Origin of the sequence: Pseudomonas sp. Marseille-Q5117 (genome assembly GCF_946901175.1) — a bacterium.
Lineage (GTDB): Bacteria > Pseudomonadota > Gammaproteobacteria > Pseudomonadales > Pseudomonadaceae > Aquipseudomonas > Aquipseudomonas iranensis.
Genome location: NZ_CAMPPP010000026.1, coordinates 1 through 52,832, shown reverse-complemented (window position 1 = coordinate 52,832; position 52,832 = coordinate 1). Strand labels below are relative to the sequence as shown.

The following is a 52,832-nucleotide window of genomic DNA, read 5'->3' as shown; positions in this document are numbered from 1 at the left end:
CTCCGCTGCCGTGCAACTGGCCTACGCCACAGGCGCCACGGTGTACGCGACCACCGAAGGCAGCAAGCTGTCACGTGTCGAACACCTGGGCGCCGACGTGGCCATCGACTACAAAAACGAGGATTTCGCCGCAGTCATCGCCGACAAAACCCAAGGGCGCGGCGTCGATGTGATCATTGATTTTATCGGCGCACCCTACTTCGCCCGCAACATCGCCTCGCTGGCCCACGGCGGCCGCCTGGTGCAGGTCGGCATTCTTGGCGGCGGCGGCAAGGTCGACGTGGAGCTGGAGCACATCCTCTACCGGCACCTGCAAATCATCGGAACGGTGATGAAGTCGCGCACCCAGCCGGAGAAGCACGCGATGATCCAGCGCTTTCGCGACCACTGGCTGGAACGCTTCGCCGGCGCTGCGAGTCTGGAACCGGTGGTGGACAGCACCTTTCCGTTGTCCCGCGCAGCCGATGCCCATCGGCGGATGGAGTCTTCGCAGAATGTCGGGAAGATTATTCTGACGATGCGGCCGGAGGATTTGCGCTAAGGCAGGTCGATCAAATCTGGCCTTGCACCGTCCTGTTGCAAGGTCAGCGGCCAGCGCACTCAAGACTTAACACTGATCCCGCGAGCAGCAAAGACTTCACGCGCAGCGGTTATACCGTTCAAGGCGCTGGGAAACCCTGCGTATACGGTCATTTGCAAGATCACATCGACCACCGCCTCCGGCGTGCACCCGACGTTCAGGGCGCCGCCGATATGCACTTTCAGTTGTGGCTGGGCATTGCCCAGTGCGGTCAGTGCCGCAACGGTTGCCAACTCACGAGTGCAGTGATCGAGACCGGGGCGGGCGAAGACATCGCCGTAGGCAAAACTCAGAATCCAGTCCGCAAGCTCTGGAGCAGTATCCTTCAATGAATCAACCACTGCCTGACCAGGTCCGCCAGTGATCTGCGTCAGAGCGGCTTCTCCGCGCTCTCGACGATCAGTCATCTCCACCGGCGCTGCGACACCGGTCACGCTTGCGCCAATCAGTGTGGCGGACAGCAAGCGGTTGAAGCCGGGAAGTTTACGGATCATGGTGATGCTCCTTTTGCTCGAGTTGGTGGTAGATCTGAATCTTGTTATCCAGAACCTCCAGGGACTGGCTCAACTGGCTGATCTGCGCTTGCACGTCCCGGCGATGCTGCTCGAGAAGCTCGCGGCGTTCTGCCAGGGTCGAGTCGCCTGATCGACGCAATTCGGCATACCGCAGCATTTGCTGGATCGGCATTCCGGTCGCCTTCAGCCGGAGCAGAAACTCGGCCCACAGCACATCCTTCTCGGCGTATACCCGGTGGCCATTGCCACCGCGCCCAACCGGATCGAACAGCCCGATGCGCTCGTAATAGCGGATCGTGTGAGCGCTCAAATCAAGGCGTTTGGCCAACTTTGAAATTGTCAGTTCTGGATTCATGTCATCACCGTAAAGGTTTGAGTGCGCTCTAAGTCAATGGCTATTTTCAATCAGTGGAATCAGACAAATCGCGGGCACTATCCGCGCGGTCCGTCGCTATCAGTCTCGACGGTTCAACCGCTGTTATATTCGCTTTACCAGATATATGACTATGCGTATATTCGGTTATCCGTATCCATTGCTCGGCAATCATGCCGCCGCCTTTCACCATTACGCGTCACGACATCCGCAAGCGCATCAGGCACTTCGTTTTGGTCAAGACAAAAGCTTTTGGAGGACGTATGACAGAACCCATGACCCCCACCACCTTGTTCAAGTGCCTGGCCGACGACACCCGAGCCAAAATTTCCCTGCTTGTCGTGAGCCAAGGTGAACTCTGTGTATGCGAGCTGACGGCAGCGCTCGACCTGAGTCAGCCGAAGATTTCTCGTCATCTGGCGCTGCTGCGCTCTGCCGGTTTGCTGTTGGATCGTCGCCAGGGTCAATGGGTGTACTACCGGGTGAATCCTGATTTGCCCGCGTGGGTGGCTGCAGTTTTGAAGGAAGTGGTAGACGCCAATCAGCAATGGCTGGAAACCGAGGCCAAGCGCCTTTGCGGCATGAGCGACCGTCCGATCAACCAAGCCGTGTGCAACTGATTCACGCCCAACCGGATTAATGAAATGCTGATTGCCGTATTGATCTTTATCGCCACCATCGTCCTTGTCATCTGGCAGCCCAAGGGACTCGGGGTTGGCTGGAGTGCGACGCTCGGTGCCATCGTGGCGCTGCTGGCAGGCGTCGTTACCCTTGCAGACATACCCGAGGTCTGGCGCATCGTCTGGAATGCCACTGGGACATTCATCGCGGTCATCATCATCAGTTTGCTGCTTGATGAGGCAGGCTTTTTCAGGTGGGCTGCATTGCACGTGGCTCGGTGGGGAGGCGGAAGCACCCGCAGGCTGTTCGCATTTATCGTCCTGCTGGGTGCGGCTGTGTCGGCACTGTTCGCCAACGACGGAGCGGCATTGATCCTCACTCCCATCGTAATCGCGATGTTGCTGGCGCTGCGTTTTTCTGCCGCCGCGACGTTGGCGTTCGTCATGGCCGCTGGATTTATCGCAGATACGGCGAGCTTGCCATTTGTGGTTTCCAACCTGGTCAACATTGTTTCTGCCGACTACTTCAATATCGGCTTCAACGAATATGCTTCGATCATGGTGCCGGTAAACATCGTCAGCGTGGCGGCGACATTAGCCATGCTGCTGTGGTTTTTCCGCAAAGATTTACCAAAGACCTATGACCTCAACCAACTGGACAATCCGGATGACGCAATCCATGACCGTGCCACTTTCGTAGCCGGCTGGTGGGTGCTGGCACTACTGCTGATCGGCTTCTTTGTCATTGAGCCATTGGGGGTGCCAATCAGCGCCATCGCAGCGGTCTGTGCATGCATTCTCTATGTCATCGCGGCTCGTGGTCATGCCATCAACACAAGCAAGGTGCTCAAAGAGGCGCCATGGCAGGTGGTGATTTTTTCTTTGGGTATGTACCTGGTTGTTTATGGCCTGAAGAACGCCGGCCTGACCGACCACATCGCGCAGATCCTGAACGTGTTCGCCGGTTATGGCGTCTGGGGCGCGTCCCTTGGTACAGGGCTGCTGACAGCATTGCTGTCTTCGATCATGAACAACATGCCCACCGTTCTGGTAGGCGCCTTATCCATTCATGCCGCCGAAGTCGACGGTGTAGTCCAGCAAGCGATGGTTTACGCCAACATCATCGGCTGCGACCTGGGCCCGAAGATCACCCCGATCGGGAGCCTGGCCACGCTGTTGTGGCTGCACGTGCTCGCCCGGAAAGACATCACGATCAGCTGGGGTTACTACTTCAAGACCGGGATCGTGCTGACCTTGCCCATTCTCGTCGCCACATTGTCCGCCCTGGCACTGCGCCTAAGTTTCTGAATCAAGGAATCGTCTGATGAAAATCCTGTTCATGTGCACCCACAACAGCTGCCGCAGCATTCTGTCCGAGGCGCTTTTCAACCACTTGGCGCCCGAGGGTGTAGAAGCCGTCAGCTCGGGAAGCTTTCCCAGTGGCCGGGTGAATCTACGGGCATTGCAAACGCTGGAGGCGGCGGGCATCTCCACGGCAGGCTTGAGCAGCAAGGCTTCGGATGCTTTTGAGGGCTCGCCTCCCGACATCGTCATTACCGTCTGCGATCGCGCTGCTGGAGAAGCATGCCCGATCTTCTTCGGCCCAGCCCTGAAGGCGCATTGGGGGCTGGCCGACCCATCTGAGGCTAGCGGGTCGGAAGCCGAGATCACCGCTGCATTTGAAACCACACTGGCCAAAATCCACGAGCGCGTGAGCGCATTTCTTGCGCTGCCACTGAAGACCATCAGCGCTGAACAGTTGAAAGCTGAACTGAACCGCATCGGTTCGCTTTAAAGATCAACCGAGGCGGCGCCCCTCCACGCGCCGCCGCAGGAGTTCATATGCAAGATACATTGCCGAACGTACACGCCGACCTGATCGACATTCCTACGCTGGAGCAGCTGTCTCCTCGCAATCCTTCGCAGCATAAACCTCGCATTCTGCTGTTATACGGATCGACGCGAGAGCGCTCATTCAGTCGTCTGGTCACGCAAGAAGCGGCACGCCTGCTGAAGGAGTTTGGCGCCGAAACCAGGATTTTTGACCCTGCGGGTCTGCCGCTGCCTGATGACGCACCCGACACGCATCCCAAAGTCGTGGAACTGCGCGAGCTGATGCAATGGTCAGAGGGTCAGGTGTGGTGCTCTCCCGAGCGTCACGGCTCCATGAGTGCCGTGTTCAAAGCGCAGATCGACTGGGTTCCGCTGGCACTGGGCGCTGTACGACCTACGCAAGGCAAATCCCTTGCTGTGATGCAGGTCTGCGGCGGCTCGCAGTCCTTCAACGTGGTCAATCAGTTGCGGGTACTTGGCCGCTGGATGCGGATGTTCACCATCCCGAACCAGTCTTCCGTGGCCAAGGCATTCACCGAGTTCGATGAGGCCGGACGTATGAAGCCTTCCGCCTACTACGACCGCTTGGTAGACGTGATGGAAGAATTGATGAAGTTCACGCTGCTCTTGCGAGATCGTCAGGATTACCTGGTCGACCGTTATTCCGAGCGTAAGGAATCCGCCGAAGAGCTGTCCAGACGTGTCAACCAGCGTTCGATTTGATGCCCGTGTGCGGAACCGGTATGAGCCGCACCACGATCTTTCACAAGTTGAGGCCTTTGCGCCGGGAGGATGCTGGTGAGTCAGAATTCGAAACTTGATGTCGTGGTCGTTGGTGGTGGCCAATCCGCGCTGACTGTCGCTTATTTTTTGAAGCGCACAGGCTTGTCTTACGTGCTGCTGGATGCCGAGCCGGGACCAGGAGGCGCCTGGCGGCATGGCTGGGATTCGCTGCGGCTCTTCTCGCCGTCGGCATGGAGTTCGATTGCAGGCTGGCCGATGCCGGCCCTGTCCGAGGGGACGCCCGGGCGGGACGACGTTGTCCAATACCTGACTCAGTACGAGCGCCGGTATGACTTCCCCATCATCCGCTCCACGCGGGTGACCCGTGTCGAGAAGATCGAAGGCGGCTTGCGTGTTATCTCAAAGGACAACCACTGGGACGCCAAAGCGGTTATCAGTGCAACTGGCACCTGGAGCTGCCCATTCGTACCGGACTATCCCGGCGAGGCATTGTTTGCAGGCAGGCAGCTTCATTCCGCTCATTACGTCGGGCCGAACGAGTTTGCGGGTAAAACCGTCCTTGTCGTCGGTGGCGGCAACTCGGGCGCCCAGATTTACGCCGAGGTCTCCAAAGTGGCTCAGGCAACCTGGGTTACGCAACAGGCCCCAACGTTTCTACCTGATGAGGTGGATGGACGCGTCCTGTTCGAACGCGCTACTGCTCGATTGAAGGCGCAGCAGGATGGCGTGGAGCCTCAACAGCCCGTTGGAGGGCTGGGCGACATCGTCATGGTGCCACCGGTCAAGGAAGCTCGCGAACGCGGTGTATTGAGCGCGGTACGGCCGTTCACGCGTTTCACTTCGACAGGGGTTGTGTGGTCATCGGGAATCGAGACAAAAGTGGACGCTGTCATCTGGTGCACGGGATTTGCTCCGGCGCTCGACCACCTGAACAACCTGGGCGTTGTAGGCCGGGATGGCAAAGTGATTGTGGACGAAAGCCGAAGCGTTGCGATACCCGATTTGTGGCTGGTGGGTTACGGCGACTGGACGGGCCTCGCTTCTGCCACATTGATCGGCGTAACCCGCACCGCTCGCGATGTAGTCAGGCAAGTGCAAAGCTATCTCTCTGGCGGAACCTGATTGCTCGCGGCGCCGTGAAGCCATAAGGTCGCTAGCCTGTAAATCATCTTCAGCGAGCAGAATCAGGCAAATCGCCAACAGTATCCGCCTAACGCCGATACCGCCCTGCCCCCTAATCTGAACCCATGCAGAACACACCACTGCAACGGGTTAACCAGAGACTGATCTGAACGACCCGGACCTCAATCGAAATTTGACCGGAGTCACCGCCATGAAAACTGTAAGCCAACTGATCGCTATCGCCACCTTCGCTCTCAGCGCCAGCGCATTCGCCGTACCGAGCAATCAGGAAGATCGTTTCTTCACCCAGGTCAGCGAACCACAGCAGACTGTTGCTGCCGATGGCTCGGAACGTACGCCGCAGCGTCAGGCTCTGGCTGAAAACGGCCGCAACCGCCTCAAGGAACAAGGCCTGGTTGAAGACGGCTATGACAAGACCCCACAAGGTCAGGCCATCGCTGCCGACGGCTCAGACCGCACCCCACTGGGTGAGGCCCTCGCCGCTGATGGATCGGACCGTACACCGGGCCGTCGCGCAGCATAAGCGCGTGATGCTGAGACAGGAAAAGTCCTGCGGGTTTGAGACCTGCAGGACTTTTCCGCTTTTTGAGGCAAGACCTGGAAAACCCTATTGATAGGAACAGGCAATACTTCGATCCGATTCGGCATCGTCCACCAGCGTTATCCGCCCTAGCATGGCCTCTCCAATTGCCTCTTGGAGTACAGATCCATGAAGACTCTTTTCATCACCGGTGTCAGCAGCGGCTTCGGCCAGGCGCTGGCCAAGGAAGCGCTCGCTCAAGGTCACAGGATTATCGGCACAGTGCGCAGTGAATCCGCGCTGGCAGCCTGCGAAGCGCTGTCGCCCAAGCGCGCGCATGGGGTGCTGCTGGACGTTACCGAATTCGATGCCATCGATAGGGTGGTTGCGGCTGTGGAGGATCGTCACGGCCCGGTGGACGTGCTGGTCAACAACGCAGGTTATGGCCATGAGGGGATTTTCGAAGAGTCATCGCTGGAGGAAATGCGTCGCCAGTTCGACGTCAACGTGTTTGGCGCAGTGGCGGTGACCAAGGCGTTTGTCCCGTATTTCCGCCAGCGCCGCGCGGGGCATATCCTCAATATCACTTCGATGGGCGGCCATATCACCATGCCCGGGATCGCGTATTACTGCGGCAGCAAGTTTGCGCTTGAGGGTATCTCCGACACCTTGAGCAAGGAGCTTGCGCCCTTCAATATTTTTGTCACCGCTGTGGCGCCGGGGTCATTTCGCACCGATTGGGCAGGCCGCTCGATGCAACGCACGCCGCGTAGCATCAGTGACTACGACGCAAGCTTCGATCCGGTGCGCAAGGCCCGGGAGGAGAAAAGTGGCCATCAGCTGGGCGATCCGCAGAAAGCTGCACGGGTCATGCTGACGATCATCGACAGTCCAAACCCGCCGGCTCACCTGCTATTGGGCAGTGATGCGCTGGCGCTGGTGCGTGACAAATTGCAGCGCACGGCGGAGAGTATTGAGCAATGGGCAGCGCTTAGCCGCTCGACGGATGGCTGAAAGATCAAAAGCACCCTCACCCCAGCCCTCTCCCGGAGGGAGAGGGAGCCGATCGCGGGTGGATTCAACTCCTGAGCCTGCCTCGAAGATTTCCGCAGGGCTTATTACTCTAGAACAGCGCGGTCAGCATTCGGCGCGATATTTCAGGTCGGCAGATCCCGATCAAACACCACGGTCAGTCCCCTCTCCCTCTGGGAGAGGGCTAGGGTGAGGGCTCTGTCTGACACCCCGCCAATCAGCCAGACAGGTTCAAACCCGCCTTTTCACAAGGAAACCCACAGCCCATGCCGAAACCGAAAGACCTAATCACAGCGCGCATGGTCCAGCTAATGAGCAAGCTCGCCCCGCTGGAAGGTTACAACCTGAGCCCGCTGGACGATGTGCGTTTCCTGCGTTCCAACCGACCGCTGACCCGCACGCCGGTGCTGTACGAGCCGGGCATCGTGATCCTTTGTCAGGGGCGTAAACGCGGTTATCTTGGCGATGAAGTCTACGTCTACGACGCTCAGCATTATCTGGTGGTGTCGGTGCCGGTACCCTTCACCATGGAAACCGACGCCAGCGAAGCCGAGCCAATGCTCGCGGTGTACGTGCGCCTGGATTTCGCTTTGGCTGGCGAGCTGATTCAGCAGGTCGATGAACTGTGGGATTTCCCCAGATCCCAACCGATGGGCATGTACGCCTCGCCTCTCGACGAACCGCTGCGCCGGTCAACCCTGCGTTTTCTTGAAGTGATGAGCGACGATGCCGACGCGCAAATCCTCGGCCCGGCGATGCTGCGCGAGCTCTACTACCGTATCCTCACCGGCGAACAAGGCGGCACCCTGCGTGCCGCCATCGCCCAGCAAGGTCAGTTCGGCAAAGTGACCCGCGCCATCCACAAGATCCACAGCTGTTATCACCAGCATCTCGACGTAGAAACCCTGGCCGAGGAAGCGCAGATGAGCGTGCCGAATTTTCATCTGCACTTTCGCAAGGTCACCGACTCCTCGCCGATGCAGTATCTGAAGTCGACGCGGCTGCACCAGGCGCGATTGCTGATGCTGCGTAACGACCTGACCGCGGCAAAAACTGCATTTCTGGTCGGCTACGAAAGCGCCTCGCAATTCAGCCGCGACTTCAAACGCCTCTTCGGCCGCACACCGCTAGCGGAAGTTGCGTGGATGAAACAGGCCTATGCGCTGCCGGCACCGACGACTGCTTCGCCGTTTGTGTCGTCGCACTGACTTCACCCGCGTCTTGAACAAACAGAAATCCACATTGAAGGGAAGAAAGTGAATCTGAGAGCTGAGATCGAAAACGCATTTGGACCCCAGGCATTCGCCCGTCCGCTTTTCTATTCCTGGCCGGGAGGATTGCGTTTCGAACTCTCCGAAACGGGCGGAATGATCGAGCAATTCCTGACCGCTATGCGCAAATCCATATCCATCTGCGGCGACATTTTCCAAGGGGACGCATCGTTTGTAGCGTGTCTGCGCATTCATTCCGGTCGCAATCGATTCGCCCATCGCAGCACTCTTCGCGCCCTTAAATCTGCTGGAATCGACACTCCATCAGCGCTGTGCATCTGGAGCGAAGAAATAGACAACGAGGAATGGTTCAGTGAGGAAGAGCCGGAATATTGGGTCAACGTCGCCTTCGAAGCGTCTGTGGCGAGCATTCAAGCACTACTCTGGTGCGCATTGGCCAAGGACTTCGGTGCTATGCAACCGCGTGCGAACTGTGCTGTCTACCTGTTCAATCTGCCCAAGCGAGTCATGATCTTTCCCTATGACGACAGAGGCATGGACGTGGTTGGAGCCAACACCGAACTACTTTTGCAGCTTTATCAACGTCATCATGCCTGGTTGCTCGACCCTGACCGGGCAGCGATGGAAGCCACATTCGGCAGGCTTAAACGTTAGATGAACGCTATCGTTTCAACTTCTTCGCCATGATGATCGTGCGCTCCGTCTGATGAAACTCATCTCTGATTTTCTTGAAGCCGAGCGAAGCATAGAAGCCTTCTGCGGTGACTGAGGAAGGAACGCGCAGCAAGTTGAAACCTGTGTCCATGGCGAGTGATTGAATGCTCTTCATCAGCTGTCTTCCAACACCCATTCCTTGAAAGTCCGGGTCGACAAATACGCTTCGAACAACGTCTTGATCGAGACTTGCCGTTGCGACGATTTGACTCTCGAGCGTAGCGACCAGCACCTGACGCTCAGTCAAAAAACGAAGGATGTTCGAGGGCAAAAAACTTTCAATCACTCGATCAATGATCTCGGGTGGATAGTCGCGAGCATTGCTCTCACGGAGCGTCTTGATGATCGTTTCACTGATAGCCGATGCATCCGCATCCCTCGCAATGTGAATTTGAATATCCATCCCGTAGCCCCTTGCTGGTCAGTTCCGTGTACAGCACTTATCGCAGCAAATTCCCCATCCGCATAGTGCTTGCCCCCTCCTGTGTTTCCCCGCCCAATCAAACAGGTCAGCCACCTGCATCAGGATGGGATCATGAACACCACGGCCATTCCCGAAGGTTTCACACCATTCACCCGCAGCAGTCCGTTGCTGGATCTGCTCGGCCCGATCTACGCCAGAGGTCAGGGGCTGCACTTGGAATTGGGTTTACTGACCGACTCCCGCCACGCCAATGGTCGCGGCACTTTGCATGGTGGTGTATTGGCGACTTTGGCCGATGTCGGCATGGGCTACGCCATGGCCTTCTCCAGCGATCCGCCGCAGCCGTTGATCACGGCGAGCATGACCCTGGATTATCTCGGTGCGGTGCAAATCAACGAGTGGCTCGAAGTGCGTCTTGAACACTCCAGAAAGGGCCGCCAACTGGCGTTTGCTGGCGTCAGTCTGCACGTCGGTGAGCGAACGGTTGCGCGCGCCAGTGCCGTGTTCGCGGTGCCGCTGAGCTGAAGCGCGAAACCTCAGTCTGACGCTTCAGAATCATCCCGCGCTGGAACAGGAATTTGCCATGAGGGTTTCTTGCCGATCTGGCTATCGAACGTGCGTCGCGCTTGGCGGAAACCCTCGACGTTTTCCACCACCCAAGTCCAGATCGGCGACATCCGCACCAGCAAGCCCATGCCCAATGGCGTCAGCTCGTACTCGACGTGCGGCGGCACCTGGTCGAGCTCGCGCCGGGTCAGCAGGCCGTCGCGTTCCAGCGCACGCAGGGTTTTGGTCAACATGCGCTGAGTCACGCCGGTCATCTGCCGTTTGAGCTCGGCATGGCGCATCGTGCCGTACACCCCCAAGGCATGCAGGATGCCCAAAGACCAGCGACTGCCGGCGTGCGCGAGCACTTCGCGGCGCACGCCATCATCGTCTCGTCTGAGCGTCTGGCAGATCGCTTCTGCCTCACTGAGCGCTTGCTGATCAGTCATTTCTTCACTTGGTATCACGCGTGTGCCTTCTTCTGAGTGCTGCCCGATCGTGCCAGCATTTGCCGATCTTACATGCAGATCTCAGGAGACATCATGACCGAATCGAGCCACCCTTCTCCGCAATCCATTCTTGTCCTGGGCGCAGGCGAGCTCGGCCTGCCGGTTTTGCGCAACCTTGCGCGAGTGGCAAAGCGCTCGCCCGGCAGCACGATCAGTGTCCTGCTCAGGGCCTCGACGATCGACAGTCAGGTGCCGGCAAAGAAAGCCGAAATTGATGAACTGCGCAGTCTCGGCGTGCAGATGGTGGCGGCAGATCTGGTCAACGATTCGATCGACCAACTGGCCGAAGTCTTCGCACCTTTCGATACCGTCATCGGCTGCGCCGGCATGGTCGCTGGTCGCGAGACGCCGATGAAGCTGGCGACCGCTGCGCTCAAGTCGGGCATCAAACGCTACTTTCCCTGGCAGTTTGGCGTGGACTTCGAAGTCATCGGCCGGGGCAGTCCGCAGGATCTGTTCGATGCTCAGCTCGACGTGCGCGAACTGCTGCGCGCGCAGGAAAAAACCGAATGGGTGATCATCTCGACCGGCATGTTTACCAGTTTCCTCTTCGAGCCGGTGTTTGAAGTCGTTGATTTCGACAACGACACCGTTAACGCCCTGGGCAGCCTGGACACCAGCGTGACGCTGACGACCCCGGACGACATCGGCAAACTGACTGCAGAAATCGTTTTCTTCGAACCGCGTTTTCGCAACGAGATCGTGTATCTGTCGGGCGACACGCTGACCTATGAACAGGTCGCGGGCCTTCTCGAACGCGTGCTCGGACGGCCCTTCAAGCGTAACGTCTGGACGGTGCCGCACCTGATGCAGGAACTGGAAAAAGACCCCACTCACCACATCAAAAAATACCGCGCGGTGTTTGCCCAAGGTCGAGGTGTGGCGTGGCCGAAAGCGGGCACGTTCAATGAGCAGCGGGCGATACAGGTCACGACGGCCGAGCAGTGGGCGCGGGAAAATCTTGCGAACGAGTGAAAGCAGATTTTGCGCAGCGGGGCGTTGTGGGCGCTTTATACTCCCGCAAGCACCAGCTCCGCTGCCCGCTCACCAATAACGACGCACGGCGCCATCGTGTTGCCAACGGTAATGCGCGGCATGATCGAGGCATCTGCGACGCGCAGCCCGTCGATCCCGTATACGCGTAATTGATGGTCAACCACCGACAGCGCATCGCGGCCCATTTTTGCCGTACACGACAGGTGCCAGTAGGTCATCGCCGAGTTGCGGATGAACTGTTCCATAGCGCGACGCTCTCTGGGACCGGGCACGACTTCGCGCTTGATCAGCCCATTGAAGGCCTGGCTGTTGCCGAGTGCGCGGCACAGTTCGATCGACGCATATGCCGCTGCCATGTCCTCGGGCTCGCTCAGGGAGTTCGGCTCAATGATCGGTGCATCCAGCGGCCCTGCACCCGATAGCCGCAGGCGTCCGCGACTGGCCGGTCTGGCCAACCCGGCGAACATCGTCCAACCATGTTCCGGCGGTTGAATGGCGACCTCAGGCGGAGACGGTACCGCGAATGCCAGCTGACACTGCAAAAGATCCGGGGCTTCCAGGCGACTGTCGCTTTTCCAGTACAAGGTGGTTTCGCATCCGCTGCCAGCGACCGCTTGGGGTTGTTGGTATTCCCACGTGCAGCCGAAAGCCAGATGATCCTGCAAATTCTCGCCGACACCGGGTAAATGAACGACCGGTGCGATGCCGTGTTTTCGCAGTTCATCCGCCGGGCCGATGCCCGACTGCATGAGCACTTTCGGTGATTGCACCGCGCCCATGGACAGAATGACTTCAGCTGCGGCATGAAACCGGCGCCGCTCGCCGGCGATCAACACTTCGACACCGACGGCCCGGGTGCCGACCAGCAACACGCGGGTCACCAACGCCCCGGTCAGCACCGTCAGGTTCGGACAGTGCAAGTGTGGCCGGATGTAGGCGTCGTAAACCGACTCGCGCTTGCCCTGTTTGATGCGCAAGTCGGTGACAGCGATCCCACCTGCCCCTTCCATCATCACGCCATTGGGACTGTCGAATCGGGGGATGCCCAGATCGCTGGCCGCCTCCAGCGTTGCCCACGCAAGGGGTTGAGGCGTGGCCGGCTGCTCGACATGTACCGGCCCACCTGAACCACGCCGGGTGGCGTCCGGGCTGCCTTGCCAGTTTTCGATCCTGCGGTAGTAATCGAGCACCGATGCGTAGCCCCAGGCCGGGTCGCCAGACTCGGCAGCAAAATGCTCCCAATCGGCGCGATGGCCGCGCGACCAGACCATCACGTTGATGCTCGAACCTCCACCGAGCCCCTTGCCCATGCTCAGCGGGAGCCGTCGGCCGTTGAGGCGTGGATCGGATTGCCCCTCGAATGCCCAGTCGCGCGCAGAGCCGAGGTTCAGCGGCCATTGCGCTGGTTCTGTCACCTCGGCGCCCGAATAGTCTTCGCCGGCCTCAATCAGCAGAACCCGTGCGCCTGACTGATCGGCAAGCCGCGCAGCGACCACGCAGCCCGACGTGCCGGCACCACAGACAATGAAGTCATAGTCGTGATCGCTTCGAGGGTTCATACGCCCGCTCCCCTTCGCTGCCGCGATCACTGTTCAGCAACGCTGTGCACGGCCTTGAGAATCACTGCGGCGACCTCGGCCGGCTGCGACTGCTGCGGGACATGGCTGGCGTGCACCTCTGCAAGGCTCGCACCGATACGCTTGGCGGCAGAACGCTGGACGTCGGGATGAATCATCCGGTCTTCGGTAGCGAGCAGGTACCAGGACGGCTTGGTTTTCCAGGACGAAACGGTGGTTTTATCTTCGAAAGCCGAGGCCTTGATCGGTCCTTGCGTGGCAGTCATGACGGCAGTTTGCGCGGCCGGCAGATCCTGAGCGAAGTCCTTGGCCATGCCTTCGGGGGTCAGATAGAGGAAGCCGTTACCGTCAGCCTTGATCTGACTGATGCCCGGCGGCGTCGGCGCGCCTTTACCCTGTTCGCCACTGGTTTGCCCGGCCTCTGGCGCGAAGGCGGCGACATACACCAGAGCGCTCACTTTCTGGTCGCTGCCAGCCTCGGTGATCACCGTGCCACCCCAGGAGTGACCGACCAGCACCACCTTGCCCTGCTGGTTGTTCAGCGCGCGGCGCGTGGCGGCAACGTCGTCGGCCAGCGAGGTGAGCGGGTTTTGCACAACGGTCACGGCCACGCCTTTGGCTTGCAGCAGTGGCACGACTTTGGCCCAGTCGGAACCGTCAGCGAAGGCGCCGTGTACGATCACCACCGAAGGCGTTGTATCCTGCGCGTGGCTGGCGCCGGCCAAGAAGGTACTGGCCAGGGCAAAGGCGACGGTGGCGAATTTCGATTTGATTGTTTTCATTGGATGAGCTCCTGTTCGGGAGTTCAGATTCTGCTGACTGGCCTGCGTTGTGGGCATCGGTCAATTATCCGACCCCGGGGCATTTTTCATGGATAGTGGCTTGCAACTGGACATCTCGCTGGACGGCGCACTGGCAACCATCGCCCAGGTCGGTGACCTCAGCATGGGGCAACCGCTCGGTCATTCCCGGCGCGTTGCCGCTTTGGCGCGGATGCTCGCGCAGGCATGCCACGGCGCCGGTGAGCATTTGCAGGTTGCAGAGCAGATTGCCTTGCTGCGCTGGTCTGGGTGCACGGCCAACGCCGAAGGCTTTGCCGACCTGCTGGGCGACGACGTCGATGGTCGCCGCGCAATGCTCGATCTGACCCTCGGCAATGAACAGATGAACGCGGTGCATCAGGCAACCCCGCTGGCCGTGGTGCACTGTGAAGTGTCCGGTGCAATCGCCAAAACCCTCCAGCTCGGAACCGCCGTCGAAGCGGGCCTGTGTCGGGTGTTCGAAACTTACGACGGCACTGGCCGACCGTTGGGCGTAAGCCATGAACACATCCCGGAGGTCGCCTATCAGGTGGTCATGGCCGGTGACCTGGATATTCTCACTCGCGCTCACGGCCTGGACGCGGCGTTGCGCTGGATCAACGAGCAGTCGGATCGGCGCTATCCAGCGTCGCTGGTGTCGTTGCTGGTGGCTAATGCCAAGGCCTGGCTGGCGGAACTCGAAACGCTTTCCACTAAAGTTGAACCCGTGCCTGAGCAGCGTCGTGTCTCGCTGACTTTGGTCGGAGACGTCATTGACTTGAAGCTGCCATGGCTGGCCGGGCATTCGCGTCAGGTCGCCCATGTCGCCATGGAAGCTGCGCGCCTGTGGGGGCTGGGTGAACCGACTTTGGCAAACATTGGCAAGTCCGCGCTGATTTACGGTCTCGGCCGCGCAGCCGTTTCCAATCACCTATGGAATAGCCCAGGGCCGCTGCCCTACGGTGCGGCAGAGCGAGTGCGCCTGGTGCCTTACTGGACGCAACAGGCGCTCAGGCCGGTAATGGAACTGGCCGCGCCCGCCGAGATAGCCCCCCACGCGTATGAACGGCTCGATGGCAGCGGCTATTTTCGCGGCGTGGCGGGTGATGCACTGAATGCCGAACATCGGCTGTTCGCCACCTCGGTCGCCTGGGTGGCGTTGAGGCAGGCCCGGCCCTGGCGATCAGCCCACGACGAAGCCGCAGCGGGCAAGCTACTCAAAGAGGATGCTGGCCGTGGCCTGTTCGATAACGATGGCTGCGAAGCGGTCATTGCTGCCGCCAGTGGCGAGCGCCGCCTGCGGCAACCCAAGCCTTCGCTGCTGACAGCCCGTGAGTGCCGCATTCTTCTGGAGATCAGCCGTGGCGCCAGCAACAAACAAGTCGCGCAACTGTTGGCTATCAGTCCGAGCACGGTGCGCACGCACATGGAAAGCATCTTTCGCAAACTGCAGTGTTCGACCCGGGCAGCCGCCACCCTGAAGGGGCTGACACTGGGCTTGATCGCCTGAGTCCACCCGGTCACGCCTGATCAGCCTGCCTGGCGCGAGCAAGTTCGATGAATGCCTTGGCGGCCGCAGAGGGATTGCGGCGGTTCGGGGAGTACAGGCACAACCTGTCTCGGGGCGGGGGCCAGTCCTCGAGTACCTGCACGAACTCGCCGGTGCGGATTTCGTCACGAACGTCCTGCTCCATGAAAAAGCCCAGCCCCATGCCCGCCTGCACTGCGACCTTGACCACGCTCGATTCATCCAGCGTAAGCGGACCGTTCACATCCAGACGGGTAACTTCTCCGTCCCGTTCGAAATACCAAGGGAAAATCGCCCCGTTCGGCAGTCGCACGCGGATGCATCGATGCCCGAGCAGATCGGACGGCGTGCGCGGTTTGCCGTGTTGTGCAAAATACCCCGGCGAACCGACCACTGCGTAACGCTGCGGCGGCCCTACGGGGACCACAATCACATCGTTGGGCACCAGGCCTGCCGAGCGCACGCCGAAATCGAAGCCGTCAGCCACGATATCCACCAGCCGGCCTTCGGTTACAAGATCAATATGGACTTTCGGATGCTGCTGCAAAAACTCGATCACCAGTGGCAGCAGCGCCGAACGCGCAGCGCTGGCGAAGGCGTTGATGCGCAACGTGCCCGAGGGTCCGGCGTTTTGCGAGCGCACTGCGTCGAGTGCCGCACGCAAATCTTGCAACGCTGGCCCCACCTGTTCGAGAAACACCCTGCCCGCTTCGGTGATGGCGACGCTGCGGGTGGTGCGGTTGAACAGTCGCGATTCGAGGCGCGCTTCCAGTTGCGCAATGGTGTTGCTCAGCGCGGTAGTGGAGACGTCGAGATCAATGGCGGCCTGGCGAAACGACCCCCTTCGCGCCACGGCTATGACGGCGTCCAGTTCATTGAGGGCCAAGCGATCCTGAACCATGGATTGTCCTGATTTCCGGGATAGGTCATTAATTTTTGTCCCAGTTGAACAAACTATCTGCGACCCAGCAAGATGACTCCAGTTAATCAATAAGGAGTCAGCCAATGAACCTTCAACTTCCCGCCGTCGTGCAGACGCATGTCACGGTCATCGACGAGAAAGAAATCTACGACGCGATCCATCAATTCCGAGCGCTGGAGATCTCGCCATGCTGAATTCAGGATTGGCTGGCAAACGGGTGCTCGTCACTGGCGGCACCAAGGGAATCGGCAAAGCAGTGGTCGAGTGGTTCCTCGCCGAGGAGGCAAAGGTCATCACTTCGGCTCGGCAAGTGGACGTCGAAATGCCGGGCGCACTGCTGGTTGCGGCTGATCTTTCGACACGGGAAGGTTGTGACGCACTCATCGCAGCGGTCCAAAAGCAACTGGGCGGCGTCGACATAGTGGTTCATGTCCTGGGTGGCTCGTCGGCCCCCGGTGGTGGTTTTTCAGCGCTGGACGAGGAGCAGTGGCAACGCGAGCTCAATCTGAATTTGCTGCCAGCGGTGCGCCTCGATCGCGCCCTGCTCCCGGGCATGCTTGAGCGTCGGGATGGCGTGGTGATCCATGTCACCTCCATCCAGAGTCGACTGCCACTGCCGGAATCCACCACAGCGTACGCGGCGGCCAAGGCTGCGCTGTCGACCTACAGCAAGAGCCTGTCGAAAGAGGTGTCGCCCAAAGGGGTCCGTGTGGTTCGGGTTTCCCCGGGCTGGGTCGAAACCGAAGCATCGGTCGCATTCGCCGAGCGACTCGCGCAGGAGGCAGGCACTGACTATCAGGGTGGCAAGGACATCATCATGCAAGCCTTGGGCGGTATCCCGCTCGGCCGCCCATCGACGCCAGCTGAAGTGGCTGAGCTGATCGGGTTTGTGGCGTCGCCGCGAGCGGCTTCGATCACAGGAAGTGAATTTGTGATCGACGGCGGGACCATCCCGACAATCTAGCCGGCAGTTTGCGGGTCAGGGATGACTCGCTGAATCCGACCGGCACGCTTACATCCGATGCTGCTCCAGCAAAAAATCCACAAACAAGCGCACCCGCGCCGGCATCGCCGCGCCGCCCACGAACACCGCATGAATCGGCTCCTCATCGCCCGGGTTAAACGTTTGCAGCAGCGGGATCAGCGTGCCGCGCTGCAAGTCTTCCCTGACGGTGAACTCGCCAATGCGCGCAACGCCTGCGCCGAGTCTGGCGAACTGGGCCAGTGCTTCGCCGCTGCTGCATTCGATGTTGCCGCTGACTTTCAGCGAGAACTCCTTGCCGTCGCGGATGAACGGCCAGTTGGCTTCGGCGCGGCGGAAGTTGAAGCGCAGGCAGTTGTGCTTGAGCAGGTCTTCCGGTTCGAGAGGTGTGCCGTGGCGTTTCAGGTAATCGGACGATGCGACCACGACCTGGCCGGTGTGGCCGAGGCGGCGTGCGGTCAACGGGCTGTCGGGCAGATGGCCGAAGCGGATGGCGACGTCCGCCTGGCCGGCGAGGATGTCGACTACTTCGTCGCCGAGGCTGAGGTCGACGACGATGTTCGGGTAACGGGCGGTGAAAGCTGCGACCAGCGGCACAATGGTCAGCCGTCCATGGCCAAGGGCGGCACTGACACGCAAGCGGCCCTTGGGTACGCCTTGGTCGGTAATGGCCCCTTCCACTTCGTCCATGTCGGCGAGAATTCGCCGGGCACCGCGCAGGAAGGCCTCGCCCTCGGCGGTAAACGTCAGCGCGCGGGTGGTGCGCAGCAGCAAGCGGGTGCCAAGTCGTTGTTCAGCGCGGGCGATGATCCGACTGACCGCCGAAGGCGTCAGCCCCAACGCACGCGCAGCCGCTGAGAGGCTGCCCTCCTGCGCCACGGTGACGAACACGCTCATTTCCCCTGACCTGCCGTTGAAGTCCATTCGTGCCTCTTACGCAAAGGTGATTGCCAAAATCGCCATCTACCGCCGGAAAACGATGGATCGTAGCATTGGCGGCATAGATGAGGAGACTTTCCATGCGTATCAATCCACCACTTGTTGCACTCGCTGTCGGCGCCTTTGGCATCGGCGTCACCGAGTTCGCGCCGATGGGTATGTTGCCCGGCATCGCCGCCGATCTCGGCGTTTCCATTCCCGCTGCGGGGTTGCTGGTCAGTGCCTACGCCTTGGGCGTGCTGCTCGGCGCGCCGCTGATGACCCTGACCACTGGCAAGATCCCGCGGCGCTATCTGCTGATCGGGCTGATGGCGATTTTCACCCTGGGTAACCTGATGTCGGCGCTGGCTACCGACTACTACAGCCTGATGGTCGCCAGGGTGATCACCTCGCTCAATCACGGCGCATTCTTTGGGGTCGGCTCTGTGGTCGCCGCCAGTGTGGTCGCGCCGGAAAAACGTGCCGGCGCCGTGGCGGCGATGTTCATGGGCCTGACGTTGGCGACTATCGGCGGCGTGCCGCTGGCGGCGTGGTTTGGTGAGCTGTTCGGCTGGCGCACGGCGTTCTGGGGCATTACCGGTCTCGGCGTGCTGACCATGATCGCCTTGTGGTTCGCCCTGCCCAATCTGAAAGCAGAGCAAGGCGCGGGTGCACTGGCGGAAATACGAGTATTGGGCCGCGGTCCGGTGTTGGCCGCACTGGCCCTGACCGTGGTCGGCTCGAGTGCGATGTTCACCGTGTTCACCTACATCGCGCCGATTCTCAGCAGCGAGACCCACGCGTCCGCCGCGTTCATCACCGCCATGCTGGTGTTGTTCGGAATCGGTTTGACGCTGGGCAACATGTGGGGTGGCAAGGCTGCCGACCGTTCGATCGACCGCACCCTGATCGTGTCGCTGAGCGCATTGATTGTGGTGTTGCTGGTGTTCACGGTGCTGATGCGCTGGCCGCTGCCGGCCGCCGTGGCCATTCTGATCTGGGGTATCGCCAGCTTCGCTCTGGTGCCGCCGCTGCAGATGCGCGTGATGGAAGCCGCCAAGGACGCGCCGAATCTGGCTTCGGCGGTGAACATCGGTGCGTTCAATTTCGGCAACGCGATCGGCGCGGCGCTGGGTGGCGCGGTGATCAATGCCGGGCTGGGTTATCCGGCGATTTCCCTGGCCGGCGCGGCGATGGCTGGTCTGGGCCTGCTGATGGTGCTGACGTTCGCCTGGCGCTCCAGAGCCAGTGCCGCTGCGCTGGCGTAAGTCTTCGCAGCGCTACGCCCCGCCCTGCTGATATTCGCGGGGCGTGCAGCCGAACTCGCGACGGAACACCGTGTGCAGATATTGCGCAGACTTGAAGCCGCAGGCCTGGGCAATGTCGGCAATCGCCGCATCGGTGTTCTTCAAACCGCTGGTAGCCGCCGCCAGTTTGAAACGCAGAATCTCGTCATGCACGCTGCAACCGCGCTCGGCGCGGAAATGCGCTTCCAGCGATGAGCGCGACACCCCGACATAGGCCGCCACTTGCGCGGTCTTGATGCCTTGGCAGGCATATTGGCGGATAAACAGCAGCGCTTGCATGACGTAGGGATTGCCCAGCGGTTGGTGCAGGCTCGACACCTGCACGTTGACCGCGTCCGGCGGAATCAGAATCTGCGTACCGGTGGACGGCATGCCGTGGAGCATCTGGTGCAGCAATTGCGCAGCGGTGCGGCCCATGGTTTCGGTGCCCTGAATCACCGAACTCAGCGGTACGCGAGTCAGGCTGCGGGTCAGCGGGTCGTTGTCGATGCCGATCAGCGCGACCTGCTCCGGCACGGCGATGCCGGCGGTCAGGCAGGCTTGCAGCAACTGCCGGGCACGGGCGTCGCTGACGGCGATGATGCCGATCGGTTTGGGCAGGCTGTGCAGCCAGGCGATCAGTTGCTCGACGGCACTGTCCCACAACGGTGCGCTGGTGCCCATGCCGCGATAGATCTCGGCGTGCAGGCCGTCGCGTTGCATCAGTTTGCGAAAGGCCTTTTCCCGCTCCTGCGCCCAGCGATTGGCCTGCGCTTCCGGCAGGCTGAAACAGGCAAAGCGCTGCAATCCCGCCTCGACCAGATGCGAATAAGCCAGAGTGATCAATGCATTGTTATCGGTGGCGACATAGGGGATCGCTTTCGGATAGGCGCGTGCATCCTCGTAGGAACCGCCCACCGCTACCACCGGCAAATGAATGTCGGCCAGCGCCTCGCCGATCAGCGGATCATCGAAGTCGGCAATGATCCCGTCGCCCTGCCAGCGCTCGATGCCTTTCAAGCGGCAGAGAAAGTCCTCTTCCAGAAACAGGTCCCAGGAAGCGCGAGTGCTGCTCAGGTAGTTGCCGATGCCGCTGATGATTCCACGGTCGTAGATCTTGCTGCCGTTGAACAACAGGGCGATGCGGTGCACGGGCGGTAGGCTCTTCATTCAGTATCCGGATTTTGCGTCAAGCCATTCGCGAGCAGGCTCGCTCCCACACAGTTTTGTGAACGACACGAATCAAATGTGGGAGCGAGCCTGCTCGCGAAAGCGGCCTCAATTGTTTTTGTTCCGGGCCGCCATGTCACGGCGACGATGGACACAGACTAGGCCTCCGCGCGCTGAAGCTCAATACGCAAAATCGCACTCGCAGTTGAGGCTTTTCATAATCAGCGGGCACGGGGCCGTTGCTAGTATCGAGACACCGCCAAGAACAACAAGGACAAGGTCCATGCAGTATTTCCCCAATATCGAGCCGGTTCGCTACGAAGGCCCGAACAGTGATTCGCCCCTCGCATTCCGTCACTACGACGCCGACAAGCTGATCCTCGGCAAACCCATGCGCGAACACCTGCGCATGGCCGCCTGCTACTGGCACACTTTCGTCTGGCCGGGCTCTGATGTGTTCGGCGCCGGAACCTTCAAACGCCCGTGGCAACGCAGTGGCGAACCGATGGAACTGGCTATCGGCAAGGCTCAAGCCGCATTCGAGTTCTTCAGCAAACTGGGCATCGATTACTACTGCTTTCACGACACGGACGTCGCCCCCGAAGGCAACTCGCTGAAGGAGTACCGCGAACACTTCGCGCAAATGGTCGACCGCCTCGAACAGCATCAGGAACAAAGCGGCATCAAGCTGCTCTGGGGCACCGCCAACTGCTTCAGCAATCCGCGTTTTGCCGCCGGTGCCGCGAGCAATCCCGATCCGGAAGTGTTCGCCTGCGCCGCCGCGCAAGTGTTCAGCGCGATGAACGCCACCCATCGGCTCAAGGGTTCCAACTACGTGCTGTGGGGCGGTCGTGAAGGCTACGAAACCCTACTCAACACCGATCTGAAACGCGAGCGCGAACAACTCGGGCGTTTCATGCGCATGGTGGTCGAGCACAAGCACAAGATCGGTTTCACCGGCGACCTGCTGATCGAGCCCAAGCCGCAGGAGCCGACCAAGCACCAATACGATTACGACAGCGCCACGGTGTTCGGCTTCCTCCAGCAGTACGGCCTGGAGAAGGAAATCAAGGTCAACATCGAGGCCAACCACGCGACCCTGGCCGGCCACAGCTTTCATCACGAAATCGCCACCGCCGCCTCGCTGGGAATTTTCGGCAGCATCGACGCCAACCGTGGCGATCCGCAGAACGGCTGGGACACCGACCAGTTCCCCAACAGCGTCGAAGAAATGACCCTGGCGACCTATGAAATCCTCAAGGCCGGCGGTTTCAAGAATGGCGGTTTCAATTTCGACTCCAAGGTGCGCCGGCAGAGCCTCGACGAGATCGACCTTTTCCACGGTCACGTTGGCGCCATGGACGTTCTGGCCTTGTCGCTGGAACGTGCCGCCGCGATGGTCGAGAACGATCAACTGCAAACCCTCAAGGATCAACGCTACGCCGGCTGGCGTCAGCCGTTCGGGCAAGCGGTGATGGCGGGCGACTTCAATCTCGAGTCGCTGGCCGAGCACGCGTTCAGCAACGAGCTGAACCCGCAAGCCGTCAGCGGCCGCCAGGAAATGCTCGAAAACATCGTCAACCGTTACCTGTATCGCTGATCGCCAAGGGAGGCTGCCGACGCAAGAACGCTGTGACAATTGCACGACAATTCTGTGCCTGCTGCGTCGGCAGATTCTCTACAGTTCTACCAGCCCGATTCATCGTCAGGCCGTGTCTTTCCAACAAAAATAAAAGGACGCACCACCATGAAGAACTTGAAACGTACGCTATTGGCCAGTGCCCTGGCGTTGTTGGCCCTGCCGGTAATGGCCGACGCTACCCACCCGAAAATCGGTTTCTCCATTGACGATCTGCGTCTGGAACGCTGGTCGCGCGATCGCGATTACTTCGTCGCGGCGGCAGAAAAAATGGACGCCAAAGTCTTCGTGCAATCGGCGGACGCCAACGAGCAGAAGCAGATTTCGCAGATCGAAAACCTCATCTCTCGTGGCGTCGATGTGATCGTCATCGTGCCGTTCAACGCCACGGTGCTGACCAATGCGGTGGCCGAAGCGAAGAAAGCCGGGATCAAAGTGGTGTCTTACGACCGGCTGATTCTCAACGCCGATGTCGACGCCTATATCTCCTTCGATAACGAAAAGGTCGGCGAGATGCAGGCCGGCGGCGTGCTGAAAGCGGCGCCCAAGGGCAATTACTTCTTGCTGGGTGGCGCGCCCACCGACAACAACGCCAAGATCCTCCGTGAAGGCCAGATGAAGGTGCTGCAACCGGCCATCGACAAGGGTGATATCAAGATCGTCGGCCAGCAGTGGGTCAAGGAATGGAACCCGACCGAAGCGCTGAGCATCGTTGAGAACGCCCTGACCCGTAACGACAACAAAATCGACGGCATCGTCGCCTCCAACGACGCCACCGCTGGCGGTGCCATCCAGGCACTGGCCGCGCAGCAGCTGGCCGGCAAGGTGCCGATTTCCGGTCAGGACGCCGACCTCGCAGCGGTCAAACGCGTGATCGCCGGCACGCAAACCATGACCGTGTACAAACCGCTGAAACTCATCGCCTCCGAAGCAGCCAAGCTCTCGGTGCAACTGGCGCGCAACGAAAAACCGGCCTACACCTCGCAGTACGACAACGGCAGCAAAAAGGTCGACACCATCCTGCTCACGCCAACGCCGTTGACCAAGGACAACATCGACTTGCTCGAACAGGATGGCTTCTACACCAAGGCGCAGATTGCCGGGCAGTGATCCGGTCGTAAATCTTGATCAGACCTGTGGGAGCGAGCCTGCTCGCGAAAGCGGAGTGTCAGTCAGTAAAGCTCTGGCTGAAAAGGCCCCTTCGCGAGCAGGCTCGCTCCCACACAGGTTCAGTGGTGTTTGAGTCCCTGGTATACGAGCCTTTTCCATGTCCGACTATCTGCTGCAAATGAACGGCATCGTCAAAACCTTCGGCGGTGTCAAAGCGCTCAACGGCATCGACATCAAGGTCCGGCCCGGTGAATGCGTGGGCCTGTGCGGCGAGAATGGCGCCGGCAAGTCGACGCTGATGAAGATCCTTTCGGCGGTCTATCCCCATGGCACCTGGGACGGCGAAATCCTCTGGGACGGGCAGCCGCTCCGGGCGCAGTCGATCAGCGAAACCGAAGCCGCCGGCATCGTCATCATCCATCAGGAACTGACCCTGGTGCCGGACTTGTCGGTGGCGGAAAACATCTTCATGGGCCATGAGCTGACGCTGCCCGGCGGGCGCATGAACTACCCGGCGATGATCCACCGCGCCGAAGCGTTGATGCGTGAATTGAAAGTGCCGGACATGAACGTGTCGCTGCCGGTTTCGCAGTACGGCGGCGGTTATCAGCAACTGGTGGAAATCGCCAAGGCGCTGAACAAACAGGCGCGTCTGCTGATTCTCGACGAACCCTCCTCGGCCCTGAGCCGCTCGGAAATCGAAGTGCTGCTCGACATCATCCGTGACCTCAAAGCCAAGGGCGTCGCCTGCGTCTACATCTCGCACAAACTCGATGAAGTCGCCGCCGTGTGCGACACCATTTCGGTGATCCGCGACGGCAGACACATCGCCACCACCGCCATGGCCAACATGGACATTCCACAGATCATCACGCAGATGGTCGGGCGCGAAATGAGCAACCTTTATCCGAGCGAGCCGCATGAGTTTGGCGAGGTGATTTTCGAGGCGCGTCACATCACTTGCTACGACGTCGACAACCCCAAGCGCAAACGGGTCGACGACATTTCCTTCAGCCTCAAGCGCGGCGAGATCCTCGGCATTGCCGGGCTGGTCGGGGCCGGCCGCACCGAACTGGTCACCGCACTGTTCGGCGCTTACCCCGGCCATCACGAAGGCGAAGTCTGGCTAGACGGCCAGCCGATCGACACGCGCACGCCGCTGAAAGCGATCCGCGCCGGCCTGTGCCTGGTGCCCGAAGACCGCAAGCGCCAGGGCATCATTCCCGATCTCGGTGTCGGTCAGAACATCACCCTCGCCGTGCTCGAGAGTTATTCGAAAATGACCCGTATCGATGCCGAAGCCGAGCTGGGCTGCATCGACCGGGAAATCTCCCGTCTGCATCTGAAGACCGCAAGTCCGTCCCTGCCGATCACCAGCCTGTCGGGCGGTAACCAACAGAAAGCCGTTCTGGCGAAAATGCTTCTGGCCAAACCGCGCGTGCTGATTCTCGACGAGCCGACCCGAGGCGTGGACGTCGGCGCCAAGTACGAGATCTACAAATTGATGGGCGCGCTGGCCGCCGAAGGCGTGTCGATCATCATGGTTTCATCGGAACTGGCCGAAGTGCTCGGCGTGTCCGACCGCGTGCTGGTGATCGGCGAAGGCCAGTTGCGTGGCGACTTCGTCAACCATGAACTGACCCAGGAACAGGTACTCGCCGCCGCCCTCAGCCAGCCCGGCAGCCATAACAATAATGATCGGAAAACCGCGTAAATGAATCAGGTCAAACAACTGTTCACCCGCTACAAGATGCTCGCGCTGGTATTCGCCGTGGTGCTGATCTGGCTGTTCTTCAGCTGGCAGACCGAGGGCGGCTTCCTCACCCCGCGCAACCTTTCCAACCTGCTGCGGCAGATGTCGATCACCGGAATTCTGGCCTGCGGCATGGTGCTGGTGATTATCAGCGGCGAGATCGATTTGTCGGTGGGCTCATTGCTCGGCCTGCTCGGCGGCCTCGCGGCGATACTCGACGTGGTCTATCACATTCCGCTGCTGGCGAATCTGAGCCTGGTTGCCCTGTGCGGCCTGATGATCGGCCTCGCCAACGGCTACATGGCGGCGTACTTGCGCATCCCGTCATTTATCGTCGGGCTGGGCGGCATGTTGGCGTTTCGCGGGATTTTGCTGGGGATCACCGGCGGCACCACCATCGCCCCGGTATCGCCGGAGCTGGTCTACGTCGGCCAGGGTTATCTGCCCCACGCGATCGGCACCGGTCTGGGGATTGTGCTGTTCGTGCTGACGATTTTTCTGACCTGGAAGCAGCGACGCAATCGCGCCTTGCATGGTCTGGCGGCGCATTCGCTGGTGCGTGATGTTGTGCGCGTGCTGGTGATCGGCGCGGTGCTGGCGGGTTTTGTTCAGACCCTCAATAGCTATGACGGCATTCCCGTGCCGGTGCTGCTGTTGCTGATTCTGCTCGGCGTGTTCAGCTACGTCACCAGCCAGACCGTGTTCGGCCGCCGGGTCTATTCGGTCGGCAGCAACATGGAAGCCACGCGCCTGTCAGGCATCAATGTGCAAGCGGTCAAGCTGTGGATTTTCGGCATCATGGGCGTGATGTGCGCCCTCGCCGGCGTGGTCAACACCGCACGCCTCGCCGCCGGCTCACCGTCCGCCGGCAGCATGGGCGAGCTCGACGCCATCGCCGCCTGCTTCATCGGCGGCACCTCCATGCGCGGCGGCTCCGGCACCGTCTACGGCGCCCTCCTCGGCGCACTGGTGATTACCAGCCTGGATAACGGCATGTCGATGCTCGACGTCGACAGTTACTGGCAGATGATCGTCAAGGGCAGCATTCTGGTGTTGGCGGTCTGGGTGGATGTGAGTACGCGCACGGCGCGGCGTTGATCGCCGCGAGCCTGGAGGGATCTGCTTCAAAAGGGAGCAAGAACGCAAGCCGCTGCTACGCTACGTAACACAATATTATGGAATACCAGATACCACAAAACATTGCTTTGAACGCTTGGTCCGCTCTGGCTCAATGGCTTCGAAGGCCTTGCACAGCTTGGCCCGTATCTTGCTCCTCCAGTGCATATCGCGCTCAAGGTCTATGGCCATGCCTGCATCCTCCGCAAATTTCGGCGACGCTCACACCCGCTCTTCAAGCGCGGTGTGTGCGTTGCCGTGCGCAGCCATGGCGCGTTATCTCCGTCGATTCCGCTCTTCGTCCTCCATCGTGCTGCCGCAGCTGCCATCCTGCGTGAGCGCGAAGCAAAACGGTTTCTGGCAGATAGTCAGGTAGCACCTCCCCACGAGAGTCTCTCTCGATCTCTCGCAGTTTCCGCCTTGGCGGATCGCTGCGCACCGTCATTACCGAGTTTTCTGGTGAGTCCCTCCGGCTCGCCCGACGCTCTGCATCCGGAACAAACCTGATGAACCAAAACACCGCCTTGCTTGTGATCGATATGCAAAAGGAAGATGGCTTCCCGCTCGAACGCTTCGATCAAGTGGTCGATAACGCCGCATCCCTGATCGATCGCGCTCGCCAGTTGCACATCCCGATTTTCTATACCCGCCATGTCAACGACGCTCCGGGCCGCGATCTGGCGCTGGGCGAACCGGTAGACGACCAAGGCAGGCCAACGACTTACCGCGCCGGCACATCTGCGATCGAGATCATTGACGCTCTGGCGCCTCGAGACGCTGACGTCGTCATCGATAAACGCCGGTACAGCGCCTTCCACGGCACCCGTTTGGCTCAGATGCTCAACCGCCGAGGCATCAAGCACCTGGTGGTCATCGGCGTGCTGACGGATGTGTGTGTCATGAGCAGTCTGTTCGACGCCTATCAGCACGACTTCCAGATCAGCCTCGTCACTGACGCCTGTAGTGCGACTACAGAGGGAGCGCATTACTCAGCACTGTTCATCCTTTCCAACTGGCTGTACGGGCTGGAACTCTTCACCACCGAACAGTTGTCGAGACGCTGGAACAACGAGCCGGCAACATCGCTTCGAACCGCAGAACCCGATCACCTCGCATTCCAGCCAGATGAATTCCCACAAGTCGTAGCGCGCTTTCAACGCCGCCTCGTCGTCGCCTGCTGAACGGAGAACAGACATGAAAGTTGAAAAACGCAGCATCGACTTTATCCCAGAGAGCGAGCGTCACGGTCGGCCCCGTTCCCTGTTCTTCGTCTGGTTTGGTGCCAACGCCAACATCACCACGGTAGCGGCTGGAGTGTTGCCCATCAGCCTGGGACTCAATCTTTTCTGGAGTGCGCTATCGATCCTTATCGGTTCGCTGATTGGTGCAATCTTCATGGCTTCGCACTCCGCGCAGGGACCGAGACTGGGTATTCCGCAGATGATCCAGAGCCGGGCACAATTCGGGGTTTTCGGCGCTATCGTACCGCTGCTGTTCGTCATGCTTATTTATTTGGGCTTTTTCGTCAGCAACACGCTGTTGGCTGCTCAGGCGGTGAGCGACCTGAGCCCGTTGAGCACCGCTGGCAACATCGCTCTGCTGGGCGCGGCATGCTTCCTGGTCGCGCTGTTCGGCTACCAATTGATTCATCGCGTGCAGAAGCTGCTTTCGCTGATTTCGATTGCGGTGTTCGGCATCGCCACCCTGCTCGCCCTCGCGCTGCCGATAGAGACCGGCCAATGGACCGCGCAGGGTTTCAATCTGGTCAGCTTCCTCGCCTCCGTCAGCATCGCGGTCACTTGGCAATTGTCCTACGCACCTTACGTGGCGGACTACTCTCGGTATTTGCCGAGCGACACATCCACCCGCCAAGTGTTCTGGTACAGCTATGCCGGTACCGTGATCGGCGGAAGCTGGATGATGCTGTTAGGCGCCGTGCTGGCCAAGGGCATGGTGGGGTTCTCCGATAACGTCGGGCTGCATCTGATAGGCCTGCTCGGAGGAGGCACGCTGCTGATGGTGGCATTCGTGCTTTACGGCCAGATCGCCATCAACGTGTTCAACCTGTATGGCGCTTTCATGTCGACGGTCACGATGATCGAGCCTTTCTCTGCGCTCAAAATCACCCCGTCTGTACGTGCGGGATTCCTACTGATCATCTGCACGATCGCAACCGGTTTATGCACATTGGCGCAGGACGACTTTCTGCAGTTCTTCCTGAATTTCATTTTTTTCATGAGCTACTTTCTGATCCCCTGGACGGCGATCAATCTTGTCGACTATTACGCGCTGCGCAAAGGCGTTTACCGGATTGCCGACATCTTCGATCCGGCAGGCATCTACGGTCGGGTGAACTGGACAGCAATCGCAGTATTCCTTTGCACCATTGCTCTGGAAATTCCGTTCATGAACACCTCGATGTACGTCGGGCCTGTTGCCACCAGCCTGCAAGGCGTAGACCTGGCGTGGGTCGTTGGCTTGCTGTGCCCTGCGTGCGCTTACTACGCCCTCATGCGCCGGCGCGGTTCGCTGTTGATCAAGGCATCGCAAGTTTGATGTTCGCAGGCTGAGAGCGTTTGTGCTCTTCTATCGGAACAGTACTGAGGCCCGTATTCACGGGCCTCTTACTTCCTGTGCAAGTTTGTGTAACATCCGGGAAACTGGACGATTCGATTTATACGTAAGTCAAAACAATTACTGGCAGTGATTTATTTTCAGGGACATGATCAACGGCCCAACCCAACTCTCTGCAGTTGTACAAGCGCAGCGGTAATCGTTGAGTCTTGCCGAATTTCATCAGCCGCCTCGTTTGCGAGCTGAAGCGAACATCAGCGTTTCGCTGATGGCTTGAACTGACGATCAATGTCCAACATCTTCGCGACGCACAAGGCCAGGCGCTCATTGATCACCCGCTCCTGCTCGTTTTTGAGACACTTCTCACAAAGCCCGGCATGGCCGGCGCTTGCCTTGCAACGCTCCGCTTGCGGCGAGGTTTTGTACAGCCTATTGCATTTTGTACAAGCATGACGCAGCTCGTCGTTTTCCATGGCCCTTCTTCCTGTCAAGGCACAAACGGGTCATTAACCATTACATGAGCTTCGCTGAATCTGTACAGGAAATAGTTCGTTTATCGCCTCGCTTGCGAAGCTTGCTAACTAAAATCTTCCACTGGACTAACTGCACCAACGTACTAACTTGAAAGTATCGGCAGCGATCTACAGATTACGCGCTAGTTAAACGCAGCGATAATCCTCGTCAACATAAAATGACATTCAAATGCCATCACACCGGGCAAGCGCTGATATATTTTGCCGTTTCGCTTAGTTGCGCTGATCAAACTTTCGCAATCACAGGAGGAGCGTTGTTATACCGCAAGCGCATGCTTGTATAAGTAATTTTCAACCGGTGCGGACGCATGTCGAGATGTTAGAAAAAACTGTGAATTTCCTGGCGCGAGGAATATCCCTCTTTCATGAGTAACAGGAGAGCCTCATGAGCCAGACAGATTTGTACATGATCAAGTACCGACTTCACGGTGTGCCCAAATCTTTCATTATCCGCGCCAAATTGATGAACAACGCAGAAGCCTGGCAGTGGGCGAGTTGTGATGCCGGCTTGACGCCAATTCCCAAGCCAGGCCGGCCTCCATTGAAGCGCTTCTCGAAACCGATGGCCGAGCGATTCGGCGTCACCGACGTGCAATGGCACGAATCAAAGGCCGTGTGTTGGGACGAGGACCTGGCGATATGAGAATCCCGCGCCGCCAACCCGAGGCCTATCTGCCCGGTTCACCTTCAGCAGCGGGCACTTGAAATTCAAACACCACTCATTGCCGGGTAATCCCCATACCGTTCACGGCCCTGACGGAACCACGTACTCAGTTCACTCGCCACTGTTTTGCGGTTTTCTGGTCAATTCCCCGGCAAATCAGATATTTCTGCCTAGACTTGAACATGTCTCGGCACTTGAACGCGTTCAGCGCGTCGAGCGGTCATCACAATAAAAACAAGAGGAATCACCCAGATGCTCAGATCTCTGTTCAGCGCACTTGCCTGCGCTTTGGCGGTAAGCAGCATGAACCCGGCCATGGCGGCAGACCCGGTGATCATCAAGTTCTCGCATGTGGTCGCTGACCAGACGCCCAAGGGGCAAGGTGCGTTGCTGTTCAAGAAACTGGTCGAGGAACGTTTGCCGGGCAAGGTCAAGGTCGAGGTGTATCCCAACTCCTCGCTCTTTGGTGACGGCAAGGAAATGGAAGCGCTGTTGCTCGGCGATGTGCAGATGATTGCGCCGTCGCTGGCCAAGTTCGAGCAGTACACCAAGACCGTGCAGCTGTTCGACCTGCCCTTTCTTTTCAATGACATCAACGCTGTCGACCGCTTTCAACTAAGCCCGCAGGGTCAGGGCCTGCTCAAATCCATGGAAAGCAAAAACATCACCGGCCTGGCTTATTGGCACAACGGCATGAAACAACTGTCGGCCAACAAGCCACTGCGTGTACCGGCTGATGCGCGCGGCCTGAAGTTCCGCGTGCAGGCCTCGGCGGTGCTGGAGGAGCAGTTCAAGGCGGTGCGCGCCAATCCGCGCAAGATGAGTTTTGCCGAGGTATATCAAGGCCTGCAGACCGGTGTGGTCAACGGCGCAGAGAATCCTTACTCGAACATCTACAGCCAGAAGATGCATGAAGTGCAGAAATACATCACTGAATCCAACCACGGTGTACTGGACTACATGCTGATCACCAACACCAAGTTCTGGAACGGCCTGCCACCCGACGTGCGCAGCGAACTGGACAAGATCGTCGTGGAAGTCACCACCCACGTGAACAAGGAAGCCCAGCAACTGAACGAGGGTGACAAGCAGCGCATCCTTGCCGCCAAAACCACGGAAATCATCACGCTTACGCCAGAAGAACGTGCGCAATGGCGCGACGCGATGAAACCGGTGTGGAAGAAGTTCGAAGGCGAAATCGGCGCTGAGCTGATCTCTGCCGCCGAAGCCGCAAACCAGGCGCAATAATCGCAAGGCAGGCGCCGCTGCGTCGGCGCCTGCCCGTCTTCACTCGACGTGAGATGCCATCCATGAAAGCGCTTCGGCGAATCTGGGAACACTTCGAGGAAGGCTTCATCGTCTTCCTTCTGGCGGCCATGACCCTCGTCACGTTTGTCTACGTGATCCTCAATAACTTCTACAGTCTGTTTTACTGGCTCGCCGATCATTGGCCGGCAGCGAGTGTCCCGCTGTTCGCCGTTGGCGATCAGATCATGGGCATGGCGCAGGCCATGACCTGGAGCACCGCCCTGACCAAAGCGCTGTTTGGCTGGCTGATTTTTTTCGGCCTGGCCTATGGCGTGCGCACCGCCGGGCATATCGGTGTCGACGCACTGGTCAAACTGGCGCGCAGATCGGTACAGCGTTACATCGGCATCCTCGCCTGCCTGTGCTGTCTGGCCTACGCGGGGCTGCTTGCCGTCGCCAGCTTCGAATGGATCGAAACCTTGATGAACGCCGGTATCGGTGCCGAGGATCTCGGCCATTTCGGCGTGATGCAGTGGCATATCGGGTTGATCGTGCCGCTGGGCTTCGCGCTGGTGTTCATCCGCTTCGCTGAAATTCTCCTGCGCATCCTGCTTAACCGTCAGACCGGCCTCGGCCTGGCCGATGAAGCGGCCGACGCGCTGAAACTTGCCGAACACGAGGATGACAAGCCATGACCATCGCCTTCCTGTTCGTGGCCCTGTTCGCCTTGATGTTCATCGGCGTGCCGATCGCCATTTCGCTGGGGCTGGCCGGCTCCCTGACGATCATTTTCTTCAGTCCCGACTCGGTGCGCTCGCTGGCGATCAAACTGTTCGAGACCTCGGAACACTACACGCTGCTGGCCATTCCGTTTTTCCTGCTGGCCGGGGCCTTCATGACCACTGGTGGCGTCGCCCGCCGGCTGATCGACTTCGCCAACGCCTGTGTCGGGCATATTCGCGGCGGCCTAGCCATCGCGGCGGTACTGGCCTGCATGCTGTTTGCCGCCCTCTCCGGTTCAAGTCCCGCCACGGTCGCTGCGGTGGGCTCCATTGCGATTGCCGGGATGGTCCGTTCCGGCTATCCGCAGGCGTTCGGCGCAGGGATCATCTGCAACGCCGGTACGCTGGGCATCCTGATCCCGCCGTCGATTGTGATGGTGGTTTACGCCGCCGCTACAGAAACCTCCGTGGGCAAGCTGTTCATGGCCGGCGTGGTGCCTGGCCTGCTGCTGGGCACGGCATTGATGGTGGCGATCTACATCGTCGCGGTGAAGAAAAATCTGCCCGCCTTGCCGCGTGCGACGCTTCGCGAGTTTCTGAGTACGGCACGCAAGGCAATATGGGGCCTGTTGCTGATGGTGATCATCCTCGGCGGCATCTATTCGGGCATGTTCACCCCGACCGAAGCTGCCGCAGTGGCAGCCGTCTATTCGGCCTTCATCGCTTTGTTCGTTTACAAGGATCTGACCTTTCGCGAGACACCCAAGGTTCTCCTCGACTCGGCCAAACTGAGCATCATGCTGATGTTCATCATTGCCAACGCCATGCTGTTCGCCCACGTGCTGACCACCGAACAGTTACCTCAACAAATCACTGCCTGGGTGATCGACGCCGGCCTGACGCCGGTGACGTTCCTGCTGGTGGTCAACATTGTGCTGTTGATTGCCGGCGCGTTCATGGAACCGTCAGCGATCATCCTGATCCTGGCGCCCATCCTTTTTCCTATCGCGATGAAACTGGGCATCGATCCGATTCACCTCGGCATCATCATGGTGGTCAACCTTGAGATCGGCCTGATCACGCCACCGGTGGGCCTGAACCTGTTCGTGACCTCGGCGGTGACCGGCATGTCCTTGCCCGCCACAGTCAAAGCCGCGATGCCCTGGTTGTCGATTTTGCTGTTGTTCCTGATCCTGATTACTTACGTGCCATGGATCTCACTGGTGCTGCCGAACTGGCTGGGGATGAACTGACGTCGTGACGATCACGTTCAGCCGGGACCGGCTAGAGTGCAATCACTCTGCTTAAAACCATAACAAGACGGAGAAGTGCCCCCATGCGAGTCAAAACACGCTTTGCCCTGCTGGCCGCCGCCACGCTCACCCTTAGCAGTGCTGCGCAGGCCGCGCCCGTGTTCATCAATATCCTCACCGGCGGAACCAGCGGGGTTTACTACCCGATCGGGGTCGGTCTGTCGCAAATCTACAGCGACGGTATTGCGGGTTCGAAGACATCGGTGCAGGCCACCAAAGCGTCGGTAGAAAACCTCAACTTGCTACAGGCCGGTCGCGGCGAATTGGCCCTGGCTTTGGGCGACTCAGTGGCCGACGCCAAAAACGGCGTGGAGGACGCCGGTTTCAAAGCACCACTGACCAAATTGCGCGCCTTGGGCGGTGCCTATCCAAATTACATTCAAATCGTCGCCAGCAAAGAGTCGGGGATCAAAACCCTCGCCGATCTCAAGGGCAAGACTATCTCGGTAGGCGCCCCAAAATCCGGGACTGAATTGAATGCGCGGGCGATATTCAAGGCGGCCGGCCTGACCTACGAGGACATGGGCAAGGTGCAATATCTGCCGTTTGCCGAATCGGTGGAATTGATCAAGAACCGGCAACTGGATGCCACCCTGCAGTCGTCGGGACTGGGCATGGCCGCCATTCGCGACCTGTCGTCGGTGATGCCGCTGAACTACGTCGCCATTCCGAGCGAGGTGGTGACAAAAATCGGCAATCCGGCCTACCAGAGCGCAATGATCCCGGCCAACACCTACGACGGACAGGCCGAAGCCGTGCCCACTGTGGCAATCACCAATATTCTGGTGACCCGCGCCGACCTGCCGGATGACGTCGTCTATGACATGACCCGCCTGCTGTTCGACAACCTGGGGCGCTTGGGTAACTCCCATTCGGCGGCCAAGGACATCAAGCTGGAAGCGGCTGCGAAAAACCTGCCGATCGCGCTGCACCCCGGCGCCGAACGCTACTACAAGGAAAAAGGCGCTTTATAAGCGCTTGTCCGCAGTGGCGTGACGGCCACTGCAGCGTCGATTCCTTTGCGTGGTCATGAGGAAGGCAGCCAATGAGTGACGAGCATCACGGTATTTCCGCGAACCCACGGGACTGGCCGAAAACCCTGTTTTACGTAGCGTTGCTGTTCTCGATTTTCCAGATCGTCACCGCAGCCTTTTCTCCTTTCTCCAGCCAGGTGCTGCGTGCGGTGCACGTCGGTTTCCTGCTGTGGGTGGTGTTTCTCAGTTATCCGGCACGCGGCACAGACCGTCCGTGGCAACCGCTGGCGTGGCTGCTGAGCCTGGCCGCCATCGCTACCGCGCTGTATCAATGGGTGTTCGAGGCCGACCTGATCCAGCGTTCCGGTGACCTCACCTCGGCCGACCTGATGATCGGCATCGTATTGATTGCTCTGGTCTTCGAAGCCGCGCGACGGGTGATGGGCATCGCGCTGCCGGTGATTTGCGGGCTGTTCCTGGCGTACGGCCTGTTCGGGGAATACCCGCCCGGCGAACTGGCCCATCGCGGCTACGGTTTCGACCAGATCATCAATCAGCTGTCGTTCGGCACCGAAGGGTTGTACGGCACGCCGACTTATGTGTCGGCGACCTACATTTTCCTGTTCATCCTGTTTGGCGCATTCCTCGAGCAGGCCGGCATGATCAAGCTGTTTACCGACTTCGCCATGGGCTTGTTCGGTCACAAGCTGGGAGGACCGGCGAAAGTGGCCGTGGCCTCGTCGGCATTGATGGGGACAATCACCGGCTCCGGGATTGCCAACGTCGTGACCACCGGCCAATTCACCATTCCGCTGATGAAGCGCTTTGGCTATCGCGCCGCGTTCGCCGGCGGCGTGGAAGCCACCTCCAGCATGGGCAGCCAGATCATGCCTCCGGTGATGGGCGCCGTCGCCTTCATCATGGCTGAAACCATCAATGTGCCCTTCGTCGAAATCGCCAAGGCGGCGCTGATACCGGCCCTGCTGTATTTCGGTTCGGTGTTCTGGATGGTCCATCTGGAAGCCAAACGCTCCAACCTCAAGGGCCTGCCCAAAGACCAATGCCCCAGCGCATGGGGCGCGGTGAAAGCCCGCTGGTATTTGCTGATTCCTCTGCTGGTTCTGGTGTACCTGCTGTTTTCCGGGCGCACACCGCTGTTCTCGGGCATGGTCGGCCTGGCATTGACTGCCATCGTGATTCTTGGCTCGGCGATCATTTTCCGGGTGCACAGCTTTGGCCTGCGTTGTGCGTTCTGGATTGCACTCGGCGTGCTCTGCACAGGTTTTTTCCAGCTTGGCATCGCGGTGATTTTTGCAGTCATTGCCGTCCTGGTGCTGGTCTGCGCTTTCATCAAGGGTGGTCGCGACACGCTGCTGATCTGCCTGCACGCGCTGGTCGAGGGCGCCCGCCACGCGGTACCGGTGGGCATCGCCTGCGCACTGGTCGGCGTCATCATCGGCATCGTTTCGCTCACCGGCGTCGCTTCGACGTTTGCCGGCTACATCCTCGCCATTGGCCGCGACAACCTGCTGCTGTCGCTGATCCTGACGATGATCACTTGCCTGGTGCTAGGGATGGGCATTCCGACCATTCCCAACTACATCATCACCAGCTCGATCGCCGCGCCCGCCCTGCTGGAGCTGGGCGTGCCACTGATCGTGTCGCACATGTTCGTGTTCTACTTCGGCATCCTCGCCGACCTGACCCCGCCGGTCGCCCTCGCCTGTTTTGCCGCCGCACCGATCGCCAAGGAAAGCGGCTTCAAGATCAGCCTGTGGGCCGTGCGCATTGCGCTGGCCGGTTTCGTCATCCCGTTCATGGCGGTCTACAACCCGGCGCTGATGCTGCAAGGCGACAACTTGTGGGCAACTGCCTACATGCTGATCAAGACTCTTCTGGCGGTTGGTCTCTGGGGCATGGCGTCTACCGGTTTTCTGCAACAGAAAATGCTGATCTGGGAACGGGTGCTCAGTCTCGGCGCCGGCGCCCTGCTGATCGTGGCACTGCCGGTGACCGATGAAATCGGCTTCGCACTCGGGATTCTGGTAATCGTGCAACACGTCTGGCGCTCGCGGCGCGCAGCAACGGCCAATGCATGATCGGCTTGTGCCTGGGTCTGGCCGGCAGTATCTGGGCACAGTTGCCGGTAGCGAACTTCACCCTGGCATGGAACCACAGCATCGAAAAGATCCGCTGGGAGGAAGACTACCGCGTCACGGCCCAAGGGCTGGTTCTTGAGCGGGCCAGGGTTCGCGGCAACGGCGCTGGCATGGAGATACCCGACGATGCCCGGCTGGAGAACGGCAGTTGGCATTTCCGACGCCACTTGCCGCCGCTGCAACCACTGCAGTTGGGCCGAACCCCGCAGGCCGGCGATTACCAGTTATGCATGGATGGCAAGTGCGAACTGGTCAGCCGATGGGTTGGGCCGGCCACTGTCAGCGAGCCGTTTTTGCAGTTGTGGGGGTGTGAGATGACCACGCTATCGCCATCGCATGAAGGCCAAGCCGCTCATTTCTAATCAAGCGGTCATTTCCCGATTGATCGCAACCATCTGCTCGCGGGTGAACTCAGTGCCGGGCGCCATGAATCGGGCCATCAACCCATCGCGGTTCAGCGGCGCGCGGGCCTTGTCCGCAGCTTCGAGCGCCTGCTTCAGTTCCGGCAAGGTCAGTTCGGTGCAGTAAGCCGGGGTCCCGGGTTGTTGACGCCATGACTCCTGAAGGCTGCCCGCAGCGAGCGCGGTGAATCCGGTTTCTTCGACCAGATCCTGAGCGATCGCCTCGGCACGCACATCATCGCCGGCGACTGGCAAGGCGATGCGAGTTGCGGATTCGGCAGGTTGACCTTGATCGGCCAGCGTAGCGGCGAGTACGGCATTCCACGCTTTGATCAGCGGGCGGCCGATCTGCTCGCTGACCCAGACGCTTTCAGGCTTGCCCTCGTCCACTTCCTTGATCGCCCCATCACGCTGCGGGTAGTAATTGGAAGTATCGATGACCACGACTTGCTCGGGAACCTGGCTCAGCGTCTGCTTCAAATCAGGGTATCGGGCGAAGGGAATCGACAGGATGATCACATCGACATCGGACACAGCCTGCTCTTTGGTGACAGCCTTGGCACCGACTTCTTCAGCGAGTGCCTGAATGCTTTGCGGGTCTTTCGAGTTGGCCAGTTTGATCTTATGACCGCACGCAGCCAGCTTGCGCGCCAGTGTTGCGCCGATGTGGCCGGCGCCGATAATTCCGATGTTCATTTCAAAACCCTCTCTGTTACGTGTGTTATCGCCTGGTTGAGCGCGCTTTTGGACTGGTGGGCTCAGTCAGCCGCCGGATGGGCAAGCGCATCCAGCGTCAGACGAAGCGCCTCAATCCCCTGCTCATCAAGCTGGCAGGCCGTCTTGATCTTGCCGGTGATGGCTCTGATGTCGTCTTCCATGGCCCGGCTTTCGGGCGTCAGGTCGATCAGCACGCGGCGCTCGTCTGCCGGATCGCGCTTGCGCGTGACCAATCCGGCGCCTTCCAGACGTTTGAGTAGCGGCGTGATGGTTCCCGCGTCCATGGCCAGGTAAGTGCCGAGTTCGCCCACAGACAATGGCGCGCCATCCAGAAGCTGCAGGATCACCAGATACTGCGGAAAGGTTAAGCCCAGTGGTTCCAGATACGGCTTGTGCAAACGCACGACACGGTTGGCAGCGGCGTAGAGTGCAAATGACAGCTGCGTTCCCACGTGATTTCGGTTCGAGCTCATTTCATAGTTCGCTATTGTATAGTGCACTATATGTTTCATGAGTACGAAAGGAGTGTCAACCCAGGCAGCCCGTGCGGTGTCGATCAGCACCTCTGTCAGCGATCCGGATCGCCAACAGAGGTGCTAATCGCCACGCTTGGTTTACTTGTGCGCCAGCAGCGCCTTGCGTGCAGCCTTGGCGTGTTTCATGGCGGCGATTTCCCGCTCGCACGCTTCGACATCGAAGGAGTTGTCCCACTTGGCAATGGCAATGGTGCCGATGCCGTTGCCAATCAGGTTGGTCACCGCTCGCGCCTCGTTTAGGAAGCGGTCGATGCCCAACAGCAACACCAGGCCCACCAGAGGTATGGAGTGAATGGTGGTGAGCGTGGCCGCCAGGGTCACGACCCCTGCTCCCGCCACACCGGCCGAGCCCTTGGAGGTCAACAGGAACACGCCGAGCAGGATCATCTGATCCATGAAGGTCAGCGGCGTGTTGGTCGCCTGGGCGATGAAGATCGCCGCCATGGTCAGGTAAATGCAGGTGCCGTCCGCGTTGAAGGTGTAGCCCGTCGGCAGGACCATGCCGACCACGGATTTCTTGCAGCCGAGTTTTTCCAGTTTGACCATCATTCGCGGCAGCACCGCCTCGGTCGAGCAGGTGCCGAGCGTGATCAGGATTTCATCTTTGAAATAACGCAGAAACCGCATCAACGGCATGCCCGACCATCGCGCCACCGCACCCAAAACAACGACGATGAAAATCAGCGTGGTGATGTACAGCGCGACCAGCAACTGCCCCAGCGACAGCAGAGTGCCGATGCCGTATTTACCGATAGTGAACGCCATGCCAGCCCCCGCGCCCAACGGCGCAAGGCGCATGACCATCGCGACGATTTTGAACAGACCTTGCAGGAACAGATCGATGGTGTTGATCAGCGGTTTGCTGGTTTCGCCCATCTGCACCAAGGCGACGCCCATCAGCACCGACAACAGAATCACTTGCAGCATGACGCCATTGGAGAAAGCGCCGAGGAAGGTGTGCGGAATGATATTGAGGAAGAATTCGACGAGGCCGCCCTGCTCGCTCGCCGCCTGGCTGTATTTGTTGACAGCGCTGCCATCGAGGGTGCCGGCGTTGATGTTCATGCCGGCGCCGGGCTTGACCACGTTGACTACGATAAGGCCGACCACCAGTGCGATGGTGGAAAGAATCTCGAAGTAGATCAGCGCTTTCACACCGATGCGGCCGACCTCTTTGATGCTGCCCATCTTGGCGATACCGACTACGACGGTGCCGAAAATAATCGGCGCCAGGAGCATCTTGATCAGCTTGATGAAACCGTCGGCAAACGGCTGTAGCTTGGCGCCGATGTCGGGCACGAAGTAACCGATGGCAGCGCCGATGACGATGCCGATCAGCACTTGCACATAGAGCTGGCTGTACCAGCGTGATTTTGAAGTTTCCACGGAAGCACCTCATTTTATTGTTGTGGTGGGCATGTGGCTTTGGCGTCGAGGATGACGCCTGAAAGTGCGGCCTCGGCGAACGAGGCCGCAGGTGAAACCGAATCAGCCCTCGCCCAGTTCGCGCATGACGGCATACAGCGCAGATTTGGCTTCGAAGCCGACACCCGGAATATCTGGCAGCCCGACGTAGCCGTTTTCCACGCGGATGCCATCGGCAAAACCGCCGAACGGCTGGAACACGTCCGGGTACGATTCGTTGCCGCCCAGGTGCAGGCCGGCGGCGATGTTCAACGACATCTGGTGACCGCCATGTGGCACCACGCGGCGCGAAGACCAACCCAGCTCTTCCATCACTTTCAGGGTGCGCATGTACTCAACGAGCCCGTAGGACAACGCGCAGTCGAATTGCAGGTAGTCACGGTCCGGGCGCATGCCGCCGTGGCGCAACAGGTTGCGGGCATCCTGGTGAGAGAACAGGTTTTCGCCGGTGGCCATCGGCAGTTCGTAGTGATTGGCCAGCTCGGCCTGGAGCGCATAATCCAGCGGGTCGCCGACTTCTTCGTACCAGAACAGGTTGTACTTCTTGATCGCTTCGGCGTAGGCGATACCGGTCTGCAGATCGAAGCGGCCGTTGGCGTCGACCGCCAGGCGCTGGCCGTCGCCAACCACTTCGAGCACCGCTTCGATGCGGCGGATATCTTCATCCAGCGGCACCGCGCCAATCTTCATCTTGACTACGTCGTAGCCACGATCCAGGTAGCTCTGCATTTCCGCCTTGAGCTTGCTCTGGTCCTTGCCTGGGTAGTAATAACCACCGGCCGCATACACCCAGACTTTGTCATCGGCCATACCGTTGCGATAACGATCGGCAAGCAGGCGATACAGTGGCTTGCCTTCGATCTTCGCCACCGCGTCCCACACCGCCATATCGATGGTGCCGACCGCTACTGAACGCTCGCCATGCCCGCCCGGTTTTTCGTTGGTCATCAGGGTTTTCCAGATGGCGAACGGATCGAGGTTATTGTTCTCGTGATCAATCAGGGTTTCCGGGTCGGCTTCAGTGATCCGCGCCAGAAAGCGATCGCGCATCAACGCGCCCTGGCCGTAGCGACCATTGGAGTTGAAGCCGTAACCGATGACCGGTTTGCCGTCGCGAATCACGTCGGTAATGACCGCGACGACCGAGCAGGTCATCTTCGAAAAATCGATATAGGCATTGGCGATCGGGGAAGCAATGGAGACGGTTTTTTCACGGATATCGACGATACGCATGACGGGTTCCTCTTGTTGTGGTGACCCAACGTTATGCGTTGCGACGACACCCGCCCAATGCTATTAATGCCGCGCCCTATGCACAGGAGGCATTGCCCTTGGAACTGGTTTGGCTTGAGGATTTTTCAGCACTGGCCGAGTACGGCAGCTTTGTCCGGGCCGCTGAAGCGCGCCATGTGACGCAGCCGGCGTTCAGTCGCCGAGTGCGCTCGCTGGAGAACTGGATGGGTGTCGAATTGTTCGTGCGCACCCCGCAAGGTGCAACGTTGACCGAGGCCGGCAGGCAGATTCTGCCCAGCGCCCAGGAAGCGGCCAGACGCTTTTACCGCATGCGCTCCGAGGCCCAGGAAGTGGCTGGCATGGCGGCGAAAACCTTGCAGTTTGCTGCCACTCACTCGCTGTCATTCACCTTCTTCCCACGCTGGTTGCGCAGCGCCGAAAGTGGCGCGCCGATCGATGCGGTTCGCCTGCATTCCGACAGCATGGCCGTGTGCGAACAGATGCTGATTCATGGCCAAGTGCAGTTCCTGCTGTGCCACCGCCACCCCGACGTTCCGCCATTACTGGCGCCGGATCAGTTCATTGGCAAGAAGGTTGGCGAGGATGTACTTGTACCGCTGGCGAGTGCTTCAGCCCAGTTCGGCACGTCGCCTGAAACCCTGCCCTATCTGGCCTACACCCACGAATCCGGCCTGGGCCGAATCGTCGCCCACAGACTGCATGGCAAGGCTGATTATCTGCACCTGAAACCGCTGTTCAGCAGCCACTTGGCCGCAGTGCTGATGTCGATGGCGCTGGAAAGCAAAGGCGTGGCCTGGCTGCCGAAAAGCCTGACCGAACAGGAAATGGCTGACGGGCGTCTGGTCAGGGCACTGGATGAAAGTTGGGATATTCCACTGGAAATCCACCTGACTCGCCCGACGGCACCGATCAGCCCTTCGGCCGAGGAGTTCTGGGCGAAGCTGGGCGAGTGATGGGCCAATCAGCCTCTTGAGCCTGGGCGCGTCGGCGACACGCCCAGGCAGGCCTGAATCAATCAGAACTGCAACGCAGCACCGTCCGCCGGGATGTCCACGCGGTTCTCGATGCCGTGCTTTTGCAGGTAGCTGCGCAGCTCAGCGCGGGTCAGCGACATGTGGTTGATCGCGTCCATGTGCACGGCGACGATTTTTGCGTCTTTCGCTACCTGCGTCGCTCGCAGTACATCTTCCTCGCCCATGATGATCGAGCCTTCGTAACCGCTCATTTTCGCTTTGCCGGCGTTGAGCACAATCACCTCAGGCTGGAATTTCTCGATGGCCTGGTCGACTTCCGGGCGCCAGATGGTATCGCCGGCCAGATAGAGTGTTTTGTAGCCGGGCGCCTGGAACACCACGCCCATGGCTTCGCCCAGCGGTTTGGCGAGGGCCGGCACGGCATACATTTCGTCAGTGCCGTGCTGGCCACCGGTTTTGCTGATCTTCACGCCGCCGAACTCAGCCTCATTCGTCAGCACGCGCACGTTCTTGAAGCCTTGCGAGCGGATCAGTTGCGCATCTTCTTCATGCTGGGCGAACAGAGGGATGTCTTTGGGCAGCGCTTTCTGTGCCGCGTCATCCCAGTGGTCCAGGTGCGTATGCGTTACGATAACGGCATCAACGCCCGCAATCACCTGCTCCGGGGACTCAGTCAGGTCGACCAGCGGGTTACGCAGGTTGCTGCGGTAGGTATTTTCGAACCCTGGGTACGCGCCCTTTTTCGCCAGCATCGGATCGATCAGAAAGGTCGTGTCGCCGTAGGTGATCTTCACCGTGGCATTACGCACTTGCTGCAGATTCAGCTTGTGTGCAGCTTCAGGGTTTGCCCGCGTTTCTGTCTCTGCGAAGGCTGGTGCGGTAGCAGCGGCGCAAGCAATGCTCAGGGCAAACGGTAGAGTCTTGAGTGTCATCGGAATCATCCTGTTATTTATGAATGGGTCCATTTTTGCTGAAGCCTGGCGCAGCCAACAGTGGCCTGAAAGACATATATCGATATAATCGGGCCAACCCGATAGTGTGCAACCGAGATTTATTTTATGTCCCCCATTCGCGTTGCTGTTCTGGCGTTCGACGGCGTCAGCCTGTTCCACCTGTCGGTGCCGGGCATCGTCCTGGCGACGGCGAATCCAGCGTCGACTGAGCCTCGTTACCAGATCAATTACTGCGCGGAAGTACCCGGCATGGTCGCCAGTGACCAAGGCATCGGCCTGGCGGTCGCTCATGGCCTGGAATTGATGGCGGCGTCCGACGTCATCATCATTCCGGCATGGGGTGATCAATCGATCACTGCTTCGGCAGCGCTTGTACAGGCGCTGCAGAATGTCCACGCCGAAGGCAAATTGATCGTCGGTTTATGCCTGGGCGCGTTTGTGCTGGGCGATGCCGGGTTGCTTGATGGCAAGGAAGCCACGACGCACTGGGCGGCGCGCGACGAGTTTGCCCAACGCTTTCCCAGGGTTCGCTTTCGCCCCGAGGTGTTGTATGTCACCGACGACAATCTGATGACCTCAGCGGGCACCGTAGCGGCCATCGACTGTTGTCTGCATCTGGTGCGCCAGCGGTTCGGGGCTGACGTGGCCAATCACACGGCGAAAATGCTGGTCACGCCACCGCACCGGCAAGGCGGCCAGGCGCAATACGTCGAGCACCCGGTGCCACAGCTGTCGAGCGAAACGCATCTGGCTGAAGTTCTGGATTGGGCGCGCATGCATCTGGGTGAAAATCTGTCGCTGGACCTTTTGGCGGAGAAAGCCCGAATGAGTCGCCGCACTTTTACCCGGCGCTTCAAAGAAACCACCGGTACGACAGTATTCAAATGGCTTAACGCCGAGCGTGTGATCAAAGCGCAGGCGTTACTGGAAACCACGGATTTGCCGGTTGAATGCATTGCCGGGGAAGCCGGGTTTGGCACGCCGCTGTCGTTGCGGCAGCAGTTTGCGGCGCACTTGGGGACGTCGCCTTCGGATTATCGAAAGATGTTTTGTCTTGGGGTGAAGCGCGAACGCGGTGCACGGGCGTGACGAGCACTTTTTGGGGGCGACTTGATTCCGGCGGCGCGGCAGCCCCTCATCGGAACGCCGCCCGCCCAGCCCTCTCCCGAGGGAGAGGGAGCCGATTTGGGTGCAGTTCAAGAACTGAGTTCGCCCCGGTATTTCAGGTCGGCGAATTTCTACTGAACACCTCGGTCAGTCCCCTCTCCCTCCGGGAGAGGGTTAGGGTGAGGGGCTTTTGGCCATTGACTCGATTTATGCGACCGTGAGCCCCGTCCGTAGCTCCGAAACCGCCCAAAGTCGCTCAGCCAGCTCAGCATCCGCCGCCCATTTCGCAACACCCTTGCGGCCTGCTTCCGGTTCATTGACCGGCGCAACATTGCAGTCTTCGCAATACACGCCACCCAAATCCGCAAGCAATGCACTGGTCGCACACCACAACCCCGTCGCCGCGCCTTGCTCGACAGTTTTCAGTCCATTGTGCGCATCCAGCCGTGGCCGGCCCTGCTCATCCAGCGCATCGAATGCGGCAAGTTCCGCTGTGCTGAGGTGCCGTGCCAGATCCGTCAGAATCTGCCCGGGATGCAACGAGAATGCGCGGACGCCATGGCTACGCCCACGCTGATCCAGTGCAATCGCGAACAAGGCATTGGCCGTTTTCGACTGGCCATAGGCGACCCATTTGTCATACGGCCGCTGCGAGAAATCGATGTCATCAAAGTCCACCCCGGCAATCTGATGCCCGCGCGATGACACCGACAGCACCCGCGCCTGCCCAGCTTTGACCAGCGCCGGCCAGAGGCCGCAGGTCAGGCGGTAATGACCGAGATGGTTGGTCGCGAACTGGCTTTCATGGCCATCGACATCGCGCAGCAACGGCGCGGCCATGACTCCAGCGCAGTTGATCAGCAATGACACTGGCTGGCCCGCGCTGACCACGCTGTGGCTGAACGCCGCCACCGATTCAGCCTGCATGAGGTCCATGGGCATCACCCTGACGCTGTAGAGCCCGGTTAAAGCCGCCTCTGCCCGCACGGTGTCTCTGGCCGGCACAATGACCTGCGCCCCTGCCGCAGCGAGGCGTTTCGCCGTCAGCAGACCCAACCCGGAATAGCCGCCGGTGACCACAGCGAGCTGCCCGCGCAGATCGATGCCGGCCATGACTTCAGCCGCTGTGCTGGCGGCGTTGAACGGTGATTGCACAGGTTGTTGAAGCGTGGCCATGAGCCTTAATCCTGAGTGAGCTATCGAAGGCCTTCATTCTTGGCTAAGCTCTCGGGACGAAACAGTCTGATAAATCCAGGTTTCTGTCGTGATCATCCAAAATCCTGCTGGCGATCCACTCTCTGCCGTATTGGCACTCTCGGAACTGCGCGCAGCCTGCTCGGTTCGCTTGCAAGCGGGCGGTGTCTGGGCGCTGCGTTTCCAACCCATCGAACTGAAATTCAACGTGGTGCGACGAGGCGAATGCTGGCTGCGCATGCAAGGCATGCCGGCGCGCCTGTTGCAGGCCGGCGACTGTTTTGTGGTGTCGCGCACGCCGTTCATTCTGGCCAGCGGCGCCGACGTCGAGGCGGTGAATGCAGCGGAGGTTTTCGCCCATGACGAAGCCTCGGCGACCTTTGGCGTCGGCGAGGAAGTCGAGTTGCTGGGCGGCAGCGTGTCGCTGTCGGGACCCGGCGCAACTGAACTGCTCGACGTGCTGCCGACCTCGCTGATCATTCGTGCCGAAACCGCAGGCGCCTCGTCGTTCGGTTGGCTGCTTGATGAACTGGGCCGCGAGTGGCCGTCACATCAGCCTGGCTCGCAGGCGATGTGCAACGACCTGCTGCGGCTGATCTTCATCCATGCGCTGCGCCATCACATCAACAGCGCGGATGCCGAACAACTGGCGTGGCTGGGCGGACTGCGGGAACCGGCGATTGCCGGCGTGTTGCGCGCCATTCACGCTGCTCCGGAAAAGGCCTGGCGACTGACGCAAATGGCCGAGATTGCCTGCATGTCGCGATCGGGTTTCGCGGTGTTATTCAAAACTTGCATGGGTGTAGCGCCGGTCGAGTACGCCACGCGCTGGCGGATGCGCGTGGCCGCGTTCCGCTTGCGCAATGGTCGGGACAATGTGGCCACTGTCGCCGCGTCACTGGGCTATCTGTCCGACGCGGCGTTTGGCGCTGCATTCCGCCGCGTGCACGGAATATCGCCGGGGCAATACCGCCGCGATCCACTCTTATAGTCCGGTGATCAAGGTTATGATCGCGACAACCGCCGCCAAGGACATCCGCCGATGCCTGCCATGAAAACCCGCCCCACCTCCGCGCCAATGCTCAAGCCCGGTGAAACCGTGGTGCTGTTCGACGGCGTGTGCAAACTGTGCAACGGCTGGGCGCGGTTTCTGATTCGCTATGACCGTCAGCGCCGCGTGCGGCTGGCGACCGTGCAATCGCCCGAGGGTCAGGCCTTGCTGGCGTGGGCCGGTTTGCCGCTGGACGAGTTCGACACCATGGCGGTGATCCGCGACCGCAATTATTGGGAACGATCAGATGCATTTCTTGAAGTGGTCGGGCAACTGCCAATGCGCTGGCAGCCGCTGAAACTGCTGCGGATCTTCCCGCGTCGTCTGCGCGACTGGGCTTACGATCGCATCGCGCTGAACCGCTATCGGCTGTTCGGCAAGTACGACACTTGCCTGCTGCCGACTGCGGATCACGAAAGCCGTTTTCTAAAAGCCCACGGCTGACCCGATCAGTTGCAGCGGCGTCATCTTCGTCACCATCATCAGCACGATGACAAACATCCCGGCGAACCCGGCGACGCCCATCCAGAACCACCAGCGGTACGTGCTCGCGTAGCGATCATCCGAAGGCAGGCTACCTTCGCCCGCGTCCAGCGCCATGCTCTGCAAACGCTTTTGCAATACCAGCACCGGCAGCCACAACGCGCCGACACAGAAGAAAATGATCAGCGAAGTCAGCAGCCATTCGGTGCTCATCGAAAGCCCCGAGATCCGCATCAGCAGATAGCCAGTGATGACCTGCACAATCCCTGCCGGCGTGGTGATCCACGTATCAAAGCGCACCACCATTCGTGCGACATGGGCGATCACTTGCGGGTTGCCGCTGCGGCTGGCGGCGATCAGGTAGAGGTAGGAGCCCATGCCGAAACCAAAGAGGAAAATCGCCGCAATGACGTGCAGGTACTTCAGACAGAGATAGAGCATCTCAACGCTGCCCTTCGGCGAACTGAACCGACAGACTCAGATTGGCCGGATCGTTGATCGCCGCCAGATATTCATCGACGCTGATTTCGCCAACACACGGCCGCGCGCCAGGTTGCGGTGCATAACCCCGCGCCATTTTGATTGCCAGGGCGACGGCGGCGCAGCTGGGGATTTCCGGGCCTTTGTCATTCAGTGCGGTGAGTTGCGCGGTCATGCTCAGCGGCTGGTCGTCAACTCCGATGCCTTGAACATCGATGTACATCGCGCTTTTGCCGTCACCGAAGCGTTCGAACCGCGTTCCCAGTCGATCCAGGCGCGCCGCCCAGCGCACATGATCGCGCACCAGACCAAAGCGCAAGGCTTGCGCGAGCAAGGCGTTGGCGACACCGCCGAGCTTCAGGCCGGCGCCTGCCTTGAAGCGCAGCGTCTGTGCGCCATAGCGGCGTGCGAAAATATCCATGTCCGGCACATCGACATTGGCCAGCACCCGCTTGCCCAGTTGCGGCATGCTGCGCAGGGTCAGATCGAGCCAACCCAATACTTCGTGAGCCTGGCCGTTCTTCAACTGTTTGATCGGTTTGCCTGCGTAGGCGAGCACGCCTTCGACCGTGGACAGCCCCGGCATTTTTGCCGAGGAAGAAATGCCATGCTCGATCGAGTCGATTCGCGCAAAACGTGAGCGCTGCTGATCGATGATCGCCGAAGACAAGGTCGGCACCGAACTGCAACCGCTGAGCACGGCCACACCAGCCTCCCTGGCGCGGGCGTCGAGCACATCAATGCCGTTGACGAAGGTGCGGCAGTCAGCCAGATCGCAGTAATTGACCCCGGCATCGATGCAGCTTTCAGCAACTGCGTAGGATTGCCCCTGAAACGGCCCGCCGGTGTGCACCACCAACTGAATATTCAACTCTCGCAACGCCGCTTGAAAACCTGCGCCCATCGCATCACCGCACCAGCCTTCGCAAGCTCGGCCCGACTGCGCTTGCAGCTCAGCGACCTTGTGTTGCAGCTTGCGCGCATCGCGGCCCGACAGCAGCAGTTCAATCTCTGGCATCTGCGCCAGATGCCGACAAACGATACTGCCGAAATTGCCGTAACCACCGACGACCATCACCCTGAATGCCATTGCCCTGTCCCTGTTCCAGCCCAAACGTGTGGCGCAGAGGATATAGGGCGCAGCCGCGACCAGACATCTATTTTGCAACCGGGTATCACCGCGTCCGCTCGTCCCAGGCAAAAAGAATGAACCCAACGCCCCTCTCGTCGCCTAACGCACAGACCATCAGGAGTTAAGCCTATGCAAATCGAAACCGTGTGGATCGTATTGGCGGTCATTCTCGTGCTGATCGAGCTTTGGGCCATCAACCGGGTGCGCAAAAGCGAGGGGAAATCGAGCAATAAAGGCGTGTGGATCGTGCTGATCGTGTTCGTGCCGCTGTTCGGCCTGATCGCCTGGGCGTTGGCGGGGCCCAAGCATATCGGTCGCGGCTCACCTTCCCAGGCCAGCCGGTAAGCAACGACGCAGGCCCGTCTCAAGTATCACCACAGCCCGGCTTTTGCCGGGCTTGTTATATGCAATGTCTGCTGCGCGGATTTCTTGCAGGCTGCACGAAAGCATTGTGCCTGCTTCGATGCCAGCCCTTGATTTAGAAGGGTTGCGCTTGATCGGCGAGTTGGCATGAGTCCTGCGATAGCCTCTTCCTGAATACACAGCGGCGCGAAAAAGATCGCTGTGTTCAATCCGTGATAAGCAGAGGCCTCAAAAAATGAATGCCATCGAACTTCTCAAAGCCGACCATGAAAAAGTCAAAGCCATCCTCAGCCAACTGAGTGAGTCCACCGACCGCGCGCTGAAAAAACGCGTCGAGTTGCTGGGCAAACTGGAAATGGAAATCACCATTCACACCCGCCTCGAAGAAGAGATTCTCTATCCTGCGTTCAAGGAAGCCGGCAGCAAGGAAGAAGACATCATGTACTACGAAGCCAAGGAAGAGCACCGCACCGTGGATTCGCTGGTACTGCCTGATCTGAAAGAAACCGATCCAGGCACCCCGGAATTTGCCGGTCGGGTCAAAGTGGTCAAGGAACTGCTGGAGCACCACATCGAAGAGGAAGAACAGGAAATGTTTCCGAAAGCGCAGAAGCTGCTGGGCAAGGCGAAACTCGAGGAACTGGGTGCGCAAATGGAAGCCATGAAGGCGAGCCACAAAAAGGAAATGGCGGCCAACAAGATCGCCGCGTAAAGCGTTGAAGACACCAAAGCCCGGCAGCGATGCCGGGCTTTTTTGTGCGCCCAAATTGGCCCTCGCTCCCACATTGGATATACGTATGTTCGGCAATTCCTGAGCAAACCACGAAACCTGTGGGACCGAGCCTGCTCGCGAAGGCGTCAGGTCAATCAGATCATCCATGACTGACACTCCGCTTTCGCGAGCAGGCTCGCTCCCACATTGGATATACGTATGTTCGGCAATTCCTGAGCAAGCCGCGAAACCTGCGGGCGCGAGCCTGCTCGCGAAGGCGTCAGGTCAATCAGATCATCCATGACTGCCACCCCGCTTTCGCGAGCAGGCTCGCTCCCACATTGGATATACGTATGTTCGGCAATTCCTGAGCAAGCCGCGAAACCTGTGGGAGCGAGCCTACTCGCGAAGGCGTCAGGTCAGCCACATCAACTATGACTGACACTCCGCTTTCGCGAGCAGGCTCGCTCCCACGGGGTCAGTGTTGGTCTTGATGCAGACTTTGCTCAAACCGCCCAAGGTGGCCCGGTCTCGAATTTCGCTTCGATCCACTCCTTGAACGCCACCACCGCCGCCGCTGGAAACCGCGATGACGGTCTGACCAGATAAACGCCGCCCGCCGAATCCAGATGCCAGTCGGGCAGCACGCGAATCAGCCGCCCTGCCGCCAGATCGCGGCTCATCAGCCAGTCGCCGGCACCGAGTATGCCGGCGTCGGCGCGGGCGGCGGCGAGCAGGGATTCGCTGTCGCTGGCGGTCAGGTTGCCGTGTGGCGTAATGGTCTGCACTTCGTTGCCGCGATGCAGGCGCCACAGCGGGAAAGACGCCAGCCCGCTGAAGCGCAGGCAATTGTGCTGCAGCAGGTCCTGCGGGGTTTGCGGCATGCCGTGGGCCTCGATGTAGGCCGGCGATGCGCAGAGAATCCGCCGATGGTCACTGAGCTTTTTTGCGATCAGCCGATTATCGTCAAGCTCACCGATGCGAATAGCCGCGTCGAAGCCCTGCTCGATGATGTCGACGAGGCCTTCGCTGTAATCGGCCACCAGAGAAACCTGCGGATGGGCCTTGAGAAATTCCGGCAGCAGCGGCCCCAGCCATAACCGCCCCATCGCCGCCGGCAACGCCAGGCGCAAGATGCCGCGTACTTCGCTGGCGCCCTGCACCGCTTGCCGCTGCGCTTCGTTCATCAACTCGACGGCTGCGCGCAGGCGCTGTTCGAGTTGCAGGCCGGCCTCGGTGATACGCACGTGTCGCGTCGAGCGTTCCACCAACCGCACGCCGAGTCGCTTCTCCATCGCCGCAAGGCGCTTGGAAACGATAGTCGGATGACGCTGCAACAAACGCCCCGCCGCGACAAACGAGCCTTGCGCGGCGACGGCCAGGAAAGCAGCGATCTCATCGCTGTGCGGGTTGCTCAGAACATCCAGATTCATGGTTGTAAAATGATCGCCCCTGATGATCGGCCCGATTCAAGATCGGCGTGCGCTTGTGCCGCGTCAGCCAATGAATAACGCGCGCGGATTTGCGGCGTGATGATACCGGCGGCAACAGCGGCCAGCACATCTTGCGCGCGCTCCTGATATTCAGCTGTCGTGGCGGTGTGCGCGGCCAGCGACGGACGGGTCAGGAACAGCGAGCCCTTGGCGTTCAGCGTGGCCATTTCCACCGCCGTCGGCGCGCCGGTCTGCGCGCCGAACGAGACCATCAGCCCGCGTGGGCGCAAGCTGTCCAGCGAGGCCTGAAAAGACACCCGACCAATCGGGTCATACACCACATCGACCTTGCGCCTCTGGGTGATACGCACCACATCGGCGGCGAGAGTCTCGGCATCGAACACCAGTACTTCGTCACAACCGGACGCGCGAGCCTTGTCGACACTGGCCTGCTTCGACACCACACCGATCACCGTTGCGCCAAGGTGTTTGGCCCACGGCACCATGATTTCCCCCAGACCACCCGCGACGCCGTAAAGCAGCATCGTCGTGCCCGGCCCGACCGGGTAAGTCGTCTTCAGCAGATACTGCGCGGTGATGCCTTTGAACAGCACCGCCGCCGCATCTTCGAACGACAACTCTTCGGGAATCTTCACCAGACGCTCTGCCGGAAACAGCCGCGCCGAGGCGTAACCGCCCAAGGGGCCAGTGGCGTAAGCGACCCGATCACCGACGCGCACATTGCTCACACCGGCACCGACCGCCGCCACCCGACCCGCGCCTTCCAGCCCCAGCCCCGAGGGCAACGCCACCGGCACCGCACCTTTGCGCTGGCTGACATCGAGGTAATTGACGCCCACCGCCGCTTGCTCCAGCCAGACCTCGCCGGACCCGGGTGCCTGTTCGCTGACAGCGTGCAATTGCAGGACATCCGGTGCGCCCGTTTCGGTGAAGCGAATTGCGTTGGCCATGGTCATCTCCATTCATTCGTTAAGCATTAAGCTCAGTCTGAAAGCGCAGCACTCAACGAACAACCCAGCCTGAATGCAGTTCATTGCTGCAAAGGCTGCAGCAATACACACATAAAAAAGGAGCGGCACATGCTGCCGCTCCTCTTTCAACAATCAATCGAACGCGCCGTTGAGCACCTCGTAGATCAGCCCGGTGGCCAGCGCAACAAGGATCAGGTCGGTGCCCACCTGTTGCCATTCGTAGCCGTCATAGTGCGGCAAATGGCCGAGCATGCGCCCGTCCAACTTCTTGGCGATGCCCGGTGGCAGCGGTTTGCCCCGCGCCAGATTCTTTTGAATACCTGGCGGCAGCGGCGGCCCCGGATTCCCGTATTCGCCGCGAGAACCCTCGATGATGCCGAGAATATTGCCGCGATCAACGCTCGGACCACCGCCGCGATTGCCAGAGGATTGCTGGCCCTTGTTGCCATTGCCTTGGCCGCCCCCGCCCTGTTTGCCGTGATCCTGCATGTTCTGCGGTTTGCCCTTGCCGTTGCCCTGGCCGCCCTGACCACCCTGCCCCTTGCCATTGCCGGGGTCAGCCAGTGCCGTCGTGCTGCCGATTACCAGCGCGAGGCAAGACAACGCGGTAATCAATCTGCGAGCTTTTCTCATGTGCGATTCCTTCGGTTGGGGGATGCTCTTGAGTATGGGCGAATGTGCTCAGCTTAGTGGATTTCTTCTTGCTGACCACTCGGCCTTGCGTCAGGATTCCCACCCTCTCCACCCCTGATCGAAAAATCATGAATCGTCAAAAGAAGCTGCAGCAGTTGTTCAAGGAAAAGGCCAAAAAGGCCAATGCCAAACTGGCGCCGAAAAAGCCCAAATACATCTGCAA

General features: G+C 59.8%; 56 protein-coding genes. 35 read left to right on the top strand and 21 right to left on the bottom strand.

The window, feature by feature from the left end; all coding sequences use genetic code 11:
- Positions 1 to 541: zinc-binding dehydrogenase (locus tag OC605_RS27180; RefSeq protein WP_262140402.1), on the top strand; the 541-nt coding region annotated here is incomplete at its 5' end.
- Between the two features lie 59 nt (positions 542 to 600).
- Here OC605_RS27180 and OC605_RS27175 read toward each other — a convergent pair.
- Positions 601 to 993: a carboxymuconolactone decarboxylase family protein gene (locus OC605_RS27175; RefSeq protein WP_371857522.1), complete on the bottom strand. Its 393-nt coding sequence runs from the start codon at positions 991 to 993 to the stop codon at positions 601 to 603.
- A 70-nt stretch (positions 994 to 1,063) separates the two neighbouring features.
- Positions 1,064 to 1,450, bottom strand: a complete 387-nt coding sequence (locus tag OC605_RS27170) for a MerR family transcriptional regulator (RefSeq protein ID WP_016774345.1) — start codon at positions 1,448 to 1,450, stop codon at positions 1,064 to 1,066.
- 281 nt (positions 1,451 to 1,731) lie between these two features.
- On the opposite strand from OC605_RS27170, the gene OC605_RS27165 reads away from it, so the two are divergent.
- From OC605_RS27165 to OC605_RS27125, 9 genes are all read left to right on the top strand, one after another.
- On the top strand, positions 1,732 to 2,088 hold the full coding sequence (locus OC605_RS27165) for a metalloregulator ArsR/SmtB family transcription factor (protein WP_122610110.1): 357 nt from the start codon (positions 1,732 to 1,734) through the stop codon (positions 2,086 to 2,088).
- 24 nt (positions 2,089 to 2,112) lie between these two features.
- On the top strand, positions 2,113 to 3,396 hold the full coding sequence (locus tag OC605_RS27160) for an arsenic transporter (protein WP_262140400.1): 1,284 nt from the start codon (positions 2,113 to 2,115) through the stop codon (positions 3,394 to 3,396).
- 16 nt (positions 3,397 to 3,412) lie between these two features.
- Positions 3,413 to 3,883, top strand: a complete 471-nt coding sequence (locus tag OC605_RS27155) for an arsenate reductase ArsC (RefSeq protein WP_186568984.1) — start codon at positions 3,413 to 3,415, stop codon at positions 3,881 to 3,883.
- A gap of 47 nt (positions 3,884 to 3,930) precedes the next feature.
- On the top strand, positions 3,931 to 4,644 hold the full coding sequence (arsH, locus tag OC605_RS27150) for an arsenical resistance protein ArsH (protein WP_262140399.1): 714 nt from the start codon (positions 3,931 to 3,933) through the stop codon (positions 4,642 to 4,644).
- A 69-nt stretch (positions 4,645 to 4,713) separates the two neighbouring features.
- The gene (locus OC605_RS27145; RefSeq protein WP_262140398.1) at positions 4,714 to 5,787 is read left to right on the top strand and encodes an ArsO family NAD(P)H-dependent flavin-containing monooxygenase; all 1,074 of its coding nucleotides are present in this window, start codon (positions 4,714 to 4,716) and stop codon (positions 5,785 to 5,787) included.
- A gap of 211 nt (positions 5,788 to 5,998) precedes the next feature.
- Entirely contained in the window at positions 5,999 to 6,331 is a 333-nt protein-coding gene (locus tag OC605_RS27140; protein WP_262140397.1) for a hypothetical protein, read from the top strand.
- A 186-nt stretch (positions 6,332 to 6,517) separates the two neighbouring features.
- A complete protein-coding gene (locus tag OC605_RS27135; RefSeq protein ID WP_186568981.1) occupies positions 6,518 to 7,342 on the top strand; it encodes an oxidoreductase in 825 nt (274 codons plus the stop codon).
- Between the two features lie 284 nt (positions 7,343 to 7,626).
- On the top strand, positions 7,627 to 8,568 hold the full coding sequence (locus tag OC605_RS27130) for an AraC family transcriptional regulator (RefSeq protein WP_262140396.1): 942 nt from the start codon (positions 7,627 to 7,629) through the stop codon (positions 8,566 to 8,568).
- Positions 8,569 to 8,616: 48 nt separating this feature from the next.
- A complete protein-coding gene (locus OC605_RS27125; RefSeq protein ID WP_262140395.1) occupies positions 8,617 to 9,246 on the top strand; it encodes a DUF3885 domain-containing protein in 630 nt (209 codons plus the stop codon).
- Between the two features lie 7 nt (positions 9,247 to 9,253).
- Here the strand turns inward: OC605_RS27125 and OC605_RS27120 are convergent, their stop codons facing one another.
- On the bottom strand, positions 9,254 to 9,709 hold the full coding sequence (locus tag OC605_RS27120; RefSeq protein WP_262140394.1) for a GNAT family N-acetyltransferase: 456 nt from the start codon (positions 9,707 to 9,709) through the stop codon (positions 9,254 to 9,256).
- 132 nt (positions 9,710 to 9,841) lie between these two features.
- On the opposite strand from OC605_RS27120, the gene OC605_RS27115 reads away from it, so the two are divergent.
- Positions 9,842 to 10,255, top strand: coding sequence for a PaaI family thioesterase (locus tag OC605_RS27115; protein WP_217863652.1), 414 nt, complete (start codon positions 9,842 to 9,844; stop codon positions 10,253 to 10,255).
- Positions 10,256 to 10,266: 11 nt separating this feature from the next.
- Here the strand turns inward: OC605_RS27115 and OC605_RS27110 are convergent, their stop codons facing one another.
- Positions 10,267 to 10,725, bottom strand: a complete 459-nt coding sequence (locus tag OC605_RS27110) for a winged helix-turn-helix transcriptional regulator (protein WP_186568978.1) — start codon at positions 10,723 to 10,725, stop codon at positions 10,267 to 10,269.
- Positions 10,726 to 10,818: 93 nt separating this feature from the next.
- Here OC605_RS27110 and OC605_RS27105 point away from each other — a divergent pair, with 93 nt between their 5' ends.
- Positions 10,819 to 11,760, top strand: a complete 942-nt coding sequence (locus tag OC605_RS27105) for an aromatic alcohol reductase (protein ID WP_262140393.1) — start codon at positions 10,819 to 10,821, stop codon at positions 11,758 to 11,760.
- 35 nt (positions 11,761 to 11,795) lie between these two features.
- Here the strand turns inward: OC605_RS27105 and OC605_RS27100 are convergent, their stop codons facing one another.
- Entirely contained in the window at positions 11,796 to 13,340 is a 1,545-nt protein-coding gene (locus OC605_RS27100; RefSeq protein ID WP_262140392.1) for a GMC family oxidoreductase, read from the bottom strand.
- A 26-nt stretch (positions 13,341 to 13,366) separates the two neighbouring features.
- On the bottom strand, positions 13,367 to 14,140 hold the full coding sequence (locus OC605_RS27095) for an alpha/beta fold hydrolase (RefSeq protein ID WP_186568975.1): 774 nt from the start codon (positions 14,138 to 14,140) through the stop codon (positions 13,367 to 13,369).
- A gap of 88 nt (positions 14,141 to 14,228) precedes the next feature.
- Here OC605_RS27095 and OC605_RS27090 point away from each other — a divergent pair, with 88 nt between their 5' ends.
- The gene (locus tag OC605_RS27090; RefSeq protein WP_262140391.1) at positions 14,229 to 15,668 is read left to right on the top strand and encodes an HD domain-containing phosphohydrolase; all 1,440 of its coding nucleotides are present in this window, start codon (positions 14,229 to 14,231) and stop codon (positions 15,666 to 15,668) included.
- 10 nt (positions 15,669 to 15,678) lie between these two features.
- Here the strand turns inward: OC605_RS27090 and OC605_RS27085 are convergent, their stop codons facing one another.
- The gene (locus OC605_RS27085; RefSeq protein ID WP_262140390.1) at positions 15,679 to 16,587 is read right to left on the bottom strand and encodes a LysR family transcriptional regulator; all 909 of its coding nucleotides are present in this window, start codon (positions 16,585 to 16,587) and stop codon (positions 15,679 to 15,681) included.
- 208 nt (positions 16,588 to 16,795) lie between these two features.
- Between OC605_RS27085 and OC605_RS27080 the strand changes: the two genes are divergently transcribed.
- Positions 16,796 to 17,572 (top strand): SDR family oxidoreductase, encoded by a 777-nt coding sequence (locus tag OC605_RS27080; RefSeq protein ID WP_262140389.1) that lies wholly within the window; start codon positions 16,796 to 16,798, stop codon positions 17,570 to 17,572.
- Between the two features lie 48 nt (positions 17,573 to 17,620).
- Here the strand turns inward: OC605_RS27080 and OC605_RS27075 are convergent, their stop codons facing one another.
- Complete coding sequence (locus OC605_RS27075) at positions 17,621 to 18,514, bottom strand: LysR family transcriptional regulator (RefSeq protein WP_262140388.1); 894 nt, start codon at positions 18,512 to 18,514, stop codon at positions 17,621 to 17,623.
- A gap of 95 nt (positions 18,515 to 18,609) precedes the next feature.
- Between OC605_RS27075 and OC605_RS27070 the strand changes: the two genes are divergently transcribed.
- The gene (locus OC605_RS27070; RefSeq protein WP_262140387.1) at positions 18,610 to 19,776 is read left to right on the top strand and encodes an MFS transporter; all 1,167 of its coding nucleotides are present in this window, start codon (positions 18,610 to 18,612) and stop codon (positions 19,774 to 19,776) included.
- Positions 19,777 to 19,788: 12 nt separating this feature from the next.
- Here OC605_RS27070 and OC605_RS27065 read toward each other — a convergent pair whose 3' ends face one another.
- Complete coding sequence (locus tag OC605_RS27065; RefSeq protein ID WP_016774329.1) at positions 19,789 to 20,964, bottom strand: XylR family transcriptional regulator; 1,176 nt, start codon at positions 20,962 to 20,964, stop codon at positions 19,789 to 19,791.
- A gap of 283 nt (positions 20,965 to 21,247) precedes the next feature.
- Here OC605_RS27065 and xylA point away from each other — a divergent pair, with 283 nt between their 5' ends.
- The 6 genes from xylA to OC605_RS27035 all read left to right on the top strand — a co-directional run bounded on the left by xylA (position 21,248) and on the right by OC605_RS27035 (position 29,138).
- On the top strand, positions 21,248 to 22,564 hold the full coding sequence (xylA, locus tag OC605_RS27060; protein WP_130888049.1) for a xylose isomerase: 1,317 nt from the start codon (positions 21,248 to 21,250) through the stop codon (positions 22,562 to 22,564).
- A 147-nt stretch (positions 22,565 to 22,711) separates the two neighbouring features.
- Positions 22,712 to 23,713, top strand: coding sequence for a D-xylose ABC transporter substrate-binding protein (gene xylF, locus OC605_RS27055; RefSeq protein ID WP_186568968.1), 1,002 nt, complete (start codon positions 22,712 to 22,714; stop codon positions 23,711 to 23,713).
- A 157-nt stretch (positions 23,714 to 23,870) separates the two neighbouring features.
- Positions 23,871 to 25,427, top strand: coding sequence for a D-xylose ABC transporter ATP-binding protein (xylG, locus tag OC605_RS27050; protein ID WP_262140386.1), 1,557 nt, complete (start codon positions 23,871 to 23,873; stop codon positions 25,425 to 25,427).
- The gene (locus OC605_RS27045) at positions 25,428 to 26,564 is read left to right on the top strand and encodes a sugar ABC transporter permease (protein ID WP_101162477.1); all 1,137 of its coding nucleotides are present in this window, start codon (positions 25,428 to 25,430) and stop codon (positions 26,562 to 26,564) included.
- 524 nt (positions 26,565 to 27,088) lie between these two features.
- Complete coding sequence (locus tag OC605_RS27040; RefSeq protein WP_262140385.1) at positions 27,089 to 27,763, top strand: cysteine hydrolase family protein; 675 nt, start codon at positions 27,089 to 27,091, stop codon at positions 27,761 to 27,763.
- A 13-nt stretch (positions 27,764 to 27,776) separates the two neighbouring features.
- Positions 27,777 to 29,138: a purine-cytosine permease family protein gene (locus tag OC605_RS27035; protein WP_262140384.1), complete on the top strand. Its 1,362-nt coding sequence runs from the start codon at positions 27,777 to 27,779 to the stop codon at positions 29,136 to 29,138.
- A gap of 272 nt (positions 29,139 to 29,410) precedes the next feature.
- Here OC605_RS27035 and OC605_RS27030 read toward each other — a convergent pair whose 3' ends face one another.
- On the bottom strand, positions 29,411 to 29,629 hold the full coding sequence (locus tag OC605_RS27030; RefSeq protein ID WP_125926101.1) for a hypothetical protein: 219 nt from the start codon (positions 29,627 to 29,629) through the stop codon (positions 29,411 to 29,413).
- Positions 29,630 to 30,074: 445 nt separating this feature from the next.
- Between OC605_RS27030 and OC605_RS27025 the strand changes: the two genes are divergently transcribed.
- The 7 genes from OC605_RS27025 (at position 30,075) to OC605_RS26995 (ending at position 37,131) form a co-directional block, all read left to right on the top strand.
- Positions 30,075 to 30,332 (top strand): DUF6555 family protein, encoded by a 258-nt coding sequence (locus OC605_RS27025; protein WP_039758965.1) that lies wholly within the window; start codon positions 30,075 to 30,077, stop codon positions 30,330 to 30,332.
- A gap of 273 nt (positions 30,333 to 30,605) precedes the next feature.
- The gene (dctP, locus tag OC605_RS27020) at positions 30,606 to 31,601 is read left to right on the top strand and encodes a C4-dicarboxylate TRAP substrate-binding protein DctP (protein ID WP_122506975.1); all 996 of its coding nucleotides are present in this window, start codon (positions 30,606 to 30,608) and stop codon (positions 31,599 to 31,601) included.
- Positions 31,602 to 31,663: 62 nt separating this feature from the next.
- Positions 31,664 to 32,296 (top strand): TRAP transporter small permease, encoded by a 633-nt coding sequence (locus OC605_RS27015; protein WP_024012587.1) that lies wholly within the window; start codon positions 31,664 to 31,666, stop codon positions 32,294 to 32,296.
- Positions 32,293 to 33,576: a C4-dicarboxylate TRAP transporter large permease protein DctM gene (dctM, locus tag OC605_RS27010; protein ID WP_016774319.1), complete on the top strand. Its 1,284-nt coding sequence runs from the start codon at positions 32,293 to 32,295 to the stop codon at positions 33,574 to 33,576. Before OC605_RS27015 ends, dctM begins: the two co-directional genes overlap by 4 nt.
- Positions 33,577 to 33,659: 83 nt before the next feature.
- On the top strand, positions 33,660 to 34,610 hold the full coding sequence (locus OC605_RS27005; protein WP_122881889.1) for a TAXI family TRAP transporter solute-binding subunit: 951 nt from the start codon (positions 33,660 to 33,662) through the stop codon (positions 34,608 to 34,610).
- Positions 34,611 to 34,681: 71 nt separating this feature from the next.
- Positions 34,682 to 36,709 (top strand): TRAP transporter permease, encoded by a 2,028-nt coding sequence (locus OC605_RS27000; protein ID WP_262140382.1) that lies wholly within the window; start codon positions 34,682 to 34,684, stop codon positions 36,707 to 36,709.
- Positions 36,706 to 37,131 (top strand): DUF1850 domain-containing protein, encoded by a 426-nt coding sequence (locus OC605_RS26995; protein WP_262140380.1) that lies wholly within the window; start codon positions 36,706 to 36,708, stop codon positions 37,129 to 37,131. Before OC605_RS27000 ends, OC605_RS26995 begins: the two co-directional genes overlap by 4 nt.
- On the opposite strand, the gene OC605_RS26990 is transcribed toward OC605_RS26995, so the two are convergent.
- The 4 genes from OC605_RS26990 to OC605_RS26975 form a co-directional block, all read right to left on the bottom strand.
- The gene (locus OC605_RS26990) at positions 37,132 to 37,866 is read right to left on the bottom strand and encodes an NADPH-dependent F420 reductase (RefSeq protein WP_024012583.1); all 735 of its coding nucleotides are present in this window, start codon (positions 37,864 to 37,866) and stop codon (positions 37,132 to 37,134) included.
- Positions 37,867 to 37,928: 62 nt separating this feature from the next.
- Entirely contained in the window at positions 37,929 to 38,360 is a 432-nt protein-coding gene (locus OC605_RS26985; RefSeq protein ID WP_016774314.1) for a MarR family winged helix-turn-helix transcriptional regulator, read from the bottom strand.
- A 141-nt stretch (positions 38,361 to 38,501) separates the two neighbouring features.
- Positions 38,502 to 39,809 (bottom strand): C4-dicarboxylate transporter DctA, encoded by a 1,308-nt coding sequence (gene dctA, locus OC605_RS26980; protein WP_262140379.1) that lies wholly within the window; start codon positions 39,807 to 39,809, stop codon positions 38,502 to 38,504.
- Between the two features lie 102 nt (positions 39,810 to 39,911).
- The gene (locus OC605_RS26975; RefSeq protein ID WP_262140378.1) at positions 39,912 to 41,081 is read right to left on the bottom strand and encodes a mandelate racemase/muconate lactonizing enzyme family protein; all 1,170 of its coding nucleotides are present in this window, start codon (positions 41,079 to 41,081) and stop codon (positions 39,912 to 39,914) included.
- Between the two features lie 98 nt (positions 41,082 to 41,179).
- Here OC605_RS26975 and OC605_RS26970 point away from each other — a divergent pair, with 98 nt between their 5' ends.
- A complete protein-coding gene (locus OC605_RS26970; RefSeq protein WP_262140377.1) occupies positions 41,180 to 42,055 on the top strand; it encodes a LysR family transcriptional regulator in 876 nt (291 codons plus the stop codon).
- Positions 42,056 to 42,117: 62 nt separating this feature from the next.
- Here OC605_RS26970 and OC605_RS26965 read toward each other — a convergent pair whose 3' ends face one another.
- Positions 42,118 to 43,008 carry an MBL fold metallo-hydrolase gene (locus OC605_RS26965; RefSeq protein ID WP_186568958.1) on the bottom strand — a complete coding sequence of 297 codons (891 nt, stop codon included), beginning with the start codon at positions 43,006 to 43,008 and terminating at the stop codon, positions 42,118 to 42,120.
- A gap of 126 nt (positions 43,009 to 43,134) precedes the next feature.
- Here OC605_RS26965 and OC605_RS26960 point away from each other — a divergent pair, with 126 nt between their 5' ends.
- Entirely contained in the window at positions 43,135 to 44,118 is a 984-nt protein-coding gene (locus tag OC605_RS26960) for a GlxA family transcriptional regulator (protein ID WP_186568957.1), read from the top strand.
- A 225-nt stretch (positions 44,119 to 44,343) separates the two neighbouring features.
- On the opposite strand, the gene OC605_RS26955 is transcribed toward OC605_RS26960, so the two are convergent.
- Positions 44,344 to 45,312 carry an oxidoreductase gene (locus tag OC605_RS26955; RefSeq protein WP_262140376.1) on the bottom strand — a complete coding sequence of 323 codons (969 nt, stop codon included), beginning with the start codon at positions 45,310 to 45,312 and terminating at the stop codon, positions 44,344 to 44,346.
- Positions 45,313 to 45,400: 88 nt separating this feature from the next.
- Here OC605_RS26955 and OC605_RS26950 point away from each other — a divergent pair, with 88 nt between their 5' ends.
- Both OC605_RS26950 and OC605_RS26945 read left to right on the top strand, forming a co-directional pair.
- Positions 45,401 to 46,321, top strand: a complete 921-nt coding sequence (locus OC605_RS26950) for an AraC family transcriptional regulator (RefSeq protein ID WP_225927679.1) — start codon at positions 45,401 to 45,403, stop codon at positions 46,319 to 46,321.
- 51 nt (positions 46,322 to 46,372) lie between these two features.
- Entirely contained in the window at positions 46,373 to 46,825 is a 453-nt protein-coding gene (locus OC605_RS26945; RefSeq protein ID WP_186568955.1) for a thiol-disulfide oxidoreductase DCC family protein, read from the top strand.
- Here the strand turns inward: OC605_RS26945 and OC605_RS26940 are convergent.
- On the bottom strand, positions 46,808 to 47,305 hold the full coding sequence (locus OC605_RS26940; protein ID WP_186568954.1) for a DUF2269 family protein: 498 nt from the start codon (positions 47,303 to 47,305) through the stop codon (positions 46,808 to 46,810). The two genes, OC605_RS26945 and OC605_RS26940, sit on opposite strands and share 18 nt — an antisense overlap.
- A gap of 1 nt (position 47,306) precedes the next feature.
- The gene (locus OC605_RS26935; RefSeq protein WP_262140375.1) at positions 47,307 to 48,434 is read right to left on the bottom strand and encodes a saccharopine dehydrogenase family protein; all 1,128 of its coding nucleotides are present in this window, start codon (positions 48,432 to 48,434) and stop codon (positions 47,307 to 47,309) included.
- Positions 48,435 to 48,605: 171 nt separating this feature from the next.
- Here OC605_RS26935 and OC605_RS26930 point away from each other — a divergent pair, with 171 nt between their 5' ends.
- Positions 48,606 to 48,821 (top strand): PLD nuclease N-terminal domain-containing protein, encoded by a 216-nt coding sequence (locus OC605_RS26930; RefSeq protein ID WP_016774306.1) that lies wholly within the window; start codon positions 48,606 to 48,608, stop codon positions 48,819 to 48,821.
- 253 nt (positions 48,822 to 49,074) lie between these two features.
- Complete coding sequence (locus tag OC605_RS26925) at positions 49,075 to 49,551, top strand: hemerythrin domain-containing protein (RefSeq protein WP_186568952.1); 477 nt, start codon at positions 49,075 to 49,077, stop codon at positions 49,549 to 49,551.
- Positions 49,552 to 50,057: 506 nt separating this feature from the next.
- On the opposite strand, the gene OC605_RS26920 is transcribed toward OC605_RS26925, so the two are convergent.
- The 3 genes from OC605_RS26920 to OC605_RS26910 all read right to left on the bottom strand — a co-directional run bounded on the left by OC605_RS26920 (position 50,058) and on the right by OC605_RS26910 (position 52,609).
- Entirely contained in the window at positions 50,058 to 50,984 is a 927-nt protein-coding gene (locus OC605_RS26920; RefSeq protein WP_262140374.1) for a LysR family transcriptional regulator, read from the bottom strand.
- Positions 50,981 to 51,955 (bottom strand): quinone oxidoreductase family protein, encoded by a 975-nt coding sequence (locus OC605_RS26915; protein WP_262140373.1) that lies wholly within the window; start codon positions 51,953 to 51,955, stop codon positions 50,981 to 50,983. Before OC605_RS26915 ends, OC605_RS26920 begins: the two co-directional genes overlap by 4 nt.
- Before the next feature lie 153 nt (positions 51,956 to 52,108).
- The gene (locus OC605_RS26910; protein WP_262140372.1) at positions 52,109 to 52,609 is read right to left on the bottom strand and encodes an RcnB family protein; all 501 of its coding nucleotides are present in this window, start codon (positions 52,607 to 52,609) and stop codon (positions 52,109 to 52,111) included.
- 128 nt (positions 52,610 to 52,737) lie between these two features.
- On the opposite strand from OC605_RS26910, the gene OC605_RS26905 reads away from it, so the two are divergent.
- On the top strand, positions 52,738 to 52,832 hold a 95-nt coding region (locus OC605_RS26905; RefSeq protein WP_262140403.1), incomplete at its 3' end, for a DUF2986 domain-containing protein.

Coding starts and splice junctions, on each gene's coding strand:
- OC605_RS27170 (WP_016774345.1), bottom strand. CDS start 1,450: ATGAATCCAGAACTGACAATTTCAAAGTTGGCCAAACGCCTTGATTTG.
- OC605_RS27165 (WP_122610110.1), top strand. CDS start 1,732: ATGACAGAACCCATGACCCCCACCACCTTGTTCAAGTGCCTGGCCGAC.
- OC605_RS27160 (WP_262140400.1), top strand. CDS start 2,113: ATGCTGATTGCCGTATTGATCTTTATCGCCACCATCGTCCTTGTCATC.
- OC605_RS27155 (WP_186568984.1), top strand. CDS start 3,413: ATGAAAATCCTGTTCATGTGCACCCACAACAGCTGCCGCAGCATTCTG.
- arsH (WP_262140399.1), top strand. CDS start 3,931: ATGCAAGATACATTGCCGAACGTACACGCCGACCTGATCGACATTCCT.
- OC605_RS27145 (WP_262140398.1), top strand. CDS start 4,714: ATGCTGGTGAGTCAGAATTCGAAACTTGATGTCGTGGTCGTTGGTGGT.
- OC605_RS27140 (WP_262140397.1), top strand. CDS start 5,999: ATGAAAACTGTAAGCCAACTGATCGCTATCGCCACCTTCGCTCTCAGC.
- OC605_RS27135 (WP_186568981.1), top strand. CDS start 6,518: ATGAAGACTCTTTTCATCACCGGTGTCAGCAGCGGCTTCGGCCAGGCG.
- OC605_RS27130 (WP_262140396.1), top strand. CDS start 7,627: ATGCCGAAACCGAAAGACCTAATCACAGCGCGCATGGTCCAGCTAATG.
- OC605_RS27120 (WP_262140394.1), bottom strand. CDS start 9,709: ATGGATATTCAAATTCACATTGCGAGGGATGCGGATGCATCGGCTATC.
- OC605_RS27115 (WP_217863652.1), top strand. CDS start 9,842: ATGAACACCACGGCCATTCCCGAAGGTTTCACACCATTCACCCGCAGC.
- OC605_RS27110 (WP_186568978.1), bottom strand. CDS start 10,725: ATGACTGATCAGCAAGCGCTCAGTGAGGCAGAAGCGATCTGCCAGACG.
- OC605_RS27105 (WP_262140393.1), top strand. CDS start 10,819: ATGACCGAATCGAGCCACCCTTCTCCGCAATCCATTCTTGTCCTGGGC.
- OC605_RS27100 (WP_262140392.1), bottom strand. CDS start 13,340: ATGAACCCTCGAAGCGATCACGACTATGACTTCATTGTCTGTGGTGCC.
- OC605_RS27095 (WP_186568975.1), bottom strand. CDS start 14,140: ATGAAAACAATCAAATCGAAATTCGCCACCGTCGCCTTTGCCCTGGCC.
- OC605_RS27090 (WP_262140391.1), top strand. CDS start 14,229: ATGGATAGTGGCTTGCAACTGGACATCTCGCTGGACGGCGCACTGGCA.
- OC605_RS27085 (WP_262140390.1), bottom strand. CDS start 16,587: ATGGTTCAGGATCGCTTGGCCCTCAATGAACTGGACGCCGTCATAGCC.
- OC605_RS27080 (WP_262140389.1), top strand. CDS start 16,796: ATGCTGAATTCAGGATTGGCTGGCAAACGGGTGCTCGTCACTGGCGGC.
- OC605_RS27075 (WP_262140388.1), bottom strand. CDS start 18,514: ATGGACTTCAACGGCAGGTCAGGGGAAATGAGCGTGTTCGTCACCGTG.
- OC605_RS27070 (WP_262140387.1), top strand. CDS start 18,610: ATGCGTATCAATCCACCACTTGTTGCACTCGCTGTCGGCGCCTTTGGC.
- OC605_RS27065 (WP_016774329.1), bottom strand. CDS start 20,964: ATGAAGAGCCTACCGCCCGTGCACCGCATCGCCCTGTTGTTCAACGGC.
- xylA (WP_130888049.1), top strand. CDS start 21,248: ATGCAGTATTTCCCCAATATCGAGCCGGTTCGCTACGAAGGCCCGAAC.
- xylF (WP_186568968.1), top strand. CDS start 22,712: ATGAAGAACTTGAAACGTACGCTATTGGCCAGTGCCCTGGCGTTGTTG.
- xylG (WP_262140386.1), top strand. CDS start 23,871: ATGTCCGACTATCTGCTGCAAATGAACGGCATCGTCAAAACCTTCGGC.
- OC605_RS27045 (WP_101162477.1), top strand. CDS start 25,428: ATGAATCAGGTCAAACAACTGTTCACCCGCTACAAGATGCTCGCGCTG.
- OC605_RS27040 (WP_262140385.1), top strand. CDS start 27,089: ATGAACCAAAACACCGCCTTGCTTGTGATCGATATGCAAAAGGAAGAT.
- OC605_RS27035 (WP_262140384.1), top strand. CDS start 27,777: ATGAAAGTTGAAAAACGCAGCATCGACTTTATCCCAGAGAGCGAGCGT.
- OC605_RS27030 (WP_125926101.1), bottom strand. CDS start 29,629: ATGGAAAACGACGAGCTGCGTCATGCTTGTACAAAATGCAATAGGCTG.
- OC605_RS27025 (WP_039758965.1), top strand. CDS start 30,075: ATGAGCCAGACAGATTTGTACATGATCAAGTACCGACTTCACGGTGTG.
- dctP (WP_122506975.1), top strand. CDS start 30,606: ATGCTCAGATCTCTGTTCAGCGCACTTGCCTGCGCTTTGGCGGTAAGC.
- OC605_RS27015 (WP_024012587.1), top strand. CDS start 31,664: ATGAAAGCGCTTCGGCGAATCTGGGAACACTTCGAGGAAGGCTTCATC.
- dctM (WP_016774319.1), top strand. CDS start 32,293: ATGACCATCGCCTTCCTGTTCGTGGCCCTGTTCGCCTTGATGTTCATC.
- OC605_RS27005 (WP_122881889.1), top strand. CDS start 33,660: ATGCGAGTCAAAACACGCTTTGCCCTGCTGGCCGCCGCCACGCTCACC.
- OC605_RS27000 (WP_262140382.1), top strand. CDS start 34,682: ATGAGTGACGAGCATCACGGTATTTCCGCGAACCCACGGGACTGGCCG.
- OC605_RS26995 (WP_262140380.1), top strand. CDS start 36,706: ATGATCGGCTTGTGCCTGGGTCTGGCCGGCAGTATCTGGGCACAGTTG.
- OC605_RS26990 (WP_024012583.1), bottom strand. CDS start 37,866: ATGAACATCGGAATTATCGGCGCCGGCCACATCGGCGCAACACTGGCG.
- OC605_RS26985 (WP_016774314.1), bottom strand. CDS start 38,360: ATGAGCTCGAACCGAAATCACGTGGGAACGCAGCTGTCATTTGCACTC.
- OC605_RS26975 (WP_262140378.1), bottom strand. CDS start 41,081: ATGCGTATCGTCGATATCCGTGAAAAAACCGTCTCCATTGCTTCCCCG.
- OC605_RS26965 (WP_186568958.1), bottom strand. CDS start 43,008: ATGACACTCAAGACTCTACCGTTTGCCCTGAGCATTGCTTGCGCCGCT.
- OC605_RS26960 (WP_186568957.1), top strand. CDS start 43,135: ATGTCCCCCATTCGCGTTGCTGTTCTGGCGTTCGACGGCGTCAGCCTG.
- OC605_RS26955 (WP_262140376.1), bottom strand. CDS start 45,312: ATGGCCACGCTTCAACAACCTGTGCAATCACCGTTCAACGCCGCCAGC.
- OC605_RS26945 (WP_186568955.1), top strand. CDS start 46,373: ATGCCTGCCATGAAAACCCGCCCCACCTCCGCGCCAATGCTCAAGCCC.
- OC605_RS26940 (WP_186568954.1), bottom strand. CDS start 47,305: ATGCTCTATCTCTGTCTGAAGTACCTGCACGTCATTGCGGCGATTTTC.
- OC605_RS26935 (WP_262140375.1), bottom strand. CDS start 48,434: ATGGCATTCAGGGTGATGGTCGTCGGTGGTTACGGCAATTTCGGCAGT.
- OC605_RS26930 (WP_016774306.1), top strand. CDS start 48,606: ATGCAAATCGAAACCGTGTGGATCGTATTGGCGGTCATTCTCGTGCTG.
- OC605_RS26925 (WP_186568952.1), top strand. CDS start 49,075: ATGAATGCCATCGAACTTCTCAAAGCCGACCATGAAAAAGTCAAAGCC.
- OC605_RS26920 (WP_262140374.1), bottom strand. CDS start 50,984: ATGAATCTGGATGTTCTGAGCAACCCGCACAGCGATGAGATCGCTGCT.
- OC605_RS26915 (WP_262140373.1), bottom strand. CDS start 51,955: ATGGCCAACGCAATTCGCTTCACCGAAACGGGCGCACCGGATGTCCTG.
- OC605_RS26910 (WP_262140372.1), bottom strand. CDS start 52,609: ATGAGAAAAGCTCGCAGATTGATTACCGCGTTGTCTTGCCTCGCGCTG.